The sequence below is a fragment of the Rhizobium sp. 32-5/1 genome (assembly GCF_029537235.1).
In the GTDB taxonomy this organism is placed as follows: domain Bacteria; phylum Pseudomonadota; class Alphaproteobacteria; order Rhizobiales; family Rhizobiaceae; genus Pararhizobium.
Genome location: NZ_CP120638.1, coordinates 3,419,991 through 3,477,661 on the forward strand (window position 1 = coordinate 3,419,991; position 57,671 = coordinate 3,477,661).

Annotated in this window: 40 protein-coding genes and 11 pseudogenes (2 of these 51 cut by a window edge); 41 read left to right on the plus strand and 10 right to left on the minus strand. The window is 60.4% G+C overall.

All coding sequences use genetic code 11. The features are described from left to right. From P6U16_RS17200 to P6U16_RS17210, 3 genes and pseudogenes are all read left to right on the plus strand, one after another. Nucleotides 1-1,333, plus strand: the 3' portion of a protein-coding gene (locus tag P6U16_RS17200) for an acyl CoA:acetate/3-ketoacid CoA transferase (protein ID WP_277701537.1). It extends 281 nt beyond the left edge of the window; 1,333 of the gene's 1,614 nt are visible here — the last part of the coding sequence; the start codon falls outside the window, past its left edge; it ends in the stop codon at nt 1,331-1,333. Further along, nucleotides 1,326-2,104, plus strand: a pseudogene (locus P6U16_RS17205) (enoyl-CoA hydratase/isomerase family protein). The gene P6U16_RS17200 and the pseudogene P6U16_RS17205 overlap by 8 nt, the downstream one beginning before the upstream one ends. Then, nucleotides 2,104-3,614, plus strand: a pseudogene (locus P6U16_RS17210) (aldehyde dehydrogenase family protein). Before P6U16_RS17205 ends, P6U16_RS17210 begins: the two co-directional pseudogenes overlap by 1 nt. Nucleotides 3,615-3,888: 274 nt before the next feature. Here the strand turns inward: P6U16_RS17210 and P6U16_RS17215 are convergent. Beyond that, nucleotides 3,889-4,884, minus strand: a pseudogene (locus P6U16_RS17215) (LacI family transcriptional regulator); the annotation flags it as partial. A 406-nt stretch (nt 4,885-5,290) separates the two neighbouring features. Here P6U16_RS17215 and P6U16_RS17220 point away from each other — a divergent pair. The 9 genes and pseudogenes from P6U16_RS17220 to P6U16_RS17260 all read left to right on the plus strand — a co-directional run bounded on the left by P6U16_RS17220 (nt 5,291) and on the right by P6U16_RS17260 (nt 14,552). Continuing rightward, entirely contained in the window at nt 5,291-6,508 is a 1,218-nt protein-coding gene (locus P6U16_RS17220) for an ABC transporter substrate-binding protein (RefSeq protein ID WP_277703885.1), read from the plus strand. A 78-nt stretch (nt 6,509-6,586) separates the two neighbouring features. Further along, a pseudogene (locus tag P6U16_RS17225) lies at nt 6,587-7,453 on the plus strand (sugar ABC transporter permease); the annotation flags it as partial. A gap of 10 nt (nt 7,454-7,463) precedes the next feature. Next, a complete protein-coding gene (locus P6U16_RS17230) occupies nt 7,464-8,345 on the plus strand; it encodes a carbohydrate ABC transporter permease (RefSeq protein WP_277701538.1) in 882 nt (293 codons plus the stop codon). A 4-nt stretch (nt 8,346-8,349) separates the two neighbouring features. Continuing rightward, a complete protein-coding gene (locus P6U16_RS17235; protein ID WP_277701539.1) occupies nt 8,350-9,462 on the plus strand; it encodes an ABC transporter ATP-binding protein in 1,113 nt (370 codons plus the stop codon). Nucleotides 9,463-9,470: 8 nt separating this feature from the next. Then, complete coding sequence (locus P6U16_RS17240) at nt 9,471-10,970, plus strand: GMC family oxidoreductase (RefSeq protein ID WP_277701540.1); 1,500 nt, start codon at nt 9,471-9,473, stop codon at nt 10,968-10,970. Continuing rightward, nucleotides 10,967-11,740 (plus strand): 3-ketoacyl-ACP reductase, encoded by a 774-nt coding sequence (locus tag P6U16_RS17245; protein ID WP_277701541.1) that lies wholly within the window; start codon nt 10,967-10,969, stop codon nt 11,738-11,740. Before P6U16_RS17240 ends, P6U16_RS17245 begins: the two co-directional genes overlap by 4 nt. A 136-nt stretch (nt 11,741-11,876) precedes the next feature. After that, nucleotides 11,877-13,532: a GMC family oxidoreductase N-terminal domain-containing protein gene (locus P6U16_RS17250; RefSeq protein WP_277701542.1), complete on the plus strand. Its 1,656-nt coding sequence runs from the start codon at nt 11,877-11,879 to the stop codon at nt 13,530-13,532. Nucleotides 13,533-13,541: 9 nt separating this feature from the next. Next, nucleotides 13,542-13,856: a Dabb family protein gene (locus P6U16_RS17255; RefSeq protein WP_277701543.1), complete on the plus strand. Its 315-nt coding sequence runs from the start codon at nt 13,542-13,544 to the stop codon at nt 13,854-13,856. Nucleotides 13,857-14,153: 297 nt separating this feature from the next. After that, the gene (locus P6U16_RS17260; RefSeq protein ID WP_277701544.1) at nt 14,154-14,552 is read left to right on the plus strand and encodes a response regulator; all 399 of its coding nucleotides are present in this window, start codon (nt 14,154-14,156) and stop codon (nt 14,550-14,552) included. A 69-nt stretch (nt 14,553-14,621) separates the two neighbouring features. Here P6U16_RS17260 and P6U16_RS17265 read toward each other — a convergent pair whose 3' ends face one another. Further along, complete coding sequence (locus P6U16_RS17265) at nt 14,622-16,538, minus strand: PAS domain-containing protein (RefSeq protein ID WP_277701545.1); 1,917 nt, start codon at nt 16,536-16,538, stop codon at nt 14,622-14,624. A 529-nt stretch (nt 16,539-17,067) separates the two neighbouring features. Here P6U16_RS17265 and P6U16_RS17270 point away from each other — a divergent pair. Together P6U16_RS17270 and P6U16_RS17275 are read left to right on the plus strand one after the other, a co-directional pair. After that, on the plus strand, nt 17,068-18,000 hold the full coding sequence (locus tag P6U16_RS17270) for a transglutaminase family protein (RefSeq protein WP_277701546.1): 933 nt from the start codon (nt 17,068-17,070) through the stop codon (nt 17,998-18,000). Between the two features lie 171 nt (nt 18,001-18,171). Further along, a complete protein-coding gene (locus P6U16_RS17275; protein ID WP_277701547.1) occupies nt 18,172-18,312 on the plus strand; it encodes a hypothetical protein in 141 nt (46 codons plus the stop codon). Between the two features lie 7 nt (nt 18,313-18,319). Here the strand turns inward: P6U16_RS17275 and P6U16_RS17280 are convergent, their stop codons facing one another. Further along, on the minus strand, nt 18,320-18,712 hold the full coding sequence (locus P6U16_RS17280) for a nuclear transport factor 2 family protein (protein ID WP_277701548.1): 393 nt from the start codon (nt 18,710-18,712) through the stop codon (nt 18,320-18,322). Nucleotides 18,713-18,729: 17 nt separating this feature from the next. Further along, entirely contained in the window at nt 18,730-19,356 is a 627-nt protein-coding gene (locus P6U16_RS17285; protein WP_277701549.1) for a TetR/AcrR family transcriptional regulator, read from the minus strand. Between the two features lie 203 nt (nt 19,357-19,559). Here P6U16_RS17285 and P6U16_RS17290 point away from each other — a divergent pair, with 203 nt between their 5' ends. The 7 genes and pseudogenes from P6U16_RS17290 to P6U16_RS17325 all read left to right on the plus strand — a co-directional run bounded on the left by P6U16_RS17290 (nt 19,560) and on the right by P6U16_RS17325 (nt 26,097). Next, nucleotides 19,560-20,576 carry a spermidine/putrescine ABC transporter substrate-binding protein gene (locus P6U16_RS17290; RefSeq protein WP_277703886.1) on the plus strand — a complete coding sequence of 339 codons (1,017 nt, stop codon included), beginning with the start codon at nt 19,560-19,562 and terminating at the stop codon, nt 20,574-20,576. A gap of 157 nt (nt 20,577-20,733) precedes the next feature. Next, the gene (locus P6U16_RS17295) at nt 20,734-21,597 is read left to right on the plus strand and encodes an ABC transporter permease (protein WP_277701550.1); all 864 of its coding nucleotides are present in this window, start codon (nt 20,734-20,736) and stop codon (nt 21,595-21,597) included. Beyond that, the gene (locus P6U16_RS17300) at nt 21,594-22,388 is read left to right on the plus strand and encodes an ABC transporter permease (protein WP_277701551.1); all 795 of its coding nucleotides are present in this window, start codon (nt 21,594-21,596) and stop codon (nt 22,386-22,388) included. The genes P6U16_RS17295 and P6U16_RS17300 overlap by 4 nt, the downstream gene beginning before the upstream one ends. Further along, nucleotides 22,385-23,485 (plus strand): ABC transporter ATP-binding protein, encoded by a 1,101-nt coding sequence (locus P6U16_RS28400; RefSeq protein ID WP_349017656.1) that lies wholly within the window; start codon nt 22,385-22,387, stop codon nt 23,483-23,485. The genes P6U16_RS17300 and P6U16_RS28400 overlap by 4 nt, the downstream gene beginning before the upstream one ends. Before the next feature lie 4 nt (nt 23,486-23,489). Further along, nucleotides 23,490-24,223: pseudogene (locus tag P6U16_RS17315) on the plus strand (MBL fold metallo-hydrolase). Nucleotides 24,224-24,373: 150 nt separating this feature from the next. Next, nucleotides 24,374-24,892: pseudogene (locus P6U16_RS17320) on the plus strand (aldehyde dehydrogenase family protein); the annotation flags it as partial. Nucleotides 24,893-25,194: 302 nt separating this feature from the next. After that, nucleotides 25,195-26,097 carry a DMT family transporter gene (locus tag P6U16_RS17325; RefSeq protein WP_277701552.1) on the plus strand — a complete coding sequence of 301 codons (903 nt, stop codon included), beginning with the start codon at nt 25,195-25,197 and terminating at the stop codon, nt 26,095-26,097. Between the two features lie 14 nt (nt 26,098-26,111). On the opposite strand, the gene P6U16_RS17330 is transcribed toward P6U16_RS17325, so the two are convergent. Both P6U16_RS17330 and P6U16_RS17335 read right to left on the minus strand, forming a co-directional pair. Next, a complete protein-coding gene (locus P6U16_RS17330; RefSeq protein WP_277701553.1) occupies nt 26,112-27,290 on the minus strand; it encodes an aminotransferase in 1,179 nt (392 codons plus the stop codon). A gap of 286 nt (nt 27,291-27,576) precedes the next feature. Continuing rightward, on the minus strand, nt 27,577-28,638 hold the full coding sequence (locus tag P6U16_RS17335) for a LysR substrate-binding domain-containing protein (RefSeq protein ID WP_277701554.1): 1,062 nt from the start codon (nt 28,636-28,638) through the stop codon (nt 27,577-27,579). A gap of 247 nt (nt 28,639-28,885) precedes the next feature. Here P6U16_RS17335 and speB point away from each other — a divergent pair, with 247 nt between their 5' ends. The 9 genes and pseudogenes from speB to P6U16_RS17380 all read left to right on the plus strand — a co-directional run bounded on the left by speB (nt 28,886) and on the right by P6U16_RS17380 (nt 37,151). After that, nucleotides 28,886-29,947 carry an agmatinase gene (gene speB / locus P6U16_RS17340; RefSeq protein ID WP_277701555.1) on the plus strand — a complete coding sequence of 354 codons (1,062 nt, stop codon included), beginning with the start codon at nt 28,886-28,888 and terminating at the stop codon, nt 29,945-29,947. Nucleotides 29,948-30,140: 193 nt separating this feature from the next. Next, a complete protein-coding gene (locus P6U16_RS17345) occupies nt 30,141-31,160 on the plus strand; it encodes an ABC transporter substrate-binding protein (RefSeq protein ID WP_277703888.1) in 1,020 nt (339 codons plus the stop codon). Nucleotides 31,161-31,361: 201 nt separating this feature from the next. Then, nucleotides 31,362-32,399 (plus strand): ABC transporter ATP-binding protein, encoded by a 1,038-nt coding sequence (locus tag P6U16_RS17350; RefSeq protein WP_277703889.1) that lies wholly within the window; start codon nt 31,362-31,364, stop codon nt 32,397-32,399. Then, nucleotides 32,396-33,250, plus strand: coding sequence for an ABC transporter permease (locus P6U16_RS17355; protein ID WP_277701556.1), 855 nt, complete (start codon nt 32,396-32,398; stop codon nt 33,248-33,250). Before P6U16_RS17350 ends, P6U16_RS17355 begins: the two co-directional genes overlap by 4 nt. After that, nucleotides 33,247-34,047 carry an ABC transporter permease gene (locus P6U16_RS17360; protein WP_277701557.1) on the plus strand — a complete coding sequence of 267 codons (801 nt, stop codon included), beginning with the start codon at nt 33,247-33,249 and terminating at the stop codon, nt 34,045-34,047. Before P6U16_RS17355 ends, P6U16_RS17360 begins: the two co-directional genes overlap by 4 nt. Then, nucleotides 34,044-34,823: a carbon-nitrogen hydrolase family protein gene (locus P6U16_RS17365; RefSeq protein ID WP_277701558.1), complete on the plus strand. Its 780-nt coding sequence runs from the start codon at nt 34,044-34,046 to the stop codon at nt 34,821-34,823. The genes P6U16_RS17360 and P6U16_RS17365 overlap by 4 nt, the downstream gene beginning before the upstream one ends. Nucleotides 34,824-34,915: 92 nt before the next feature. Continuing rightward, a complete protein-coding gene (locus P6U16_RS17370) occupies nt 34,916-35,419 on the plus strand; it encodes a DUF3833 family protein (RefSeq protein ID WP_277701559.1) in 504 nt (167 codons plus the stop codon). A gap of 115 nt (nt 35,420-35,534) precedes the next feature. Beyond that, complete coding sequence (locus P6U16_RS17375) at nt 35,535-36,488, plus strand: ring-cleaving dioxygenase (RefSeq protein WP_277701560.1); 954 nt, start codon at nt 35,535-35,537, stop codon at nt 36,486-36,488. A 106-nt stretch (nt 36,489-36,594) separates the two neighbouring features. Continuing rightward, nucleotides 36,595-37,151: pseudogene (locus P6U16_RS17380) on the plus strand (NADPH-dependent FMN reductase). 72 nt (nt 37,152-37,223) lie between these two features. Here P6U16_RS17380 and P6U16_RS17385 read toward each other — a convergent pair. Both P6U16_RS17385 and P6U16_RS17390 read right to left on the minus strand, forming a co-directional pair. After that, a pseudogene (locus P6U16_RS17385) lies at nt 37,224-38,779 on the minus strand (VOC family protein). 136 nt (nt 38,780-38,915) lie between these two features. Next, on the minus strand, nt 38,916-39,785 hold the full coding sequence (locus tag P6U16_RS17390; protein WP_277701561.1) for an SDR family NAD(P)-dependent oxidoreductase: 870 nt from the start codon (nt 39,783-39,785) through the stop codon (nt 38,916-38,918). Between the two features lie 214 nt (nt 39,786-39,999). Between P6U16_RS17390 and P6U16_RS17395 the strand changes: the two genes are divergently transcribed. From P6U16_RS17395 to P6U16_RS17415, 5 genes and pseudogenes are all read left to right on the plus strand, one after another. Next, a complete protein-coding gene (locus P6U16_RS17395) occupies nt 40,000-40,755 on the plus strand; it encodes a Crp/Fnr family transcriptional regulator (protein WP_277701562.1) in 756 nt (251 codons plus the stop codon). Between the two features lie 221 nt (nt 40,756-40,976). Continuing rightward, nucleotides 40,977-41,333, plus strand: coding sequence for a response regulator (locus tag P6U16_RS17400; protein WP_277703890.1), 357 nt, complete (start codon nt 40,977-40,979; stop codon nt 41,331-41,333). 220 nt (nt 41,334-41,553) lie between these two features. After that, entirely contained in the window at nt 41,554-42,651 is a 1,098-nt protein-coding gene (locus P6U16_RS17405) for an efflux RND transporter periplasmic adaptor subunit (RefSeq protein ID WP_277701563.1), read from the plus strand. Beyond that, a pseudogene (locus P6U16_RS17410) lies at nt 42,648-43,726 on the plus strand (efflux RND transporter periplasmic adaptor subunit). The gene P6U16_RS17405 and the pseudogene P6U16_RS17410 overlap by 4 nt, the downstream one beginning before the upstream one ends. Continuing rightward, nucleotides 43,723-46,827: an efflux RND transporter permease subunit gene (locus tag P6U16_RS17415; RefSeq protein WP_277701564.1), complete on the plus strand. Its 3,105-nt coding sequence runs from the start codon at nt 43,723-43,725 to the stop codon at nt 46,825-46,827. Before P6U16_RS17410 ends, P6U16_RS17415 begins: the two are co-directional and overlap by 4 nt. A 56-nt stretch (nt 46,828-46,883) precedes the next feature. Here the strand turns inward: P6U16_RS17415 and P6U16_RS17420 are convergent, their stop codons facing one another. After that, nucleotides 46,884-47,915, minus strand: coding sequence for a DUF2793 domain-containing protein (locus P6U16_RS17420; RefSeq protein ID WP_277701565.1), 1,032 nt, complete (start codon nt 47,913-47,915; stop codon nt 46,884-46,886). A gap of 111 nt (nt 47,916-48,026) precedes the next feature. Next, nucleotides 48,027-48,802, minus strand: a pseudogene (locus tag P6U16_RS17425) (inositol monophosphatase family protein). Between the two features lie 292 nt (nt 48,803-49,094). On the opposite strand from P6U16_RS17425, the pseudogene P6U16_RS17430 reads away from it, so the two are divergent. The 6 genes and pseudogenes from P6U16_RS17430 to P6U16_RS17455 form a co-directional block, all read left to right on the plus strand. Further along, a pseudogene (locus P6U16_RS17430) lies at nt 49,095-50,344 on the plus strand (sarcosine oxidase subunit beta family protein). Between the two features lie 12 nt (nt 50,345-50,356). After that, complete coding sequence (locus P6U16_RS17435; RefSeq protein WP_277701566.1) at nt 50,357-50,635, plus strand: sarcosine oxidase subunit delta; 279 nt, start codon at nt 50,357-50,359, stop codon at nt 50,633-50,635. Further along, a complete protein-coding gene (locus P6U16_RS17440; protein WP_277701567.1) occupies nt 50,632-53,589 on the plus strand; it encodes a sarcosine oxidase subunit alpha family protein in 2,958 nt (985 codons plus the stop codon). The genes P6U16_RS17435 and P6U16_RS17440 overlap by 4 nt, the downstream gene beginning before the upstream one ends. 9 nt (nt 53,590-53,598) lie before the next feature. After that, nucleotides 53,599-54,150 carry a sarcosine oxidase subunit gamma family protein gene (locus tag P6U16_RS17445; RefSeq protein ID WP_277701568.1) on the plus strand — a complete coding sequence of 184 codons (552 nt, stop codon included), beginning with the start codon at nt 53,599-53,601 and terminating at the stop codon, nt 54,148-54,150. Nucleotides 54,151-54,338: 188 nt separating this feature from the next. Then, a complete protein-coding gene (locus P6U16_RS17450; protein WP_277701569.1) occupies nt 54,339-56,765 on the plus strand; it encodes an FAD-dependent oxidoreductase in 2,427 nt (808 codons plus the stop codon). A 296-nt stretch (nt 56,766-57,061) separates the two neighbouring features. Then, nucleotides 57,062-57,671, plus strand: the 5' portion of a protein-coding gene (locus P6U16_RS17455) for a branched-chain amino acid ABC transporter permease (protein ID WP_277701570.1). 293 nt of this gene lie beyond the right edge of the window; 610 of the gene's 903 nt are visible here — the first part of the coding sequence; it begins with the start codon at nt 57,062-57,064; the stop codon falls past the right edge of the window.

Sequence of the window (57,671 nt, forward strand, 5' to 3'; positions counted from 1 at the left end):
GCCGCTGATCTGGCAGATGATCGGCAGCGACGAGGTTGCCGCCTACAATATTCCCTCCGGCGTGCTGTTCGACATGCACCGCGAGGCAGCCGCCAAGCGGCCGGGCGTGCTGACCAAGATCGGCCTTGACACCTTCGTCGACCCATCGCGCCAGGGCTGCGCGATGAACGCATCCGCCGCGGCCAATCCCGTGGTAAAAAAGATCGAATTCGAGGGCGAGGACTGGCTGTATTTCAAAGCGATCGTGCCGCAGGTGGCGATCATTCGCGCAACCACGGCCGACGAGCGCGGCAACCTGACCTATGAGCACGAGGGTGCCTATCTCGGCGGTCTCGACCAGGCGCTGGCGGCCCGCAACAATGGCGGAATCGTCATTGCGCAGGTCAAGCGCATAACCAAGTCAGGCTCGATGAAGCCACATGACGTGCGTGTTCCCGGCATGCTGGTGGACTATGTCGTGGTCGATCCCGACCAGAAACAGACGACGCTGACGGATTACGATCCCGCGATCTCGGGCGAAATCTTCCGTCCGCTCGACAGTTTCCGGGTGCCGGAATTCAACATCCAGAAAGTCATTGCGCGGCGCGTCGCGCAGGAGCTTGAAGGCGGGTCCTGCGTCAATCTCGGCTTTGGTATTTCGGCAAACGTGCCGCGGATTCTGCTGGAAGAAGGGCTGCACGGTTCTGTCACCTGGGTGATCGAGCAGGGTGCTGTCGGTGGCATACCGCTGCTCGATTTCGCCTTCGGCTGCGCCTCCAATGCCGATGCCTTCATGCCCTCGCCCTATCAGTTCACCTATTTTCAAGGTGGCGGATTCGACGCCTCGCTTCTGTCCTTCCTTGAAATCGACAGGTCCGGCTCGGTCAATGTCTCGAAGCTCTCCTTCCGGCCGCATGTGACGGCGGGCGCGGGTGGTTTCGTCGATATTACCGCGCGGGCCAGGAAGATCGTATTTTCCGGCATGTTCAATGCCGGGGCCAAGCTCTCGATGGCCGACGGCAAGCTGGTGATCGAGAAGGAAGGCAAGCTGAAGAAGCTGGTCAACGAGGTCGAACACGTCACCTTCTCCGGCCGCCGCGCGGTCGAACAGGGACAGGAAATCACCTATGTTACCGAGCGTTGCGTGATGAAGCTGACGCATGAAGGCATTATGCTCACGGAAATCGCACCGGGCGTTGATCTGCAGACCCATATTCTCGACCAATCGGAATTTCCGCTCATCGTTGCCGACAATCTCAAGGTCATGGATGCCGCGCTTTTCCACGAAACGCCGATAGGGCTGACGCTGCCGCAGAAGCCGGCGCGCAGTCTTGCAGGAGGCGCTCATGTCTGATGATCGCATCCGGATCGAGATCGAAAATGCGATTGCAACGCTGACGATTGCGCGGCCGGAAAAGCTGAACGCTTTCGACATCGACATGCTGAAGGCGCTTGGCTCAGCCTGCGATACGATCGAGGCAGATGCCGGAGTGCGGGTTGCGATCCTGACCGGCGCTGGCAAGGCCTTTTGCGCGGGCGGCGACATCAAGGCTTGGGGTGCCATGAGCGCACAGGATTTCGGCCATCAATGGGTACGCTTCGGCCACCGCGTCTTCGAGCGGCTGGCAACGCTGCGCATGCCGCTGATTGCCGCTATCAATGGGCACACGCTGGGTGGCGGGCTGGAACTGGCAGCGGCAGCGGATATCCGCATAGCCGAAGTCCAGGCGAAGATCGGCCTGCCGGAAACCAGCCTCGGCATGGTGCCGGGCTGGTCGGGCACGCAGCGCCTCGTCAAGCGTTTTGGCGCGCAAGTGGTTCGCCGGATGGTGCTGGGGGCGAGATGTTTACGGCCGAGGAGGCGAGGGCGTTGGGATTGGTCGATGCGGTGGCGGAGACGGGAACTGTCCTGTCCGCTGCAAAGGCCTATGCGGGGCGGATTGCCCAGCGCGGTCCGGCGTCGCTGGAAATCTGCAAGCTGATGATCGCCTCGGCCAATGGCGAGGACAATGGCACGGCCGTCGAGGCGCTGGGCTCGATCCTGGCCGCGAAGACCGGTGACATGAAAGAGGGCGTTGCGGCTTTTGCCGGAAAACGTCCCGCGGAATTCAAGGGAGAATGGTAATGACGGTTCTGGTGAAGCCCAAGGCGCTCGGCGATATCGCGGTTCGCGATTTCAAGATGCTGATCGATGGCAAATGGGTGGATGCTGCCGAGGGCCAGACGCTGGAGCGCGTGGCGCCCGGCCATGGTGTCACCGTCAGCCGCTACCCGGCGGCGAAACAGGTCGATGCCGAACGCGCCATTGCCGCTGCCCGCAAAGCCTTTGACGACGGCCCATGGCCGCGCATGACGGCGTCGGAGCGCTCGCTGGTTCTGCTCAAGGCGGCCGACGTGATTGCGGCGCGTGCCGATGAACTGGCTTATCTCGACTGCATCGAGAGCGGTAAGCCGATCAGCCAGGCCAAGGCGGAACTCGGCGGTGCAGCCGATATCTGGCGCTATGCCGCGGCTCTTGCCCGCGACCTGCACGGCGAAAGCTACAATGCGCTGGGCGAAGGCACGCTGGGTGTGGTCCTGCGCGAGGCAATCGGCGTCGTTTCTATCATCACGCCGTGGAACTTCCCTTCCTGATCGTCAGCCAGAAGCTGCCGTTTGCGCTGGCCGCCGGTTGCACGACGGTGGTGAAGCCGTCCGAACTGACCTCCGGCTCGACGCTGGTGCTGGGTGAAATCCTCGAGGCTGCGGGTGTTCCCTCGGGCGTCGTCAACATCATCACCGGCACCGGCCCGGATGTCGGGGCGGTCATGACCACCCACCCTCATGTCGATATGGTCTCCTTCACTGGCTCCACCGGTGTCGGCAAGCTGACGATGAGCAATGCGGCGCAGACGCTGAAGAAGGTGTCGCTGGAACTCGGCGGCAAGAATCCGCAGATCGTCTTTCCCGATGCCAATCTCGACGATTTCATCGATGCAGCCGTGTTCGGCGCCTATTTCAATGCCGGCGAATGCTGCAATGCCGGTTCGCGGCTGATCGTCCACAAGGATATCGCCCAGGATGTTATCGCGAAGATTGCGGCGATGTCGGCCAAGGTCAAGGTCGGCGATCCGCTCGATCCGGAAACCCAGGTCGGCGCGATCATCACGCCGCAGCATCTGGAAAAGATCGTCGGTTATGTCTCTGCCGCGTCCAGCAATGGCGCGACGATATCGCATGGCGGATCGGCGCTTGATCTCGGATCCGGCCAGTTCATGTCGCCGACCATCCTATCCGCAGTGACGCCTGATATGGCCGTGGCGCGCGAGGAGGTCTTTGGTCCGGTTTTATCGGTTCTCACGTTCGAGACGATGGACGAGGCGATCCGCATTGCCAATTCCATCGACTACGGGCTTTCGGCCGGCGTCTGGAGCCGCGATTTCGATACGTGCCTGACCATCGGCCGCAAGGTCAGGGCCGGCACGATCTGGATGAACACCTTCATGGATGGCGCCTCCGAACTGCCTTTCGGCGGCTATCGGCAGTCCGGCCTTGGCCGCGAACTCGGCCGCCATGCGGTGGAGGACTACACCGAGACCAAGACACTCAACATGCACATCGGCGGCCGCACAGGCTGGTGGATGCCGCGCGGGTAAGACGGTTTAAACTGAGGCGATAAGGGAAAGGAGGGCGTGATGCAGGAATTGAATGATAGAGAGCGGAGCGCTGCGTCTTGCTCTTCTACTAACTTGACTGAGATCGGGGGCGCTTACCCCCTCTGTCACTGCGTGACATCTCCCCCACAAGGGGGAGATCATTCTTTTTCCTTGTACCGACAGAGTAAGCGGCCAATCTCCCCCTTGTGGGGGAGATGTCGGCGTCGCCGACAGAGGGGGCGAGCCGCACGGCGATAAGCGCCTCAAACCACCAAAAATCCACCTGCGGTTTCAGCAAAACCTGCAGTCCGGACATGTCCTCTCCGGCAATGCGGGCGAGCAGAACCCGGCCCATCTGCGCGCCGGTGTCGGTCAGGTCCTCGTAGATCGTCTCGACCTTGGGCTGGATCTGGCTGAGCAGCTTGGACGTCCGCTTGGCGACGATGTCGTATTCGAGGCCGAGCGTCAGGCCGTTGTCGCTCATGCCGGTGATGGTGGCGAGCGCGGAGACTTCGCCGCCGCAGGCAAACCCATCTGGCGCATCAGGCTCGCCCGCGCGCCTGCTCATATAGGCGCGGATCTGCTCGACCGGACAGTCGAGATCGATTTCGTCGGGGATTTCATAGGCGACGCCGGCCTCGCGAACGGCGGTCATGAAGCCGTGCAGCAGGTGCTGCGAGAAGGTCATGCGTTTGGGCGGCAGGATGATCATCGGCTTTCGCCGACCGCGCGCAATCAGGCGCCGCGTTGCCTCGTAGGCGAAGGAGAAATTGTCGTAATCGACGTAAGGATGCGGCGTGGAGAATTCGGTCCGGCCGTGGGTGACGAAGGGAAAGCCGTTTTCAAGCAGCAGGCGGACGCGCGGATCGAAGGGCTCGGTGCGGGAAAAGATCACCCCGTCCGCCATGCCGTTGCGCACGATGTAGCGGATAGCCTCGATATTGCCGTCGTCGATGAAGTTCGGCGTGACGATCAGGTGATAGGGCGTGTCCTTCAGCGCACGCGCCAGCCCGTGCATCAGCGAGATGCCGTAGCCGAGAATTTCCTCGTGCGGGTCGAGAATGACGCTGATGACATTGGTCCGACCGGTTTTCAGGCGCTGCGCGGCCCGGTCGGGCAGGTAGCCGATCTCGGCCGCGACCTCGTGCACACGCCGTCGGGTATCGACAGAAATCTGCGGCGCATTGCTCAGCGCGCGCGAAACCGTCGTCACCGCAAATCCGGTGATGTCGGCGATGGTTCGCAGGGTCGGTTTGCCGGTCTTGAGCATGGTTTCGGACACTGTCGATTTCGAGGGTGCTGTCAATGAAATTCGCTTTGCCTGTGAGGGCTACCGGCTTTTGTAATGCTGCGCGAACGGATGCGCAATGCGTTTGTGCAAACGATATAAATTGGCAAAAGGCGCGAATTTTGCTGCAATGCAGAATCTTAGTTCGGATCTAAAGCGTTGTTTGTCAGCCTGTTTAGGCAATAGAGCAAGAGTGTGTTGCAGTGCTTGACTTGATGGAATTTATAACGTTTTAAATGTCACCGGCGGCGGGAGCCGCAGACCAATTGCTACCCCGTAGGAGACGGGACGGCATTCACGGCGGGGATCAGTTTCCCGCATTTTTCGACTTGCAAACGGGAGGAATACGATGCGCAAGTTTTTGACGACGACAGCAGTGGCGGCAATCATGATGGGCGGCATGGCAGGCGCTTCGGCGGTGCATGCGGCCGAGAGTGTCGAGGTTCTGCACTGGTGGACGTCCGGCGGCGAAGCGGCCGCTCTTGACGTCCTGAAGAAGGATCTGGAGAGCAAGAGCATTTCCTGGACCGACATGCCGGTTGCCGGCGGCGGCGGCACGGAAGCCATGACGGTTCTGCGTGCCCGCGTTACCTCGGGCAATGCCCCGACGGCCGTGCAGATGCTCGGCTTCGACATTCTCGATTGGGCGAAGGAAGGCGCGCTCGGCAATCTCGACGAGATCGCTGCCAAGGAAGGCTGGGACAAGGTCATTCCGACAGCCCTTCAGCAGTTCTCCAAATATGACGGCCACTGGATCGCAGCGCCGGTCAACGTTCACTCCACCAACTGGATGTGGATCAACAAGGCCGCGCTCGACAAGGCCGGCGGCAAGGAGCCGGCAAACTGGGACGAACTGGTCGCCCTGCTCGATAACTTCAAGGCGCAGGGCATCACGCCCGTCGCCCATGGTGGCCAGCCTTGGCAGGATGCGACGATCTTCGACGCGGTCGTGCTTTCGCTCGGCACCGATTTCTACAAGAAGGCCTTCATCGATCTCGACCCGGCAACGCTTGGTGGTGCAGAAATGAAGACCGCCTTTGACCGCATGACCAAGCTGCGCTCCTATGTGGACGACAACTTCTCCGGCCGTGACTGGAACCTCGCTTCCGCCATGGTCATCGAAGGCAAGGCCGGCGTGCAGTTCATGGGCGACTGGGCAAAGGGCGAGTTCGTCAAGGCGAACAAGGTGCCCGGCACCGACTTCATCTGCATGCGCTTCCCCGGCACGCAAGGGTCCGTAACCTTCAACTCCGACCAGTTCGCGATGTTCAAGGTTGCCGACGACAAGGTTCCGGCCCAGCTCCAGATGGCCGCTGCCATTGAGAACCCGGCCTTCCAGTCGGCCTTCAACGTCGTCAAGGGTTCGGCTCCGGCTCGCACCGACGTGTCCGACGAAGCCTTCGATGCCTGCGGCAAGAAGGCGATCAAGGATCTGGCGGACGCGAACACTGCCGGCACGCTTTACGGCTCGATGGCCCATGGCCATGCCAACCCGGCATCCGTCAAGAACGCCATCTATGACGTGGTCACCCGCCAGTTCAACGGCGAACTGACCTCGGAAGAGGCCGTAACCGAACTGGCCGCCGCAGTCGAAGCGGCAAAGTAAGCCGGTTTCGATCCGTCCGGGATGCATTGGGCATCCCGGACCTTTCACAAAGACAGATTTTTTCACGGTGGTGTGAACATGGATACCCGCAGCCGGATGCAGGACCTTGTGCCCAAGCTGGTGCTTGGCCCGAGCTTCCTGATCGTCCTGATCTTCGTCTATGGCTTCATCGCCTATACCGGCCTTCTGTCGGTGACGGACAGCAAGATGCTGCCGTCCTACAATTTCGTTGGTCTTTCCAATTATTCCAAGCTCTGGGCCCTGCCGCACTGGTGGCGCGCGATCTCCAATCTGGCGATCTTCGCGACGCTCTACATCGTCATCTGCTCGGTGCTGGGTCTTGGCCTTGCCATCCTGCTCGACCAGAAAATCCGCGCCGAGGGTATCCTTCGGCCGATCTATCTCTATCCGATGGCGCTGTCCTTCATCGTTACCGGGACGGCCTGGAAGTGGTTTCTCGATCCCGGCATCGGCCTTGAAAACACCATGCACCTCTGGGGCTGGGAGAGCTTTACCTTCAACTGGATCAAGGACCGCAACTACGCCATCTATTGCGTCGTGATCGCCGCCGTCTGGCAATCCACCGGCTTCATCATGGCGATGTTTCTGGCAGGCCTGCGCGGCGTCGATAACGAGATCATCAAGGCAGCACAGATCGATGGTGCAACGGCGCCGATGATCTACCGCCGGATCATCATCCCGCTGATGCGCCCGGTCTTTCTTTCGGCCTTCGTCGTTCTCGCCCATCTCGCCATCAAGGCCTACGATCTCGTCGTGGCGCTTACCGGCGGCGGGCCGGGGCAGGCGACCGAACTTCCGGCGACCTTCATGTATTCCTACACCTTCACCCGCAACCAGATGGGCATCGGCGCCTCATCGGCGATCATCATGCTTGTGATGATCTTCTCGATCATCGTTCCCTACCTCTATTCCGAACTCAAGGGGAGAAGCGGTCATGAGCGTTCAAAGCCCAGACAACGCCATTTCCAGCGGCCGGCTGATGCGCGCCCTGATCTACACGGCCCTGATCCTGTTTGCCCTCTATTCGCTGCTGCCGCTCTACGTCATGGTGGTCAACTCGTTCAAACCACTTGAGGAAATCCGCCAGGGCGGCATGCTCAACCTGCCGGGTGTGTGGACGATCGAGCCATGGCTCTCGGCCTGGTCGACGGCACAGATCGGCGTGCAGCCCACGGGTCTCAAGCCCTTCTTCATCAATTCGATCCTGATGGTGGTGCCGGCCGTGGCGATCTCGACCATCATCGGCGCGCTGAATGGCTATGTGCTGACGAAGTGGCGTTTTCGCGGGTCGAACATCGTCTTCGGCATGCTGCTTCTGTCCTGCTTCATTCCGTTCCAGATCGTTCTGATCCCGATGGCGCGGATGCTCGGCATATTCGGCCTCGCCGGTTCGACGACAGGTCTTGTATTCGTCCATGTGGTCTACGGTATCGGCTTTACCACGCTCTATTTCCGCAACTATTACGAGGCCTTTCCGACCGAGTTGGTGCGGGCCGCGCAGATCGACGGGGCGAGTTTCTTTCAGATCTTCCGGCGTATCCTTCTGCCGTCGTCCGGCCCGATCATCGTCGTTTCGGTCATCTGGCAGTTCACCAATATCTGGAACGACTTCCTCTTCGGAGCCTCGTTCTCCGGCGCCTCGTCGACACCGATGACGGTGGCGCTCAACAACCTCGTGTCCTCCTCGACGGGGGTCAAGGAATACAATGTCCATTTCGCGGGCGCGATCCTCGCTGCTCTGCCAACGCTCATCGTCTACATCGTCTCCGGTCGCTACTTCGTCCGCGGTCTGATGGCCGGCGCCGTAAAGGGTTGAAGCCATGTCGTTTATGAAAATCACCAATCTGCGCAAGTCTTACGGCGCGCTGGAAATCCTCAAAGATATCAATCTTGAGATCGACGAAGGCGGCTTTCTGGTGCTTGTCGGCCCGTCGGGCTGCGGGAAGTCGACGCTGCTCAACACGATCGCTGGCCTCGAGCCGATCACCTCCGGCGACATCGCGATCAACGGCAAGTCGGTCGCCGGCCTGCATCCGTCGAAACGCGATATCGCCATGGTGTTCCAGTCCTACGCGCTCTACCCCAACATGACGGTGGCCGGAAACATCGCCTTTGGCATGGAAATTCGCGGGGTGCCGAAGGAGGAACGCGAAAAGGCGATCAAGCAGGTCTCGGAAATGCTGCAGATCAATCACCTGCTTCACCGCAAGCCGAGCCAGCTTTCCGGCGGCCAGCGCCAGCGCGTCGCCATGGGCCGGGCGCTGGTGCGCAATCCGCAGGTCTTCCTGTTCGACGAACCGCTTTCCAACCTCGACGCCAAGCTGCGTGTCGACATGCGCACCGAGATCAAGCGGTTGCACCAGCGCATGAAGACGACGATCGTGTATGTGACCCACGACCAGATCGAGGCAATGACGCTTGCCACCAAGATCGCGGTGCTCAAAGATGGCGTGCTGCAACAGTTCGGGACGCCGGCCGAGATCTACAACAACCCGACCAATCTCTTCGTGGCTGACTTCATGGGCTCGCCGGCAATGAACCTTCTGAACGCAACCGTCGAAGGTGGTGGCAATGATCTGAGTGTCGTGCTGGCACGTCCCGATGCCGAGCCGCTGAAGCTGCCGGTTTCGCAGGTAGAAGGGCTCTCCGCCTATGTCGGCAAACCGATCATCTTCGGGATCCGGCCGGAAGCGCTGACAGACCATGACGGGGCAGACAGAAACGCCCGCGCGCTCGTCGAGGGTGATTGCCTGATCGACGTGGTTGAGCCGGCGGGGTCCGATACTTTTGCCGTGACCAAGCTGGGCGGCAAGGAAGTCGTTGCACGCCTTCGCGCCGATGCGCCGATCGCGCCTGGACAGACGGCACGGCTTGCCTTCAATCTCGACAAGGCCGTCTACTTCGATCCGCAAAGCCAGAGCCGCATCCGCTGAGAACCCTCATGTCCACAACGCCTGACATCGTCATCATCGGTTCCGGCATCGGCGGCGCGACGATCGCGTCCGCCCTTGCCGGCTCGGGGGCACGGATCACGATCCTCGAACGCGGCGAGCGTCTTGCCGATACGCCCGAAACGCGCAGCTATCGTTCGATCTTCGTCGATGGCTACTTCCGTCCAAAGGAGATATGGCGCGAACCGGACGGAACCGCGTTCAATCCGGGGAACTTCTATTTCGTCGGCGGTAATTCCAAGCTCTTTGGTGCGGTCTTGCTGCGCTATCGTGCCGAGGACTTCACCGAGATGCAGCATCTTGGTGGCGTCTCGCCGGCCTGGCCGTTTTCCTACGAGGAGTTGGAGCCATGGTACGGCAAGGCGGAGCGGCTGTTCGAGGTGCGTGGCGAGCTTGGACAGGATCCGACCGAGCCTGTCCATTCGACGCCCTATGCCTATGGTCCGGTGCCGGACGAGCCGCCTATCGCCCGCGCCCGCGCCGAATTGACGGCCCAGGGACTGCATCCGGCGACCTTGCCGCTCGGCGTTGATATCGACGCCTGGTTGGCTGGCGGACGCACGCCGTGGGATGGTTTTCCGAACACTGGCAAGGGCAAGAAGGACGCCGAGAGCGCGCCGCTCGCTCTTGCGCTGAAGGACCCGAATATCGAGCTTGTCACCTCTGCTCACGTCGAGACGCTGGAGGTCGGGCCGGGCGGGCGGATCGAGGCCGTTAACTACACCCACAAGGGCGAGAGGAAACGGCTGTCCCCGAAGCTGGTGATCCTGTCGGCGGGCGCGATCAACTCCGCCGCGATCCTGCTGCGCTCCGGCGACGGCAAGGGGATCGCCAACCGGTCCGATCAGGTCGGTCGCAACTTCATGAACCACAATTGCAGCGCCATGCTGGCGATCAACCCGTTCCGGCGCAATGACAGCGTTTACCAGAAGACGCTGATGCTGAATGACTATTATCTGACCGGCGGTCGCGACGGCTTGCCGCTCGGCAATGTCCAGCTGCTGGGCAAGATCAACGGCGACATCCTCAAGGCCAATGCGCCGTGGTATGCGCCGCGCTTCGCGCTCGATTTCATGGCCGGGCACGCCATCGACTGGTACATGATGACGGAGGACTTGCCGAATCCGGACAGCCGCATCATGGTCGACGGCAAAGGCATCATCATGCAGTGGCGGCGCTCGAACATGGAGGCGCTGTCCGGTCTTGAGGCAAAGATGCGCGCGCATTTCAAGGCCGCAGGCTATCCAATCGTGTTGTCCCAACCTTTTGACAAACGCACGCCATCGCATCAGTGCGGAACGGTCAAAATGGGCAACGATCCGGCTTGCGCGCCGCTGGACCCGTTCTGCCGGGCGTTCGATCACCAGAACCTGTTCGTTGTCGATGGCGGCTGCCTGCCGACATCGGCTGCTGTCAATCCTGCCCTGACGATCGCGGCCCAGGCGCTGCGTGTTGCCGACCATATTCTTTCGAAGGATCTCGTGACATGACGGATCTTAGGCCTCCTGTTGCCATCGTCACCGGCGGTCGCCGCGGCATCGGTCTTGGCATCGCCAAGGCGCTGGCGAGGGATGGTTTCGATATTGCGATCACCGGCATCGGCGAGGCCGATCAAGTGAGCGCGGTGCTCGACGATCTGGCGGCGCTTGGGGCAAAGGCGATCTTTCTGAAGGCGGATCTTTCCGACCTTTCCGGTCACCAGGCGACCGTCGATGCGGTGCTTGCCGCTTACGGTTCTATCGATTGCCTGGTCAACAATGCCGGCATGGCTTCGGTTATCCGAGGCGATTTCCTCGAGATGTCTCCGGAGAATTTTGACACGATCCTTGCCACCAATCTGCGCGGTACGGTGTTTTTCACGCAGGCCGTCGTCAAGGCCATGCTGGCGTCGCCGTCAGGCGTGGCGCGCTCGGTGGTCAACATCACCTCCGTCTCGGCGACGATGAGTTCGCCCGAGCGACTGGATTACTGCATCAGCAAGGCGGGGCTTGCCTCGTTTTCGCAAGGGCTGGCCCTCAGGCTGGCAGAGACTGATATCGCCGTCTTCGAGGTGCGGCCCGGCATCGTCCGGTCGGACATGACGGCCAATGTATCCGGCAAATATGACGCACTGATCGACGGCGGTCTGGTGCCGATGAAGCGCTGGGGCGAGGCGGATGATATCGGCGGCATGGTTGCCGCCCTTGCCTCCGGTCGTTTCGGCTTTGCCACCGGGACGGTGATCCATGCGGATGGCGCGCTGTCGATCGGGCGGTTGTGAACTTTACCTCCCTTGAGGGTGAGGTCGCGCGAACGTGCGGGTGGGGTGATCCGTGGAGTGACGCGAAAAGTCACCCCACCCCGGAGTTTTGCTCCGCCCCCTCAAGGGGAGGGTGGAAACAATTTGAGGACGTGACATGACCTACGATTATATCATCACCGGCGCAGGACCCGCCGGTTGCGTGCTAGCCAACCGGCTGACCGAGGACCCCTATGTCAATGTCCTGCTGCTCGAAGCGGGCGGCAGCGACTGGAACCCGCTGTTTCACATGCCGGCCGGTTTTGCCAAGATGACCAAGGGCGTCGCCAGCTGGGGCTGGGAGACCGTGCCGCAAAAGCACATGAAAAACCGGGTGCTGCGCTATACGCAGGCCAAGGTCATCGGCGGCGGTTCGTCGATCAATGCGCAGCTCTACACCCGTGGCAATGCCGCCGATTATGATCTCTGGGCGAGCGAGGACGGCTGCACCGGCTGGGACTATCGCAGCGTTCTGCCCTATTTCAAGCGCTCCGAAGACAACCAGCGTTTCGCCGACGACTATCATTCCTATGGCGGGCCTCTGGGGGTCTCCATGCCAGTCTCGGGCTTGCCGATCTGTGACGCCTATATCCGCGCCGGACAGGAACTCGGCATTCCCTACAACCATGATTTCAATGGCAAGCAGCAGGCCGGCGTCGGATTTTACCAGTTGACCCAGCGTAATCGCCGGCGGTCGTCCGCTTCGCTTGCCTATCTCAACCCGATCCGCGACCGCAAGAACCTCACAGTGCGGCTGGGTAGCCGCGTGACACGGATCGTGCTGGAAGGGACGCGCGCCGTCGGCGTCGAGGTGGCGACATCCAAGGGCCTGGAAGTGATCCGGGCCGAACGCGAGGTGCTGGTGTCATCAGGCGCCATCGGCTCGCCAAAACTTTTGCAGCAGTCGGGTATCGGTCCGGCCGATCACCTGCGTTCCGTTGGTGTTGCGGTGAAGCATGATCTGCCGGGTGTCGGCTCCAACATGCAGGATCATCTCGATCTCTTCGTCATTTCCGAATGTACCGGCGACCACACCTATGACGGCGTCGCCAAGCTGCACCGGACGCTCTGGGCCGGGCTGCAGTATGTGCTGTTCCGCTCTGGCCCGGTCGCCTCCTCGCTCTTCGAGACCGGCGGCTTCTGGTATGCCGATCCGCAGGCTCGTTCACCGGACATTCAGTTCCATCTGGGCTTGGGTTCCGGTATCGAGGCGGGCGTCGCGAAGCTGAAGAATGCCGGCGTGACGCTAAATTCTGCCTATCTACACCCCCGTTCGCGCGGCACTGTGCGGCTGTCATCGTCCGATCCGGCGGCGGCGCCGCTGATCGATCCGAACTACTGGAGTGATCCGCATGATCGCAAGATGTCGATCGAAGGGTTGAAGATCGCCCGCGAAATCTTTCAACAGGCTGCGCTCAAGCCTTTCATAATGGCCGAGCGCCTGCCGGGACCGAAGGTGATGACTGACGCGGACCTGTTTGATTACGGCTGCGCCAATGCCAAGACGGACCACCACCCGGTCGGCACCTGCAAGATGGGCACCGGTCCGGATGCCGTGGTCGGACTGGACCTGAAGGTGCAGGGACTGGAGGGGCTGCGCGTCTGCGACAGCTCTGTCATGCCGCGCGTTCCCTCTTGCAACACCAACGGACCGACGATCATGATGGGCGAAAAGGGCTCGGACATCATCCGCAACCTGCAGCCTTTGCCGCCGGTCATTTTCGACCATGAACGCAACGACCAGCGGCCGCGTGCCCGCATACATATCAGCTAGGAATCCGCTATGATCCGCCACTGTGTTTTCATCCGCTTCAAGGACACTGTTTCAGCAGAGGAGCGCACCTCGATCCTTGCGGATATCGCTGCGCTGCAGCCGCTCATTTCCGGATATCTTGCCATCGATATCGGGCCCAATGTCAGCCCCGAAGGATTGGACAAGGGTTACACGAACGGCTTCATCATTGATTTTGCCGATACAGGTGCGCGCGATGACTATCTGGTGCATCCGGCGCATGAAAAGGCCGGCGGACGAATCGTTGCCGCGACAGAGGGCGGCATAGACGGTGTTTTCGTCTACGATTTCGATGTTGCCGGTTGAAATTTCTCGGCGGCAGGCAATATGAGGCAGTGTTCCAGAATGGACAAAAACTGCATGGTTCGCGCGTTTTTTCATCTTGGCGTGGAACAACAGGCTTGTTGGCTCGTTGTCGCGGATGGCGGCGCGATCATCTTCCGACAAAGCGAATTTCGGCAAGGGGATTCATTGGCAGGATCCACGCCAGGCATGGGAGCAAGGATCCAGGTCGCAAAGATTAGAAGCAATAGTTTCCGACGTCTTCAAGGGAATAACGAGGAGATTTCCCGACGCTGATGAGACGAGTTTGAGAGTTTTGAAATGACATGCAAAATTCTGGTAGTCGAAGATGAAATCTTCGTCGCAACAGAAATCGAATATGTGGTGTCCGAACTCGGACACAAGCCTATCGGCATCGCCGCAGACAAGGCTAAGGCCTTCGACCTTGCGCCGCTGGCCGACATAGCCCTCGTCGACCTCAATCTTCGCGACGGGCCAACGGGTATTGAGATCGGTCGCCTTCTTGCCGAACAGTATGGCGTAACCGTACTCTTCATGACGGCCAACCCTTCACAGCTGGGAGATGGTATTCCCGGAACGATCGGCGTTCTTCCAAAACCCGTGGGAGAAGAAGAGTTGATCAAGGCAGTCAACTATGCGGTTGCCAAGCGGTTCTCTCAGGAAGCCGAAGTGCCCACCCGGATGATGGTATTTTCATAACGCCGTCCTCGGCCACGGCCGGCAATCGCTGCCGCCAAGTCCCTGATCAAAGCCGTGATAGGCTATCCCTTACAGGAGGCGAGGCTGTGACAGCTTGCTGCTGCGGGAGATGGACGCGATCGGCATGGTCACGCTGACCTCGATACCATGCTCGGTCCATGCGCGGCCCAATGTGCCTCCCAGTTGTCCTTCGACACTGATCTTCATCAGGCGTGAACCGAAACCATCGACCTCCGGTGGACGCAGCGGATACAGGCTGCCACTTTCTTTCCATTCCAAGCCGTAGCTGTCGCCTGCCTTTTTCCCGATGATATCAAGCCGACCGGCGGCATGCGAAAGCGCGCCATATTTGGCGGAATTAGTCGCCAGTTCGTGCAACAACAGGGCCAGTGGTGTGGCTGCGCTATCCCCGATCGGCACGTCGTCACCGCGGAAGTTTATCCGCGTTTCATTGTTTTCCGCGGCATAGGGCTCAAGCAGTCGCTGCAACAGGCCAAAGATGGTCGTCTCGACGTCAATCGGTCGCGAGGATTTGCTGTGCGGTCGCACGAAATCATGGGCACGGCCCATCGCCTCGATGCGTTTGCGCAATTGCTCGGCAAAACCCCGAGATTCCGGCGCGGAACGGGCGGACAAGCCGATGATGCCGCTGAGCACCGAAAAGATATTCTTGATCCGGTGGCTCAGTTCGTGGGCGACAATCTCGCGTTCGGCCATGGCCATCTTGGCGTCGTGAATATCGGTGCAGGTACCATACCAGCGGCTGATCGCGCCTTTTTCGTCGCGCACCGGCAGGGCTCGTCCGAGCACCCAGCGATAGACGCCACTGTGATGCCGCAGGCGATACTCGATCTGATAGGGATCGCCAGTGTTAAGCGAATGGCCCCACGCTTCCCAGGCGCGCTCCTGGTCTTCCGGATGGAACATGCCGTTCCAGCCCTCACCGTCGGTTGAGCCATCGGGCATTCCGGTGAATTCATACCAGCGCGCATTGTAATAATCGTGGAAACCGTCCGGCTGCGTCGACCAGACCATTTGCGGCATGGCATCGGCAAGCGTGCGGAATGCGGCTTCAGACCGTTCATGGGCCTCTGCCGCAGCCTTCTGCGCGGTAATATCGACCGCGACGCCGGGAAAGCGGGTGCATTGCCCTGCTGCATCGAGGCTGGGCTGACCTTCTGCCAGCACCCAGCGGACCTCGCCATTTTTCTGGAGCAGCCGGTATTCGGCAGAAAAGCGCTCACCCGAGGCCATTGCCGCCTGCATCGACCGGGAAACAACCTCGACATCCTCGGGATGAATGCCGGAGAGATAGGCGGTGATTGGCGCCCCTTCCTCCGGGTTTTCGATATCGACGCCGTAGAGCGAGGAAAAGCGACGGTCGGAATAGACCTTGTCTTCACTCACACGCCAATCCCATGTTCCGACAATGCCGGACGCCCCGAGCGCCAACGACAATTGTTCGCGGCTACGCACCAGCGCCCGCTCTGCCAGAACGCGCTTGGTCGTTTCGGAGAGAATTGCCAGCGCCGCAATGACCACGCTGTCTTCGTCGATCACAGGACTGTAGTTAAGATTGAGCCAAACTTCTTCGGCCATGCCGTTGCGGTAAAGCGTGAACTGCTGGTCCTCATAGGATAGCGTTCCGCCATCAAAGACCGTGTCGATAACCATCTTGTTGAAATCGGCAACCTCCGGCCAGGAACTAAAAGCCGATGCGCCGAAGCATTGCGGATGGCGCTTGCCGGCGATGGTCTTGTAGCCTTCGTTGTAGATAAGGATGCCTTCCCGCCCGACAAGCAGCACCATTGGCACTGGAGAGGCGAGCATGATACGTACAGTGGAGATCAGTGATGCAGGCCAGCCCTCGATCGGGCCGAGTGAGGTTGACTGCCAGTTCATCGTGTCGAAACGGTGCAGCATCTCGCTGCCTGCCATCTTTGCTGCGATATCAACGCCGCGCGAGGCGAACAAAGGTTTCGACATAGTTTTTATCTCAAATTAATGCAGGAATACAAATACCTGATTTTGGCTTTGGAACAGACATATAGTCCGGCTCAACGGGAAGTCATCTGTACTTGTGCAAAATCCATAGCGGAATTTTTCAGCTTAATCGCGCTTTGACCGACACGGAGTTCGGAAACAGTTGCCCTTAGCCGCGATTCATCTTAGAATCACCTAATGAGCCGCTTGCAACTTTGTTTGCGCCGCGTCCGGCTTTTGTCCGAATGATTGCCAGTGAACGGGTTTTCCAAGACATGGTTTCAGAAACCGTGCAGAGCCCTGACCTTCAGGGCGGCAGGGTGCAATCGACGCGTTCCTGAATGGCCTTCAGCCATGCGTTGTTTCCAGATCCAGGCCGTGGGCTGAAAGGCTAAGACGATCGTGTGCGTCCTTGGGTGGCGGAGCATGGGAACTCTGTTTTCCGATCGCCTCAGCCCTGATCATATCTTTGCTTGTGCCGGAACAAAACCCTGCTGGAAATTGTTCTCCGCTTCATCTGTGGAGGTTCTGCATGTTCATACGTTTCGGATACGAGATCGGCATCCATTGCGAGCAGCCGACCCCGATGATGACTTATCTTTCGATCGATCGGGACCGTCGTCACGCGGTTGTCAGCGAGCGCGGGCCCATCGCCAGTCCGGCCATAAGCATGAGTGAAATTTCCGATCCCTTCGGCAATACTTGCATGCGCATGGTCGTGCCGGAGGGTGGTGTTCATCTGAGTTATGATGCGGTGATCCGCGACAGTGGCGCTCCCGATCCAGTTAATCTCGCCGTCCAGGCTGTTCCGGTTGAAAAACTGCCTGCAGCGTGCCTACCGTATCTTTCGGCCAGTCGTTACTGCGAAACCGATCGCTTTGGTTCTTTGGCATGGCGCTTGTTCGGCGAGGTCGAGCCCGGTTGGGCGCGGGTGCAGGCGATTTGCGACTATGTGCACGAGCGGCTCTTGTTCAGCTATGGTTATGCGGCGACCTTGCGTACCGCCATGGAGGCCCATGATGAGCGCGTCGGCGTCAGCCGGGATTATGCCCATCTGGCGGTGACGCTGTGCCGGGCCATGAACATGCCGGCCCGCTACGTGAACGGCTATATGGGCGATATCGGCGTGCCCGAAAACCCGGCGCCGATGGATTTCAATGCCTGGTTCGAAGTCTATCTCGGCGATCGCTGGTACACGTTCGATGCGCGCAACAATGAGCCGAGGATCGGTCGCATAGCGGTTGCACGGGGCAGGGATGCCGCGGACATTCCCCTGATCCAGACCTTCGGCAAACATGAATTGACCACTTTCACTGTCTGGACCTGCAAGGAGACGGATGCAGCCCTGACACACTCGCACAAAAAGGCGGACGTTTCTCTTGTGACGCCGTGGTTCAGCGAGCGCTGGACCCGCCATGTTCAGGAGAGGGAACATCAGCACGAACAGGATCACTCCCATCTCTGAAAAATTGGGGGTGCTGCTGAAACAAAAGGAACTGATTTTTCACTTTTAAGTCGGAATCCGCAAAAAGATATCTATAAAATCTGTGGAATATATCGGACAACGTGACTGTCAGTTGCTTTTGGCGGGATTGGGGCTGTTTTCCCGTCTGGCCCAACGCGCAAGGAGGACGACATGCAAAGTTTTAGGCCGATCCGCAATTCATCCTATGTCCCCGGCCCTGAGCCGCGGATAAACTGGAGTTTTGCCGCCCAGGGCGCTGCCTTCGCTGCTGCGTTCCTATTCGTAACCGCTTTCGTCTGCGGCATTCTCTGACATCAGATCAACTGGCGCGCGACAGATGTTCATGGATAGCGAGCCATTGACCATCGGCCGATCTGGTAAAGACAATCGTTTCCCGTTCCCGGCTGATCACCGGCTCGCCGCCAAACTCCGCCTCGGTTTCCACGCTGTGTGTGAAGACCGCAACGTCGCCGGCTATCTGCAGGTTCCGCTCGCTGGAGTGGCAAGACCGCACGCGAAACCCGTCACGGCTTTCCCACAATGCCCATTCGGCCTCATATTCGGCCCGGCTTTTCAAAGTCCGATCAAGGTTGTGAAAAATGAAGGTCGCGTCCGGTGAAAAGGCCGCGAAATAGGCGTCGCGCTCATGGCGTGAAAACGCCGCGACAAGCTGTTCGGCGGCGGCAAGAACCGCCTGCTTGGTGTTTTCCATCCCTGTATTTCCTGTTTTTATGAAAGTTTTGGCGGGCCCATCAGCGTGGCAATCGGCCGGTTCTGTCGCGCGACCTCTTCCTTCAGTGTCTCCAGCGGCATGGTCTCGTCGCGAACGAACTCCGTGAACATGGTGTTGAGATTGTTGAAGATCATCTGGCCGACGGCCACCGTGTCGATGCCCGGCATGATCGCGCCGCGCAGTTGCAGCTTGCCGATCAGCATCGAGACCTGATCGCAGAGGCGACCGTCAAGCTCGGTGTAACGCTTGCTGAACGGGCTTTCCGGCTGCTGGATCGACATCGCCATGGCGGTGCGCCACATTTCCTTGGAGAGGTAGAACAGCGAGTGATCGTAATACTGATTGATCAATGCCTTCAGGGCCTCGATCACGGTCGAAGGCGGATTTTCGACGATCGCCTTGCCGGCCTCGAGAACCTCCTCGACTTCCATCGAGACGGCGGCGACCAGAATGTCGCCCTTGTTTTCATAGTAGTTGTAGAAGGTGCCGACCGAAATCTCGGCGATCTGTGCGATGTCCTCGATCCGAGCGGCGTCATAGCCGACATCGCGAAACAGGCGCGTCGCCGCTTCCAGGATGCGGCGGTTCCGATCCGCCTTCTGTTTAGCGCGAAGCCCCGCCATTGCTTGATCCTCTTCTGCCCGTCACTTTTCTGAATGCCCTCAAAATTAATATTGACTTAAAAAATGAACTCATTCAATCTTTTTCTCGAAGGCGCCGGAATGAGCGTCAAACCAGAGGGCAACATGATGACATCTTCCATGAAGGGCGCTTTTGCGCGCCGGTTTTTGCGTCTGCCGCCGCCACTGCCGTTGCGGCCGTTTCGATTGTTCCGACAGCTACCCCTGCCTTCGCGCAGGACGAGCTCAATGCCCTGGTCTGGTGCGACCACACCGACCCGGCGCTGATCGAGCCGTTCGAAAAGGCCAACAACGTCAAGGTCAATCTGAAAGACTACGAGGGAACGGGTGCGGCGCTTTCGATCCTCGAACAATCGCAGCCGGGTGACTGGGATGTGCTTGTCATTGACGGCGTCGATGTCCAGCGCGCCGTCGGCATGGACCTGCTCGCCGAAATACCGGCCGATGCGTTGCCGACAGCCGATCTCTTCCCGGAAGTGCGCATGGAAGCCAACAACACCAAGGACGGCAAGACCTACGCCGTCACCGAGAAGTTCGGCTACAACACGATTTCCTACGACAAGACCAAGGTCGATCCGAAGGACATGCAGGACCTTTCGATCATCTGGTCCGACAAATACAAGGGCCGCATCGCGCTCTATGACTATTACCTGCCGATGATCGGTCTGGTCGGCCTCGGGCTCGGCAAGAAGACCGCCGAACTCTCGGACGCCGACATGCCGGCGATCGCCGAAAAGCTCTCCGAGATGAAGAAGGTCTCCAAGCAGGTGAGCGACGTCGTCTCCTCTCAGACGGCGCTTGCGACCGGCGAGGTCGATATTCTGGTCGGCGGCGGCGAATGGATCACGGCAGCACTATCAGGCGAAAAGCCAAACCTCGACTGGACCGTGCCGGATCAGGGTGCCGTTCGCTGGGCCCAGTCGATCGGCGTGATGAAGACGTCGAAGAAGCAGGAACTGGCGCTGAAATTCGTCCAGTATATCGTCAGCCCGGAAGGGCAGGCGCGGCTTGCGACATCCTCCTGCTATTGGGCCATGCCAGCCAACGCCAAGGCCGGCGAACACCTGAGCGATGCCCAGAAGGCGGCGCTGCGCTGGAACGACCAGGCAGCCTACCTGAAGAAGACGCAGCTCTATCCGATCCCCAGCGCCGAACTCGACCAGAAGATGCAGGACGCCTGGACGGACATGATGCAGCAGTAGGAAGCTGCGTGACGATTGCCCCTCACCCTAACCCTCTCGCCGCCAGCAGGCAGAGGGGACGACGGAGTTTGCCGCTTGGTCCTTCTCCCCGTTAAAACGGGGAGAAGGTGCCCGATAGGGCGGATGAGGGGCTATTCCAGAACCGGAGCTTTGCAGCATGTTCGCCCAAACCCTCGAACAGACCGAACGTCGCAAGGCCTGGGGCTTCGTCGCGCCGGCGCTTGTCTGGACGCTCGCATTCTTCGTGGTGCCGTTCCTGTTCATGGTGGCGATGAGCCTGTGGTCGCGGCAGAGCGGCCAGATCGTCAGGGCCTGGAATCTCGACAACTATTTCGCCTTCTTCGAAAAGGCTGCACTGTTCAAGGGGCTGATCAATTCGCTCGAGATAACGCTGATCGTTACCGTTCTCTCGGTGCTGCTTGCCTATCCGCTCGCCTGGATCATCGCCGAGCGGGTGCCGAAACGCTTCCAGCGCCTGGCGCTGATCCTGGCGATCCTGCCGTTCTGGACCTCCTATGTGGTCCGTTCCTATTCCTGGCTTCTGGTTCTTTCGAAAAACGGCGTCGTCAACCAGACGCTGATGACCATCGGCCTTGTCAGCGAACCGCTGGAGCTTGCCAGCAACCGCACTGCGACGGTGATCGGCTTTGTGCATTTCTTCGTCATGCTGCTGACGCTGACGATCTATGCCAATCTCGTGCAGCTCTCGCCCAACTATCGCCGCGCCGCCGCCGATCTCGGGGCGAATGCCTTCCAGACCTTCCGACATGTCATCCTGCCGCTGACGCTGCCGGGCATCATGACCGGTGCCTTCCTCACCTTCGTGCTGTGCATCGGCGACTACGTCACGCCACAGATCCTCGGCGGCAACAACGAGCTCGTGCTGCCTCAGATCATCATGCTGCAGCTCGGTCGCCGCGCCGATTTTCCGATGGCGGCGGCATTGTCCATCATTCTGATGCTGGCGGTCACGCTTGCCTATGTGCTCTGCGCGCGCTGGCTGAAGATCGAGAGGGCATGACGATGCGCAATGTTCTGATTTCCACGGTATCCTGGGTCTATGCGACGCTGATCTTTGGTTTCATCTTCCTGCCGGTCGCGGTCCTCGTGCTGTTCTCGTTCCAGGACGGCCGCCTGCCGGTGCCGCCGTTCAACGGCTTTTCGACGCAGTGGTACGCGGCGGTGTTTGCCGATCGAAAACTGATGGCGGCGCTCGCCAATTCGTTTGTCGTCGCGCTGGTTTCCTCGCTGATTGCCTGCCTTCTCGGCTTCCTCGCAGCCTATGCGCTTGCCCGCCACAAGCTGCCGGGCTCGGCGCTCCAGCGCGGCCTTCTGATCGCGCCGATGACGGTGAGCTACCTGATCATCGCGCTTGGCCTGCTCACCGTGCTCAACACGTTCGGCATTCCGCTGTCGCTCTGGACGGTCGGCGTGGGCCATGTGGTCATCAACCTGCCGCTCTGCTTTGCCATCATCTATTCCTCGATGGGCGATCATCACATCAATATCGAGCGGGCGGCGCGAGATCTCGGCGCCAGCGATTTTAAGGTCATGGTGCTGGTCACCGCGCCGATGCTGATGCCCTCCATCCTGGCGGCCTTCTTTCTCTCCGTCACGTTCAGCTGGGACGAGTTCATCATCGCCTTTCTCCTGTCGCGCTTCGACGTGACGCTGCCGGTGGAGATCTGGAGCCTGTTGCGCTCCGGGCTCAATCCGAAGACCAATGCCATCGGCTCGCTGGTCTTCCTGGTCTCCGTCGCTGCCCTGCTGCTGCTTGAATTCACGCTTTTCAGAAAGTCCGGAAAATCATGACCGCTGCGGTTTCCGTCGAGAACGCCACCAAGACCTTCGGCCCGTTCACGGCGCTGAACGATGTTTCGCTCGAAATCGCCGCCGGCGAGTTCATCGTGCTGCTTGGGCCGTCCGGCTGCGGCAAGACCACGCTGCTTTCGATTCTCGGCGGCTTTCTGTCGCCCAGCCGCGGGCGTGTCCTGATCGGTGGCCGCGAGATGACCAATGTCACCCCGGCCAAACGACCGACCACGACGATGTTTCAGGATTATGCGCTGTTTCCGCACATGAAGCTCAAGGACAATGTCGGCTTCGGCCTGCGGATGCGCGGCATGGCAAAGACCGAGCGCGATGAAAAGGCGCTTGGTTTCCTCGATCTCGTGGGCTTGAGGACTGCGGCCGACAAGAAGCCGCATGAGCTGTCCGGTGGGCAGCGCCAGCGGGTCGCGCTCGCCCGCGCGCTCGCCGTCGATCCGGAGGTGCTGTTGCTCGACGAGCCGCTGGGCGCGCTCGACCTGAAGCTGCGTCGCCAGATGCAGGATGAGTTGAAGGCAATCCAGAAGCGCGTCGGTACCACCTTCGTGCATGTCACCCACGACCAGGAAGAGGCGATGGCGATCGCCGACCGCATCGTCGTCATGAATCAGGGGCGCATCGAGGATATCGGTGCGCCGGCCGATATCTACATGCGGCCACGTTCGCTGTTTTCGGCCGGCTTCATGGGCGAGGTCAATTTCATCCCGGGCCGCGTTACCGCTCTCGATCCGACTTCGGCTACAGTCGAAACCGCGCTCGGTACCGTGACGTTGTCTCTAACCGCCTTTACCGCCGGCGCTCCCATTGCCGGGCAAGCGGTTACGTTCTGCATCCGGCCGGAGCATTTCCGTCGGGCGGAAGGTGAGCAAGCGAATCTCGTTTCGCTGGGGCAGGCGCGCATCACCGGCCAGGCCTTTTTCGGCACGCACTACCGCTGCCACCTGGCGCCCGATGCCGCACCTGACCTGTCGCTGGTTGTGCACATGCGGCAATCGACCCATGTATCTGATGGTGATGCTGTTCCACTTGCCGTCCCGGCAAAGGATGTGGTTGTCTTGCCCGGCACGACGAAGGACACTTGAGACGATGCAGCGCATCCCCGCCGACAAATGGTATGCCGTGAAGCGTCTCGCCGATGACGTGACCTCTATCTGCGAGCCCTTCATCCAGGAATTCTACCGCTGCAACATCTGGCACATTCGCGGCCGCGATCGCGACATGCTGGTGGATAGCGGCATGGGCGTGGTTTCGCTGCGGGAATACGTGCCGCTGGTCACCGAGCGCGACCTGATCGCCGTCGCCAGCCACACGCATTTCGATCATATCGGCTGCCACCACGAGTTCGAATGCCGGGCGGTGCATGCGGCCGAAGCCGATCTTCTCGCCAACCCGACACGCGAAAACACCCTGGCCGACCCTTACGTCACCGACGATATCTTCGATGCGCTGCCGCCCGAACCCTATTGCTCGAAGTGTTATGCGGTGAAGAAAGCGCCGGCGACGCGGATACTTCATGATGGCGATGTGATCGACCTCGGCGATCGGCATTTCGAGGTCATCCATACGCCGGGGCATTCCCCGGGGGTATTGCGCTTTACGAAAAGGCGACCGGAACTCTGTTCTCCGGCGATATCCTCTATGACGGTCCCCTGATCGAGGATACCTATCATGCCAACGCCACTGATTATCTCGCCTCCATGGAGCGCCTGTTGAAACTGCCTGTTCGCATCGTGCATGGCGGGCATTTTCCAAGCTTTGGCGGCGAGCGCTATCGCCTGTTGATCACCGACTGGCTTAACGAAAAACACAAGACGATCTGACGGGAAGGACAGGACGAAGGCTCGATAGACGCAAGTTCTACATCACCGGCAAATGGGTTGCCCGCTCGGGGTGAACGACCTCGAAGTGCTGAACCCGGCAACGGAAAAGCCGATCGCCGTGATTTCCATGGGCACGGCAGCGGATACCGATCGCGCCGTAGCGGCAAGGAAGTAACGGTCGGCGATCCGACGCAGGAAGGCAGCCATGTCCAGTTCGGCCGCGTGCAGGCCCTGATCGAGGCCGGCGTCGCCGAGGGGCAAAGCTTCTCGTCGGTGGACCAGGCTAGCCGGAGGGCTTCGAAACCTGCAATTTTGTCAAGCCGACGATCTTTGCCGATGTCAACAACACGATGAAAATCGCCCGTGAAGAGGTCTTCGGCCCGGTTCTCGCGATCATGCCGTTCGATAGGGAAGAGGAAGCGATCACGATCGCCAACGACACCAATGACGGTCTGGCGGCCTACGTCCAGACAGGGGATCCGAAACGGGGCCGAGCGTGTCGCCTCGCGCCTGCGCGCCGGCATGGTCTACATCAATGGCGGCCCGCATCGCTAAGGCAGCCTGATCGGCGGCTACAAACAATCCGGGAACGGCCGCGAAGGCCGCATGTTCGGGCTGGAGGATTTCCTCGAGGTCAAGACGGTTCACCGGCCGGAGGCGGCGGCTTAGGAAGTTGCAGGGCAGACTCTGAAGGTTGTGGGATGCTCCCTCTTCTCCCCAGCGGGGAGAAGGTGGCCCGAAGGGTCGGATGAGGGGAGTTGCATATTCAGAGTTCGCCGAGAGACCTCCTCATCGCCTCGCTTGCGCCCGGCACTTCTCCCCGATGGGGAGAAGTGGAACCGTAGGCTCTCTTCACCAAATCTCATGATCCCATCAGGGGAAATGGCTGTTGCCATGCACCGGCTTCTGATAGCTGCCATTCTTTCCCGCGCGCCGCGATGTGTTGCGCCAGTTCGCATGGTATCGTTTTCGTGACAGACACCGCTCCTCCATCCTCGTTAAAATCCGAGACCAGCAATCGTCTGGCGCTTGCAGCGCTTCTGATCGGCGGCATTTTCATCGGCGGGTCGCCGATCTTCGTGCGGCTGTCTGAAGTCGGACCGATGTCGACGGCTTTCTGGCGAGTTGCGCTGGCTTTGCTGCCGCTTCTCATCTGGTCGCGAGCAGCGGCCGCGACTGCGACGGATTCCAAACCCGCGGGCTTTGCGGACTGCGCCCATCTCGTCTTACCCGGCGTGTTTCTGGCCGCGGACCTCGCCGCCTGGCATTTGGCCCTGCACATGACATCGGTTGCCAATGCGACGCTGCTGGCCAATCTCGCGCCCATCTTCGTGACGCTGGGTTCATGGGTTTTGTTTCGTGCCCATGTCAGCCGCCTGTTCATTGCCGGCCTTGTCACGGCGCTCCTGGGTGTCGTCGTGCTCAAGGGCGGGCCGGCGGCGATTGGAGACGGCAAGCTTGCCGGCGACGCGACGGCCGTTGTCGCCGCCGTATTCTACGCAGGCTATATCCTGTCCATCGGCCGGCTGCGTGCCCGGTTCTCGACGATCCGCATCATGATCTGGAGCACGGCCTCGGCTGCGATCTGTATGCTGCCGCTGGCGCTGATGTTCGAGGCGGATTTCATGCCGGTGGCGCTGTTCGGCTGGGCGATGCTCGCCGGTCTCGCCTTTATCAGCCACGCCTCCGGGCAGGCGCTGATCATCTATGCGCTGGCCTTCCTTCCTGCCGCTTTCTCGTCGCTGACCCTGCTGCTTCAGCCCGTGGTTGCCGCCATTCTTGCGTGGCTGCCGCTCAGCGAACCCGTCGGCCTGATGCAGGCGATCGGCGGCGCCATCGTGCTCGCCGGCATTCTGGTCGCACGTCGCGGCTGAAGATCAGATCCCATTCAGATACCCGGCAATTCGAAATTCGAAAGCCGTTCCTCTAGCAGGAGGATAGTTTCCGCATCGGCATTGGCGAAGGCAAAACGCAGGTAGCTTTCCTGTCCCTCGCCGAAATAGTCGCCTGGCAGGCAGACGATACCGGCGACCTTGGCCAGTTTTTCCGCGACGAATTCCGAGCGGATATCCGGATAGGGATGGCGGATATAGGCGAAATAGGCGCCGATTGCCTGCAACCTCCAGCCGGAAAGCCTGCTCATTACCTGTTTCAGCGCATCTGCGCGCTTTTCGATTTCGGCGCGGTTGTCGGCACGCCAACCGTCGAGAGCCGGTATGGCCCTGGCGACGGCCGCCTGTGCGGAACGGGGCGCGCAGATCTGCAGATTATCCATGATCTTGGCGATCTGCTCGATCAGCGCCGGACCTGCGGTAATCGCGCCCAGCCGGTGGCCGGGAATGCAGAAGGATTTCGAGAAACTGTAGAGACCGATGAAACTGTCCTGCCATCCCTCGACCGACAACAGATTATGCGGCGCGCCGCTGCCGGAGGGTATGAAGTCACGATAGGTTTCGTCAAGGATCAGCCATGTGCCGTTTTCGCGGCAGAGTTCATGGATGCGTGACAGGAGGTCAACGGGGTAGACGGCGCCCGTGGGATTGTTGGGCGAGACAAGGGCCAGCGCGCGGATGCCCGGTTTCAACGCAGCCCGGATGGCTTCGATGTCAGGCAGGAAGCCCTCATAGGGATCGCAGGGCACGAGTTCCATGCCGATGCCGAGCATGGCAAGGGTCGTTTCCTGGTTGAAATAGAAGGGGTTGGTCATCAGGATCGTGTCGCCGGCACCGGCCACCGCCATGGCAGCGCAGATGAAGGCCTGGTTGCAGCCGGAGGTGACCTGAATGTTTTCGGCCGAGACACTGGCGCCGTAGACGCCGGAAACATGCTCCGCATAGGCGGTCCGCAGGACCTGTTCGCCGGCGATCTCGCCATAGCTGGTATAGGCGGTGGAGGCTGCCGCTTCGCCCAGCCATGTCAGCATGTCGGGATGCGGCGGATAGCCCGGCACGGCCTGGCTCAGATCGATCAGCGGGCCGCGTGCGCCGTCATAGGCCTTTCCCCAGGCAAGGACGGAGGGCACCGGTGGCGGCGACAGTCGGGTGATGAGCGGATTGAAATGCGGCATTGCGTCTATCCTGTGGTTTTAGAGCCTCGTTCCCTTAATATGACCCATTCTGTTGGCTCAAAACAGCCGCTTCACAAGAAGGATGGCGCGGAGCGATGCCGTTCATCGGTCAAGCCATCCGCCGCAGTGGACGGCTGTTTTCAGCCAACCCGAAGGGCTGGATGAATTTTGGCCATCACCGGCGGCGGCCGTCTCGACCGCAGCTTCTGCTGCGCTCTTCGCCAACCGCCTTGGGTCTGGCCAAAATTCCTTCCAGCAGAATGGGTCGTATTAAGGGAACGAGGCTCTAAGGCTTTGCGCGGCGCTTCCGGGTGGTTTCCGGACGCTTGACGCGCGTAGGGGAGGAAACAGGCTGGAATGTGTCTTTCGGCGAAAGCCGTTCCGGTGCACTGATCTTCGGCGCACTCATCTTTGGCGTGCGGGCGCGGATGATGGTGCGGGCCGAGGTTTGCAGTTCGGGCATGGGGTCGCTTTCGAGCGCCGAAAACAGCCAGTCGATGAAGACTTTCACGATCGGGGCTGCCCGGTTCTCGTTGCGGCAGGCCACGTAGAAGGCGTCGTTGGCTGGCACCGTCAGATCGAAGGGTGCGATCAGTTCGCCCTTGGCGATCAGGCTGCCGGCGGTGATCGTGTCGCCGAGCGCCACGCCCTGATTGTGGAGTGCTGCTTCCGTCGAAAGCCGCGCGTCGCTCATGAAATGCTGGCGACCACGGGGAATATCGATGCCGTCGGCGGCAGCAAGCCAAGTGTTCCATTCGCGCCCGTCATCGCCGTGCAGGATGACGTGATCGCGCAAATCGCGCACCGAGCGCAACGGCCGCATGTTGAGCAGCGTCGGGCTTACAACCGGAAAAAGCTCCAGTCGGCTCCACAGTCGTGCCCAGCAATCCGGCCAGTTGCCGTCGCCATAGAGCATGCAGACGTCGACATCGGGTGAAAACAGCTGTCCGGCGTCGTTGGAGGCGATCAGCGTCAGCCGAACATCGGGAAATTGCTCGGTGAATTGGTGCAGGCGCGGGATCATCCAGAACGACAAAAGGGCAGGGACACAGGTGATCTTCAGTTCGCCGCTGGTCGTCGGTCGCGTCATTGCGGCCGTTGCTGCCGCTATTCCCTCGAAGGCGTGGGTCACCGCCGGAAGCAGCAGCGCGCCCTGCGAGGTCAGCTTCAGCCGTTTGCCGCTGCGCTCGAACAGATCGACGCTGAACGACTGTTCCAGCGCGCGAATCTGGTGGCTGATTGCGCCATGCGTGACGTTCAGTTCTCGCGCCGCCGCCGAAACGGACCCGCGCCGCGCCGTTGCCTCGAAAGCGCGCAGAGGGTTCAGCGGGGGCAGGCGGCTGGACAAGCAGGCACTCCGGGCCGGAAATTCACATGTGAGGTTTTCTCACATGAAACGCTATAACAATGTCAATTGATTTTCCAATCAATTTGTTTCCTAATATCGTCAACAGAGGCAGAAGCCCGGGGAACATGCAAACGGATATACGGTAAAACACCGCCACTCCGTATCTGGCGATCATTGCAGAGCTTTTAAAGGCGCTGGCGATTGCCCATTCTCATCTCCCCGGCGTAGCGACCAAGGAAAAGCGGACATGGCGTGGGACGAAGCAAAGCTTAGCGAACTCAAGACGAAGTATGGCGCAGGCTATGGCGGCGATATCTTCGATCCTGCCTTCCGCAAAGTGGCGGACAAGATTTTCTCCAAGAGCGGTACGCGACTGGCGCCTTATGCCGGTATTCCGACCTTTCTGACTGCGCCTTACATGCCGGTCGATGCGGAAAATCCGGATTTCGGCAATCTGCAAGTGGCGATCAGCGGCGTGCCGATGGATCTCGGCGTCACCAACCGCCCGGGCTCCCGCTTCGGGCCGCGGGCCATGCGCACGATCGAGCGCATCGGTCCCTACAACCATGTGCTTGATTGTGCGCCTGTCTTCGATCTCCGCGTTGCGGATATCGGCGACGTGCCGTTCCAGAGCCGCTACCGGCTGGAACTCAGCCATGACGATATCGAGAAGCGCATCAACCAGATTGTCGATGCCGGAGTGGTGCCGCTTTCGGTCGGTGGCGATCATTCGATCAGCCACCCGATCCTGAAGGCGGTCGGCAAAAAGCGCCCCGTTGGCATGATCCACATAGATGCCCATTGCGACACCAGCGGCTCCTTCGACCAGACGAAATTCCACCATGGCGGACCGTTCCGCAATGCTGTGCTCGACGGCGTGCTCGATCCGACGCGCACCGTGCAGATCGGCATTCGCGGCTCGGCGGAATATCTCTGGGAGTTTTCCTACGACAGCGGCATGACCGTGATCCATGCCGAAGACGTCACCGGCGTGGGCATGCCGGCAATCATCGAGAAGGCGCGGGCGATCGTCGGCGACGGCCCCACCTATCTTTCCTTCGACATCGACAGCGTTGATCCGAGCTTTGCGCCGGGCACAGGAACGCCTGAGGTCGGCGGCCTGACCACGCGCGAAGTGCTGGAACTCATCCGCGGGCTGAAGGGCATCAATCTCGTCGGCGGCGATGTCGTCGAGGTCGCGCCGCAGTATGATGCCACAACAAACACCGCCCATGTCGGCGCGCAGGTTCTGTTCGAGATCCTCAGCCTCATGGTGTTCAGCCCGTTCGTGCAAGGCAAGCGCGACTGAGTGCAGGATACAGCCGTGCGGACCGTAGACCTGCATACTGCACGGTATTAAAACAGGCGCATCGTTTGCATGCGCCGTCAAAACAACGGGAACCGGCCAAAGTGCCGAAAACAGGAGAAACATGATGAAGGATCTCGTCAACAGGCCGCTCGGTCGTCGCGCCGTTCTGGCCGGCGGTGCTGCTGCCGTATCGATGCTGGCCATGCCGTCCATTCTGCGGGCGCAGGACAAGTCGCTGAAGGTCGGCGTCTATGGCGGCTATTTCAAGGATTCGTTCGACAAGAACATCTTCCCGGACTTCACAAAGGCAAGCGGCATCGCGGTTGAATCGATTGCCGAGCCGACCGGCGAAGCCTGGCTGGTGCAGCTCGATCAGGCCGCCAAGGCGGGTGCTGCTCCGGCCGACGTCTCGATGATGTCGCAGGTCTCGATGCTCAAGGGCCAGTCCACCGATCTCTGGGCGCCGCTTGACGTTACCAAGATTCCGAACGCGTCGAACCTGATCGACCGTTTCGTCAACAAATATCCGGATGGTCGCATCGCCGGTATCGGCGCCGTGTCCTGGTACATCACGCTCGTCACCAACACCGATGTGTTCAAGGAAGCGCCGACCTCCTGGGAAGCGCTGTGGGATCCGGCAAATGCCGACAAGCTCGGCCTGCTCGCGCTCGTCTCCAATTCGTTCCTGCTCGAAGTGACGGCCAAGACCTATCTCGGCGGCACCAATGCGCTGGACACTGAAGAGGGCATCCAGAAGGCGTTCGATAAGCTGGCCGAAGTCAAGCCGAACGTCCGGCTGTGGTATCGGGACGAAGCGCAGTTCGAACAGTCGCTGAAGTCGGGCGAAATCCCGATGGGCCAGTATTATCACGACGTCACCGGCCTTGCCGCCGCAGATGGCAATCCGGTCCGCTCGACCTTCCCGAAAGAGGGCGGCATCCAGGATTCGGGCTGCTGGGCGCTGTCGCGCGCCTCGACCAAGGTCGAGGAAGCGCATGTCTTCATCGACTATATGAGCCAGCCCTCGATCCAGGCGACCCTGTCGCGCAAGGTCGGGACGTCGCCGACGGTCAAACGCGAACTGACGGACCTGACCGATGCGGAATTTGCTGCCGTATCGTCCGACATCGATCCGATCATTCCGCGCTACGATCTCTACCAGACCAAGTCGGACTGGCTGAACCAGAAGTGGACGGAACTGATCGTCGGTTGATTTATACCCTCCTCTCGAGGGGAGGGTCGGCACGCAGTGCCGGGGTTGGGTGACCTCTTGCGCCAAACAATCGATCACCCCCACCCGCAGCTTTGCTGCGACCTCCCCCTCAAGGGGAGGTAAAGGCCGCCGAGACCTTCTGGAGTCGTGCGTGCTCACTGAATATATGATTTCCGCATGATGCGAAAAGACAGGAACACCATGTCAGGCCTTGCCCTTACCAATGTCACCAAGGAATTCGGGAGCTTCACTGCGGTCAACAATGTCGGGCTGAATGTGCCGCATGGCACCTTCGTCTGCATGCTCGGACCATCCGGTTGCGGCAAGACAACCCTGCTGCGCATGATCGCTGGCCTCGACCTGCCGACGAGCGGTTCGATCCGGCTTGACGGCGAGGACATCACCCATGTGCCGACGCACAAGCGCAATCTCGGCATGGTGTTTCAGTCGCTCGCGCTGTTTCCGCATCTGACGGTCGGCGAGAACATCGCCTATCCGCTGCGCATCCGAAGTGCGCCGAAGGAAGAGCAGAAGAAGCGGGTCGATGAGCTGCTGTCGATGATCCATCTTTCCGGCTATGCTGACAGGCCGGTGTCCAAACTGTCTGGCGGACAGCGGCAGCGTGTCGCCATTGCCCGGGCGCTTTCAATTTCACCGAAGCTCTTCCTGCTCGACGAGCCGCTCTCGGCGCTCGACGCCAAGCTGCGTGAGGCGATGCAGGTCGAATTGCGGCAGCTGCAGCAAAAACTCGGCATCACAACCATCGTCGTCACCCATGACCAGCGCGAGGCCATGACCATGGCCGATACCGTCGTCGTCATGCAGGGTGGCGAAATCCGTCAGGCAGCGTCGCCGATGGAAATCTACCGCAAGCCGGCTGACAGTTTTGTCGCTGATTTCATCGGCCAGACCAATCTGCTTGAAGCCGAGCTTGACAGCACGGGTCGTGCGCTCGTGCTTGGACAGCCGGTCGAGGGCATCGCCTTCAAAGCGGGAATGACCAAGGCGACCCTCTCGGTTCGCCCCGAAGACGTGCACCTGACGGCGCCCGGCGCCAGGGCGCTGGCCGGGACCGTGACCTTCGTGCGCGATCTTGGCGGCACGATCGAGACCTTTGTCGATGTCGCGGGCCGCCAGATCATCGCGGTTTCGACGCCGCGGGCGCGACCGGATGTTTCCGTGGGGCAGTCTGTCGGCGTCGTGCTGTCACCGGATGTCTGCGTGGTGCTGGCCAGATGAGACGCGAAGCGCCCCAGAAGATCGGCGATTATGCGCCGCTGTTTTTCCCGGCGACGATGCTGATCGTCTTCTTCGTCGTGCCCTTTGCCACCATGATCGCCGTCTCCTTCTTCCAGCGCCAGCAGGGCGGCTTCTACGTGCCGGCCTTCGTGCTGTCGAACTACGAGCGGTTCTTGAGCCTGTTCTTCGCCAATGTGCTCGGTTTCTCGCTGATGCTGGCGGTGGTCGTCGCCATCTGCTGCGTCGTGCTGGCGCTGCCGTTCACCTATCTTTTGACCCGCATGAAGCGGAAGGTGCAGATCGTCTGGCTCGTTGCGCTCTTGTCGGTGCTGTCGCTGTCGGAAGTGATCATCGGTTTTGCGTGGTCGACGCTGTTTTCGCGCACGGCCGGCATTACCAATCTTCTGGTCATGGCCGGGATCATGAGCGAGGCCAAGGCGCTGCTTCCGAGCTTCGGCGCCGTGCTGACCGGCATGGTCTACCAAGCCTTTCCCTATACGGTGCTGGTGCTCTATCCGGCGCTGGTGCGGCTTGATCCGACTTTGACGGAGGCTGCCCGCACACTCGGTGCCTCGCCGGTCAAGGCCTTCTTCACCGTCGTCGTGCCGGCGCTGCGCAACACGATCGTCGCAACGCTGATCATGGTGTTCATCTTCGCGCTCGGCTCCTACCTGCTGCCGCAGCTTCTCGGCCGGCCGCAGCACTGGACGCTGTCGGTGCTGATCACCGATCAGGCGATCTACCAGTCCAACATGCCGTTTGCGGCCGCCATGGCGGTGTTCCTGGTGCTGGTGACGCTCGGGCTCGTGGCGCTGACCGTGATGGCCGGGCGCAAGGGAGAAGCGGCATGACAGGGATGTTCCGCAAGCTGTATTTCTTCCTGATCGGCCTGTTTCTGGCGCTGCCGATGATCGTGGTTGCCGGCGTCTCGGTGAACGAGAAGCAGACGCTCGCCTTCCCGCCGAAGGGCTTTTCGCTCTCCTGGTACGGCGAGATTTTCCTTAATCCGGAATGGCGCAACGCGTTGTTTGCCTCGGTCACGCTCGCCGTTCTCTCGGCGGCTCTGGCCGTTGCGATCGCGCTGCCGCTGTCCTGGTTCCTCTGGCGCAGGGTGGCGCCCTGGGCCAACATCTTCCAGCTGATCGGTGTTGCACCGTTCACCCTGCCGCCTGTCATCACGGCGCTTGGACTTCTGACATTCTGGGCAACGACCGGATTTTACGGCCAGCCCTGGACGGCGGTGATCAGCCACGCAATCTTCTTCGTGACGCTGCCGCTGGTGACGCTGTCGCTCGGCTTTACCGCGATCGACCGCTCGCTGGTCGAAGCGGCAGCGACGATGGGCGCGGATGACCGGACGATCTTTCGCACCGTCGTCCTGCCGCTGATCCTGCCTTATATCGTGTCGGGCTATGCCTTCGCCTTTGTCCTGTCGCTCAACGAATATATCGTCGCCTACATGACCGTCGGTTTCGTAATGGAGACGCTGCCGATCAAGATCTTCAACGCGCTGCGCTACGGCTATACGCCGACCATGGCGTCCGTCACGATCCTGTTCGTGGCGACGGCCGCCGTTATCTTTTCCCTTGTCGCGCGGTTTGGCGATCTGCCGAAGCTGCTCGGCGCCATGGCATCGGACGATAAATGATCACGCTCGCCGCCCTCCAGATGCACTCCAGCGATGCCGATGTTGCGGCGAACCTTGCGCGTGTCGAAGCGGCGGCGCGGGACGCAGTCAAGGCCGGCGCCAGCCTGCTGGTCACACCGGAACTCTGCATCACCGGCTATGGCGCCGGCGATGTCATCACCGATCTGGCGGAACCGGCGGATGGGTCGATCGTCCAGCGCCTGCAGGCAATTTCCACGGAGACTGGCGTTGCGATCATCGCCGGCTTTGCCGAACGGGACGGGGCCGTGGTCTTCAACAGCGCCGTTTACGTCGATGGCGCGACCACGCCGACCATCTATCGCAAGTCGCATCTCTATGGCGATTACGAACGCAGCCTGTTTGCGGCGGGCAAGCCGGAGGCCAGGCTGTTCTCGCATCGCGGCGTCACCTGCGGCATGCTGATCTGTTACGACGTCGAGTTTCCGGAAAATGTAAGGAGATTGGCGCAGGCCGGCGCCGAGGCCGTTCTGGTCCCGACTGCACTGCCGGCCGGCTGGTCCGGGACCTTCATCACCGATCACATGATCCAGACGCGCGCCTTCGAAAACCAGGTCTTCGTCGCCTACATCAATCATTGCGGTGCCGATGCACGGTTCACCTTCGCCGGGTCCTCACGCATTGCCGCGCCCGATGGCTCGCTGGTGGCCAGTGCCGGTTCCCATGGCGAACATCTGATGATCGCGGAGATCCGGCCGGAGCATTTTGTGATTTCGAAAGCGGAGAATACCTATCTTGCCGATGTGAACCGGGCGTAGAGCGACAAAGCGTCATCACTCTGCGGTGATGGGGGAAACCATTGCGGCCCCATCTTCGTATCTCCTGTCAAACAGACAACAGGAGAGAGACGATGAAGCGGTTCGTACTATCGATGGCGGTTCTGGCATCCATTGGATTGGCGCCCGGCGCGGCATCTGCCGCCGATACACTGATGGAGAAATTCTTCGTGGGTCGCACGACGGCGGTCGGCTCATTCTCCGCCATCAACGGCGTCAATCGGAAATTCGATGTTGTGCTGACCGGACGCCTCCGCGGCAATACGCTGACCCTGCGCGAGGATTTCGTCTACGACGATGGCGAGAAGGACCGCAAGACATGGCGTTTTGTGCGTACCGGGCCGACGACTTATAGCGGAACGCGCAAGGATGTGATCGGCACGACCACGCTGCGCGTCAGCGGCAATACCGCGCGCTTCAACTATCTTGTCGATCTCGACCCCGGCCCGAAGAAAAATGTCGTGCGTTTCTATGATCGCATGGTGCTGTCCGACGACGGCAGGACCATTGCCAATTCTGCGACGGTCTGGAAATACATCCTGCCGGTGGCGCGCGTGAAGGTCGATTTCAAACGATGATCTGCGCTTGCTGGTCGTTCGATAATCGTGAACAATCTGTGTGTCAGATAGTCCTTTGTGAAACGGCTTGCGCATCCGATATTCGCCTCAACAAGTTCACTCCAAGGAGGCGGCCATGAGCCTGCAACTGACCGGTATCCACCATCTGACGGCAATCACCGCCAATGCGCCCGAGAACCTGCGTTTCTACACGCAGGTTCTCGGCCTGCGGCTTGTCAAGAAAACCGTCAACCAGGATGATACCAGCGCCTACCACCTGTTTTACGCTGACGGGCTGGCTAGCCCTGGGACCGACCTGACATTCTTCGATTGGCCGGTGGGTCGCGAAGGGCGCGGCACGCACAGCATTTCGCGCACCGGGCTGCGTGTCGGCAGCGCTGAGACGGTCGCCTGGTGGAAGGCGCGTTTCGACGAACTCAAGGTCACATCAGGCGATGTCGCCGAAATCGATGGTCGTCTGTCGGTCGATTTCGAGGACGGCGAAAGCCAGCGTTTTCGCCTGATCGACGATGGCGGGCTTGCGCCATCGCATCCCTGGGACCGTTCGCCGGTGCCGGCCGAACACCAGATCAAGGGGCTTGGCCCGATCACGATGAGCGTTCCGGATCTGACCAACACAGAAATCGTGCTCACCCATGTCATGAACATGGTCGAAAGCCGCACCTATCCCTCGCCGGATGGTATCGGCGAGGTGCATGTGTTTTCGATGGGCGAGGGCGGTCCGGCGGCCGAACTGCATGTCGCGGTCCAGCCGGGCCTGCCGACCGCGCGGCAGGGTGCGGGTGCCGTGCATCACGTGGCATTCCGGGTGCCCGATGAGGCGGCGTTGCACGAATGGACAGAGCGGCTGCAAGGCTTCCGCCTGCCGTCGAGCGGCGAGGTTGAGCGCTATTATTTCCGCTCGCTCTATTTCCGCGAACCGAACGGCATACTGTTCGAATTTGCCACTGACGGGCCGGGCTTTGCCGTGGACGAGCCGCTGGAAACGCTTGGCGAAAGCCTGTCGCTGCCGCCCTTCCTCGAAGGCAAGCGGGCGCAGATCGAGGCACGGCTGAAGCCGCTCACTTGAAATTGCACAGGAAAATCGGCCGGGGGCGTCAAGCTCCCGGCTTTTTTGTCTGTACTTTTCGCAAATCCGCACCATTCTTCCGCGCAACACACAGAAGGATTACTCAATGACCAAACTCCTTGGTATCTCCGGCAGCCTGCGCAAGGCATCCTTCAACACGGCGCTATTGCGCGCAGCCGTGCCCTTGGCGCCGGCCGGCGTGGAATTCTCGGTCGGCACGATCGAAGGCATTCCGCTCTATAATGCCGATGTCGAGAGGAAGGCGTGCCGGAGCCGGTGAGCGTGTTGAAGGAGCAGGTGGCTGCGGCCGACGGCGTGATCCTGTTCACGCCGGAATATAACAACTCAATGCCCGGCGTTCTGAAGAATGCCATCGACTGGGTCAGTTCCTCAATGACCGGTGCGCCGAATGTCTTTGCGGGCCGCCCCTTCGCACTTGCCGGCACGTCGCCGGGCAATTTCGGCACCATTCTCAGCCAGAATGCCTGGCTGCCGGTCTTTCATACGCTGGGAGCCGATCTCTGGTCCGGCAAGCGCCTGATGCTGCCCAAGGCGAATGCGCTGTTCGACAAGGACGGTGCGCTGATCGACGAGGAAGCACGGAAGCGGCTTGCCGCCTTCGTCGAGGCCTTTGCGGACTATTGCAAATCGGCCGCGTCATGACGCACGCGCCTTGTTCGGCCGGTAGGGCCGGCCAATTTGGGACCGACCCGTGGAGTTCACGGATAGACAGCGCTAGAAGCCGATCTCGGCCAACCATGCCTTGGTCACGCTGACATCCTGCAGGCTCAGTTCGTGGCCGGTGTTGAGCAGCGTGTTTTCGACTTTCGCATTCCCGTTCAAAAGGTTCTTTTCCAAGGCCGGTGTGTAGGGAGCATAAGGGTCCTGCGCACCGGTGGTCATGAGCACCTGTGTTCCGGTGAGGTCGCCGCCGGGGATTGTTTCCAGCACATTCATCGCCCGGAACAGGGCGGCCTGACGAATGAGGCCGGGATGAAGCAGCATCACGGCGCCGAGCATGTTTGCGCCGTTGGAATAGCCGACGAACAGGGTTTTGGACAGATCGATGCCGTAGCCCTCGACAGCGCCATGGACGAAGGCGACGAAAGCCTCGGCTTCCGATACAATTTCCGGCTGGTCGAAAGTGACGTTGGTCAGGCGCCGGAAGAAGCGGGGAAGCCTTCGTCCAGGCTGCGGCCGCGCAGCGAAAGCAGCGTCGCATCAGGGGCGATCTGGGTTCCGAGTTGAAGCAGGCTCGTCTCGTTACCGCCCGTGCCGTGCAGCAGGATGAGGGTCGTACCGTCAGGATTTTCCGGCTGTTTCAGGCGGTGGGTGAAGGGCAGGTCGCGGGCCGTCATGCGTGGTTCTCCTGGCATCGCGAATTGCGGCAACGTCACCCGGACGTCCGATTTGTCGCTTTGAAAATGGGCGGGGATGAAAAGTTCGGTGCCGAGCGTGTCTTCCGGCTCGTCAACCAGCACGCCCGGAGCGTCGGTTGCAAGCTCGAACAGCGAGCCTCCGGGTTCGCGGACGTAAAGTGAGTAGAAATATTTGCGGTCGTGGGCGGCTGTGTCGCCGGCGCCCTCGTTTTCAAGGGTGTTGCGAACCGCCTTGACCGCGGCCTCGTCCGTGGCGCGAAAGGCGATGTGGTCGATCGTGCCCGTGCCCGGTGCCGAGGTCCAGAAGCCGCTGGCATCGCGAACATCGATGATGTCCTTCGATGCAGATGTCATCCGGCGGATGCTGTCTGTCGCGGCCGTCTCTTCAAAACCAAAATGCCTTTCGATGAAAGCTGCCGTTTCCTGCGGTTTCTCGGTCAGGATCGTCGCACCGCGCAGGCGGCGGATGGCGTCCTGCGCGGAAATGTCCCGGCTCGTCCACGGTGTCGAGCCTTCGATATCGTTGGTCCCGACGAGCTTGACGATCACGCCGTCGGGATCCTTGAGGCGCAGCACCGGTTCGCCGAATTCCTGGGTGGGGCCGCTCATCGGTATCTGCTGCTGCAGGGCGCGTGTCAGCCAAAAGCCGATGCTGGTGGGCTCGATGGCAAAGGCGATTTCGCTCGGCTGTCCGTGGCCGACCCGGCCCGGCGCGCCGTCCTCCCAGACAAGGAAGGAGACGAGCGAGCCGGGAGAGCCGACCGCATCGCCATAAAACAGGTGCAGTTGCGTCGCGTCCTCGTAACCACCGGTGCGCTTGACCAGCCTCAAGCCCAGGAAGCCCGCGTAAAAATCGACATTGGGCTGAACCTTGCGGGTGATCAGCGTGATGTGGTGGATGCCGCTTGTCATGATCTCAAAATCTCTCGTTGCCGAGGCATAAAGCCAGCCAGCAAGCGGAAATGCCAGTGCCGGAACGGCAGATGCACTGTCAATGAATCAGATGACAATCGAATATCGGTGTTCGATGAAACGCGCCGTATTCGTTTCACGACTGCGGCTTTGCCGGCGGTCGAGCCAGATGTGCCTTGAACGCATCGCCGAAATCCGGGTGCCAGCGTGACAAAGGCGGGCGATTTTCCACTATATCGCCAGCCGCCCAGAGGATGCGCTTTTCGTCTGTGGTACGGCTGACATCGTTGTCCGGGCAGAGAATGTAGAAATCGTTCTTCTCAAGGCTCTCCATCATGAAGTCCACGGTCTGCGCCGCGGTCCAGGCAGCTTCCGGCTTTTCGGTCCGGCCATTGGCCGTGAGCCCCGTATAGACGAAGCCGGGGATCAGCAGATGTGCGGTGATGTTGCAATCGGGCGTATTGCGCAATTCGTGTTGCAGGGCCTCGGTGAAGACCTTCACGCCGGCCTTGGCGACGTTGTAAGCGGGGTCGCCGGGCGGCGTTGTTATGCCCTGCTTGGAGCCGGTGTTGATGATGATGCCATTGGCGCCATGGGCAATCATTCCGGGCGTGAACACCCGCGATCCGCTGATGACGCCCCAAAGGTTGACGGAAAGAACATCTTCCCAGTTTTTCAGCGGTCCGAACATACTGCTGCCCGGCTGAATGCCGGCATTGTTCATCAGCACGTGCACGCGCCCGAACACGGAAACGACCTCGCGTTCCAGCGCTTCGACGGCATCAATGCGCGAAACATCCGTCGGGATGGCGATGACACTGTCTGCACCATGCGGTGCCAGTGCAGCCGTTTCGCGTTTTGCCTGATCCAGACGCTCGCCCGGCAGATCGACCAGAACGACCTTCATGCCGAGGCCGGCAAAACGGCGGGCGGCGGCAAGCCCGATACCGGAGGCCGCACCGGTGACGACTGCGACATGGTGACTGGCGAAAGCGGGATGGTTCATGGGCGTTTCCGTCATTTTGTTGTTGGTGCCTGAAGGGAAGCTAGGGCGATGGCGCAATGAAGTCCATCATCTGCAGGCAACAGCGTGAACAGCGCCACAGAAAAAATCGGGAGATGTTCCATTCCAGACCTGCGCATCTTGTTGATGGTATTGATTTCCGTGTTAAATCACACGGCTGTCCCGCCTTTATCGCCCCTTCGAGACTGAGGACCCTATGGCCGCGACCAGAACACAAAACAGCCAGCGGACGCCCTGCGAGCAATGTCCCTTGCGCAAGCTAGAGCATTTCCGAAACTTTACGCAGGAGGAACTGGGTTTCGTTTCCAATTTCAAGAGGGGCGAACTGGCCGTCGATGCGGGTGCGACCATCCTCGTCGAGGGCTCGCACAGCGCCCATCTGTTCACGGTATTGGCCGGCTGGGGTTTCCGCTACAAGATGCTGGACGACGGCCGCCGGCAGATACTCAACTATATGATGCCGGGGGATCTCATCGGCCTGCAGGGCAGTTTGATGGGCGAGATGCAGCATTCGATCGAGGCACTGTCGCCGGTGACGCTGTGTGTGTTCGAGCGTGACAAGCTGGGTGGCATATTTCGAAATCATCCGGATCTCGCCTATGATCTGACCTGGATCGCCGCACGCGAAGAGCGCATTCTCGACGAGAACCTCCTGAGCATTGGCCGGCGGTCAGCTTTGGAGCGGGCAGCTTATCTGCTGGTGTTTCTCTATCAGCGTGCCAAGGCGCTGCAGCTCTTCGACGACGAGCGTGTGTCCATCCCGATCACGCAGCAGCATGTCGCCGACACTTTGGGCCTTTCGATCGTGCACACGAACAAGACCCTGAAGAAGCTGGGAGAGCGCAAGATGATCCGCTGGGCGGACAAGGGATGCGATATCCTTGACGAAGAGGGACTGTTGCGGCTCGCCGGCTGGGAAGGCTATAAAGAGCAAAAGCGCCCGTTCATTTGAGCCCCTGATCGTGCAAATGCTCACTTGCACCACAGCGCTGCCTAGGCATCGGTCCACATCATTGCAGATATGCCGTTCACCTGATCGACGCATGTCTTATTTAAATGTCCTGCTGTGGCATTCGGCGTAACGTTGCATTTTATGCCTGACATAAGGCGAAGGACGGTGCCTTGCAGCAAAGACAGGAAATTCCAGCCGTGCAGCCTTCAGACATTGCGACCATGTTCAAGCGTGTGCTGGTGCTTGAAGATAATTTCATCATTGCGATGGAAGCCGAAGATATTTTGAAATCTCTTGGCGTGGGCGAGGTCGAGATCGCGACGAATATCGATCAAGCCGAGGCTTTACTTTCGCAAGAAGTATTTGATTTCGTCTTGCTCGACATCAATCTCGGATCGCAGACAAGCTTTCATCTTGCGGAAAAGCTTTTGGGCAACGGCGTGCCGTTCGGGTTTGTCAGCGGCTACGGCGAGAATTCGATATTCCCGCCAACGTTGCGCAGCCTGCCGCGAATCACGAAGCCCTTCAATGAGGAGTCGGTGGGCAGCCTGCTCGCCGCGATGTTCCAGATCCCTTGAACTTGAGCGGCCGCAGCTACCCTTTTGGTAGCTCGCGCATTTGATACATCTTGGATTTAAGAGCTTCCGCCGACCCTCATGATCGGCGGTTTTTTGTGTCCTATCCGCATGCCCGCTTATTTTCGTAAGCCTTCATGATATCTTGCCAGTCGCAAAGTTCCATTATAATGAGGGTCCACATTAAATGGTTATGTATGGTTTCTCCAATGAATGGCTGCCTATGACTTCCCATAGAAAATTTCCGGCCCGCACCCTAGCCGCGGTGCTGGCCTCGACGCTTGTGCTGGCCTCATGCCAGAAGCAATCGGAACTGCCGCCTAAGCCTGAAGTACAGGTTCGTGCCATTGATGCGGCTTTCGTCGATTACGGGCAGGGCGTTACGCTGACGGGCGAGATCGTTGCCCATGTGCAAACCAACCTGTCCTTCCGCGTCAGCGGCCAGATCACCGAGTGGCTCGTAGATGTCGGTGCGCATGTGACGCAGGGTGAGGTGCTAGCAAGGATCGATCCACAGCAGCAGAAAGCCGATGTCGAGGCGTCCGAGGCTGCAGTTCGTGCCGCGGAGGCGCAGGTCCGTCAGGCCTCGGCTGCTTTTGAGCGGCAGAAGCTTCTGATGACCAAGGGTTCGACCACGCAGGAACTGTTCGACCAGGCCCAGACGGCGTCCCGCACGGCCAATGGCGCGCTTGAGACTACGAGGGCCAATCTCGGTACGTCTCGCGATGCTTTGTCCTATACCGAGTTGCGGGCCGACGCTCCCGGTATCGTCACGGTTCGCAATGCCGAGGCAGGGCAGGTGGTCCAGGCGGCGCAGACCATGTTTACGGTGGCGCAGGACGGGCCGCGCGACGCGATCTTCGAGGTCTATGAATCGTTGCTGTTCGAACGGCCGGCCGAGCCGACAATCAAGCTCGCGCTGGTCAGCGATCCTGCCGTGAATACGGAAGGAACGATCAGCGAGGTTTCTCCGACGATCGACACGGCAACGGGAACGGTGCGCGTCAAGATCGCGATGAAAAACACCCCCGACCGCATGACGCTTGGAGCGCCGGTCACCGGCTTTGCGACATCGCCTCCGGTCAAGGTTCTGATCCTGCCGTGGACGGCGCTTTCGACGCTCAACGGCAAGCCGGCTGTCTGGGTCGTCAAGCCGGACGACAAGAAGGTCAGCCTTCGCCCCGTGACTGTCAGCGCCTACGAGACCGGCCGTGTTCTCGTCTCTAAGGGTGTCGAGCCGGGCGAGCAGGTGGTCGTGGACGGATTGAAAATGCTGCGACCCGATCAGGTTGTCGATGTCGTCAAGGAGCAGGCACAATGAACCGCAGGATATCATGGCTCGCCTGCCTTCCCTTGGGCCTTATTGTCCTGACTGCATGCCAGGAAAAGGAAGAAAAGACTGCTGAAGTCATTCGCCCCGTCCTGTCGCAGGTGGTCATGCCGCAGCGCGTCAGCGGCGTAACCTTTGCCGGCACCGTCCAGCCAAAGGTGCAGACGGCGCTCGGCTTCCGGGTGATCGGCCTGCTGGTCGCCCGCAACGTCGATACCGGTGACACGGTCACACGCGGGCAGACGCTTGCGGCGATCGATCCGACCACGCTTGAGCTTGCCGTCGGATCGGCGCGCGCCGATCTTGCCAGTGCCGAGGCGACGCTTGCCAATGCAGTTTCGGTCGAGGAACGTACACGGGCCTTGTTCAAGACCGGAACGCAGACCCAGGCTGCCGTCGAAAGCGCCGAACAATCCACGGCTGCTGCGCAATCCGCGCTGATTCAGGCCAGAACGACCCTTTCGAAGGCGGAAGAACAGCTCTCCTATGCGCAGGTGACCGCTGAATTCGATGGCGTGGTCACGGCCACGGGCGCCGAAGTCGGGCAAGTGGTTTCCGCCGGTGAAACCGTCGTCACGGTTGCGCGACCGGACGAGCGCGACGCCGTCGTCGATGTGCCTGACAGCAGCGCCTTGCTGCCGGTCGGTACATCCTTCAGCGTTTCGCTGCAGATCAATCCTGCCATCACCGTCACCGGCAAGGTGCGGAAATTGCACCGGCGGCGGATGCCGCGACGCGCACCCGCCGCGTCAAGATCGTGCTGGACAATCCACCCGCCGCCTTCCGGCTGGGCACGACGATAACCGCGACACTGGATACAACTGTGGCGGAAGAAATCCGCCTGCCGGAAAGTGCGGTCCTGCTGCGCGACGGCAAACCGTTCGTCTGGGTCGTGGATGAAGCGAAAGCCACGGTGAGCACGCGGGAAATCTCGACCGGCGCACCGGCCGGAACGTCCGTCATCGTGACGTCGGGCCTCGAGCCGGGCATGCGCGTGGTGACTGCGGGCGTGCATAGCCTCAGGGAAGGCCAGACAGTGATATTTGCAGACGGGGACCGCTCATGAAGAAGTTCAACCTTTCGGACTGGGCGCTCGATCACGCGTCGATGGTCTGGTATTTCATGATCGTCTTCGGTCTGCTCGGCTTCTTCTCCTATCTCAGCCTCGGCCGGGAAGAGGATCCGTCCTTTACGATCAAGACCATGACGATTTCTGCCCAGTGGCCGGGCGCCTCCGTCGAGGAAACAACGCGGCAGGTGACGGAACGGATCGAGCGCAAGCTCGAGGAACTGGAATCGCTGGATTATACGCGCAGCATCACGACGCCTGGCCAGACAATCGTTTTCGTCAATCTGAAGGATACGACGAAAGCCCGCGACGTTGCCGGCATCTGGGTCAATGTCCGCAACATGATCGGCGATATCCGCGGGCAATTTCCCTCGGGCGTGCTCGATCCGAGCTTCAACGACCGTTTCGGCGATGTTTTCGGCAATATTTATGCCTTCACGTCCGACGGTCTGACGCAGCGGCAATTGCGCGACTATGTCGAGACCGCTCGCCGGGATATCCTCACCGTGCCGAACGTCGGCAAGGTCGATATCGTCGGCGCGCAGGACGAGGTGATCTATCTCGAATTCTCTCCCCGGCAGCTTGCGGCCTTCGGGGTCAACCAGAACGAGGTCATCGCTACCCTGCAGGCGCAGAACGCCATCGCGCCGTCGGGCGTGCTGCAGGCAGAGGGTGAGCGCGTCAGCATCCGCGTCAACGGCCAGTTCCAGTCGGAGGAAAGCCTTAAGGCCGTCAACCTTCAGGTCAACAACCGCTTCTTCCGCCTCAGCGACATTGCAACGATCACGCGGGGATACACCGACCCGCCCTCGGCGCTGTTCCGGTTCAACGGCGAGAATGCCATCGGTCTTGCCATCGGCATGAAGCAGGGCGCCAATCTGCTGGAATTCGGTGATGCCGTCGAGGCGCAGATCGAGAAGGTTCAGGCCGAGCTTCCGGTCGGCGTCGATATCCATCTGGTGTCCGATCAGCCGTTGATCGTCGAGGAGGCGGTTTCCGGATTCACGCAGGCGCTGTTCGAGGCTGTGGTCATTGTTCTGGTGGTTAGCTTCATCAGTCTTGGCGTGCGCGCCGGTCTGGTCGTTGCGCTATCCATTCCGCTGACGCTGGCGATCACCTTCGTCTTCATGTCCTATTACGGCATCTCGCTGCAGCGCATCTCGCTCGGCGCCCTGATCATCGCGCTCGGGCTTCTCGTGGACGATGCGATGATCGCCGTCGAGATGATGGTGGCGCGACTGGAAATGGGTGATTCGCTGCGCAAGGCAGCAACCTATGTCTACACCCATACCGCCTTTCCGATGCTGACCGGAACGCTGGTCACCGTCGCCAGCTTTATTCCCGTCGGTCTCAACAACAGCGCCGCCGGCGAGTTCACCTTTACCCTGTTCGTGGTCATCGCCGTCTCGCTGCTGGTCTCCTGGGTCGTCGCTGTGGTCTTTGCACCGCTGCTCGGCGTCACCATCCTGCCGAAGACGATGAAACAGCATCATGGTGAAAAGGGGCGTGTGGGCCGAGCCTTCGCCGGCCTGCTCGGCCTCTGCATGCGCTGGAAATGGGTGACGATCTTTGTCACCGTGCTGGTATTTTCCTCATCGATCTACGGCATGGGCTTTGTACAGCAGCAGTTTTTCCCGTCGTCCGACCGTCTTGAGCTGATCGTCGACTGGTCGCTGCCCCAGAATGCCTCGATCACTGAAACCAATCTCCAGATGGCAAAGTTCGAACAGGACAAGCTCGTCGGCAATCCCGATGTCGAGCGCTGGTCGACCTATGTCGGTCAGGGTGCCTTGCGTTTCGTCCTGTCCTTCGACGTGCAGCCGCCGAACACGGCTTTCGGCCAGACAATCATCGTCACCAAGAGCCTTGAGGTTCGCGACAAGCTGCGGGCCGATCTCCAGGACTATCTGAAGAAAACCTTCGTCGGCACAGATGCCTATGTGAAGCTGCTCGATATCGGCCCGCCGGTCGGGCGTCCCGTCCAGTACCGCGTCAGCGGTCCTGACATCGGCAAGGTGCGCGAGCTTGCGCTGGGGCTCGGCAATGTTGTCGGCCGCAACCCGCTGCTCGGCGATGTCGTCTACGACTGGAACGAGCCGGCTCGTGTGGTGAAGGTCGATGTCCTGCAGGACAAGGCCCGCCAGCTCGGCGTCACCTCGCAGGATATCGCTTCGGCGCTGAACGGCATCGTTGGCGGCACGACGGTCACGCAGGTGCGCGATGATATCTATCTCATCGACGTCGTTGCCCGGGCAAACGCCTCCGAACGCCAGTCGATCGAGACGCTTCGCGACCTGCAGCTTCCTGGCACGAACGGTAATTCCGTGCCACTCGCGGCCGTCGCCAACTTCCGCTACGAGATGGAGCAGCCCGTCGTCTGGCGCCGTTCGCGCATGCCGACGCTGATCGTCAAGGCGGGCATCCGCGATGCGACACAGCCGGCGACGATTGTTACGCAGCTCGAAAAGGATGTCGCAGCCTATTCGGCAGAGCTTCCTGTTGGCTACAAGGTCGTTGTCGGCGGCTCCGTCGAGGAAAGCTCGAAGAGCCAGGCACCGATTGCAGCGGTCGTGCCCTTGATGCTGTTTGTCATGGCGACCATCCTGATGATCCAGCTCCAGAGCTTCTCGCGGCTGTTCCTCGTCTTTGCCGTAGCGCCGCTCGCTTTGATCGGCGTCGTCGCTGCGCTATTGTTCAGCAATGCGCCGATGGGTTTCGTCGCCATTCTCGGCATCCTCGCGCTGATCGGGATTCTCATCCGAAACTCGGTCATTCTGGTGGTCCAGATCGAGGATCTGCGCAAGGAGGGCATTCATCCCTGGGATGCCGTGCGCGAGGCGACCGAACACCGGATGCGGCCGATCATGCTCACGGCCGCCGCCGCCAGCCTGGCGCTGATCCCGATTGCCCGAGAAATCTTCTGGGGGCCGATGGCCTATGCCATGATGGGCGGCATCATCGTCGGTACGGTTCTGACGCTGCTCTTCCTTCCGGCGCTCTATCTTGCCTGGTTCCGCATCAAGCCGCCGACGGTTGAGGGCGACGACGCGGGTGAGGTGGCCGGCGACGGCAAGGACACGGCAGCTGTGCCGGTCTAACTAGTCTTTCCGCCATCGTTTTGTGCGTAAACGAGACGATGGCGGATGCCCGCCGCCTAGAGCATCACCATCGTTAACTCCGTCTTGTCGTAGCCGAAGTCGAGCGGTGTCGTGCCTGTGTGTTCGAGCGTCAGCCAGTCGCCGGCATCGAGCAGGGCAAGGCCGATCGCTGAATTGCTGTAGCTGGCGGTCGCAGCATCGTTGTCGTTGGTGCTTGCAATCGTCGTCGTGTCGTTGACATTGACCGAAACCGTGAAGGCGCCGGACGGATTGGCCTCGACACCGAGGCAGACGAGATAGGCAGCCGTGACCGACACGATCAGCCGGTTGCCGCCGCCGGCGACAGATGCGCCGAGGCTGAAGCCGCCTTGGTTGACGCTGAGCGTCGCAAAGCCGGTCTGTGAACCGGAGGAGGGCGTGACGACACCCCCGCCGCGGGTGGCGCGCACCAAAGGCCTTTGCGGCATCTGCACCTGACCCTGACCGGTGACGCTGAGCGCGGTCGCCCAGCTTGATCCATCCGGGCTGACCTTGACGGAAAACGCGTCATTTCCGGCAAGTCCCATTTCGGCGCGCCCGGAAAAGCCCGACTGGAAGAGCAGGCTGGCCGTGTCGCCGCTCGCAGCCTTGTTGATCTTGAGCTGGTGGCCGTTGCCGTCATGGTTGAAGAGGCTTGCGGTCGAAGACAGGCTCAGCCGGTTGCTGAGGTCGGCCGCCGTGTTGATACCGATCTTCGCCGGCGTGCCGATAGCGTCGAAGGGCTGCCAGTCGTCGCCGTCGTGAATACGCAGTCGGTCTTCGGCGAGAAACCAGGCGCGCCAGCCTTCGCGCGGTGTGATGTAGATCCAGCCGCCATCCTGCCGGAGTGCCAGCTTGCCGTCACGGCCGAGCCAGATGCCTGTGGCGGAAGCGGCGATGGCAAAGCAAGCGCCCTCCTGCGGATCGGACGGCGGTGCGGTCAATGTTGCGGTGACAGTCAGTTGCGTGACCGCATCGAGGATTTGCAGGGCTTCATTGTGGGTGACGTGTTTCTGCGCCTGCGAAGGCAGGATGTAGGGCATTGCCAGATTGGCTGTCGTATCGCTCATCGATCGGTTTCTCCATTGTGGGGAGAAGCCTAAGCCGGGATGGGACGGCGGGAATGCCAGGGTGTCGCGAGTGTTGAAAATGAACGGGAAAATCGAAGGATGCTGCCCGGTTCAGACTTTTCCGCGCGAGACGAAATAGGGATTGGCGAAATCAACATCACGGGACTGGTTGCGCTTGCCATAGAGGAGCGGATTGCCATCCATGGTCAGCGTCTCGCCACCGGCGGCGCGCAAAACGGCGTCGCCCGCTGCCGTATCCCATTCCATCGTCCGGCTGAAACGCGGATAGATATCGGCCACACCCTCGGCCAAAAGGCAGAATTTGAGCGAGGAGCCGATCGCCTCATAATTTTCGATGCCGGCGCCGATGAGGTAGTCGAGCGTTTCGCGGCTGTTGTGCGATCGGCTGGCAAGCGCCGTCAGCTTGTCGCCACGGCTGCGACAGCCGATGACGATCCGTTCACTGATGGTGAATGCGTCCGTCACGGCAAGCTTCTCCGCCGTTCCGCGCGCTGCGGCATAGAGAACGCCGAGCGCCGGCGCATAGACGACGCCCGCGATCGGACAGCCCTTGTCGATCAGGGCAATGTTGACGGTGAAATCATGGTGGCGGCCGATAAATTCCTTGGTGCCGTCGAGCGGATCGACCAGGAAAAAGGCCTGTTTTCGATGTCTGGTATATGTCCGGCCGCCACCTGCTCTTCGGCAACCACCGGAATATCTGGAAAGGCCATGGCAAGATCCCGCAGGATGATGTCTTCGGCTCTGTTGTCGGCGTCGGTGACGGGGGAACAGTCGGCCTTGTAGGTCACGTCCGGGCCGGCATGATAGATATCGAGAATGGCCTTGCCGGCTTCAAGCGCCGCCTTTTCCAGGATATCCAGCATGTTCCGTTTCCCCACCCTCCCGGCCAATGGGCCGGACACCCTAGTTCACTCTGTGTCGATCTCTTCGTCCAGCGAAAGATGATAATTGGCAAACTTTACCCAGAGCTTTCGCATGACAGTCTGAAACACGCATTTGCTGGCGCATCCGGAAAGGCAAAACGGGCGATCTTCAGCTAGAAGCATCGTCAGACTGCGGTGGCGCATTTATGTCGCCGATCAGCCGTCGCGGTCTTTGCTCGGAACGCCGCCTGTGCGAATGTGGCGCTGCAACAAACATGGATTCCTGCCTGGCATGCGCTATTCAGCCTTCTCGATCATCAGAAACGCCCTTTCCGGCAACAGGAACTGGAAGCCCGCCTGGCGCCAGCCGGATCCGAAACCGCATTACGACGTGATTATCGTCGGTGGCGGTGGCCACGGGCTGGCGACGGCCTATTATCTTGCCAAGGAATTCGGCGTTCGTAACATCGCCGTGCTGGAAAAAGGCTATCTCGGCTCCGGTAATGTCGGCCGCAACACCACGATCGTGCGGTCGAACTACATGCTGCCCGGCAACGAGCCGTTCTACGAGTTTTCCATGAAGCTCTGGGAAGGTCTGGAGCAGGACCTGAACTACAACGCCATGCTGTCGCAACGCGGCATCATCAATCTCTTCCACAATGACGGCCAGCGCGACGCCTATATCCGGCGCGGCAATGCCATGTGGATGGAGGGCGTTCCGGCGGAGCTGCTGGACCGCGCGGCGCTGAAGAAGATGCTGCCCTACCTGAATTTCGATCATGCCCGCTTCCCGATCATCGGCGGACTGTTGCAGAAGCGCGGCGGCACCGCCCGGCACGATGCCGTCGCCTGGGGTTTTGGCCGCGCCGCCGACAAACACGGCGTCGATCTCATCCAGAATTGCGAAGTCACCGGCATTCGCCGCGAAAACGGCGTGGTCACCGGTGTCGAGACGACGCGCGGTTTCATCGGCTGCGCCAAGCTTGGCCTTGCCGCCGCCGGCAACACGTCTCGCGTCGGCCAGATGGCGGGCCTGAAATTGCCGATCGAAAGCCATGTGCTGCAGGCCTTCGTCACCGAGGGGCTGAAGCCGGCGATCGATCATGTCATCACCTATGGTGCCGGCCATTTCTACATCTCGCAGTCGGACAAGGGCGGGCTCGTCTTCGGTGCCGAGATCGATGGCTACAATTCCTATGCCCAGCGCGGCAATCTGGCGACGGTCGAGCATGTCATGGGGGAGGGGTGACGATGATCCCCGGCCTGTCGCGTGTTCGGGTCCTGCGCTCCTGGGGTGGGGTCATGGATATGAGTATGGATGGTTCGCCGATCATCAGCCGCACGCCGATCGACAATCTCTATTTGAATGCCGGCTGGTGTTATGGTGGGTTCAAGGCGACGCCGGCCTCCGGCTGGTGTTTTGCCCATCTGATCGCCAAGAATGAAACCCATCCTGTCGCCCGCTTCCTGCGGCTGGATCGGTTTGAGCGTGGTTATCCCATCGACGAACAAGGGGCTGGTCCCCAGCCCAATCTGCATTGAAATGGTGACCAGATGGCAAGCCTGATCCACTGCCCGCATTGCGGCGTTCGCCCCAAGGAAGAGTTTTCCATCCGCGGCGATGCCTCGCTCGTGCGGCCCGATCCGGACTCTTCCGACGAGACCTGGAACGACTATGTGCATATCCGCGCCAATCCGCGCGGGCGCTACCGCGAACACTGGCAGCATGTCGCCGGTTGCCGCCGGTGGTTGGTGGTCGAGCGCGATACGTTGACCCATGAGGTTTTCTTGGTGACGGACGGTTCCGTCCGGGCGTGGGAGCTTGGACGATGACGGCGTATCGCTTGCCCGCCGGCGGTCTGGTCGACCGCGCCGCTGCGCTGAATTTCACCTTCGACGGCCAGGTGATGCAGGGCTTTGCCGGCGATACGCTGGCGTCTGCTCTTTTGGCCAACGATCAGGTGCTGGTTGGGCGCAGCTTCAAGTATCACCGCCCGCGCGGCATCGTCACGGCAGGCCCGTCGGAACCCAATGCCCTCGTCACAATCGGTTCTGACGCCCGGACCGATCCAAATACCAAGGCAACTGTTGCCGAGCTTTATGCAGGCCTGGAGGCAAAGAGCCAGAACCGCTGGCCTTCCCTGAAGCACGACATCGGCGCGCTGAACGGTATTCTCTCACCGTTTCTCTCAGCCGGCTTCTACTACAAGACCTTCATGTGGCCGGCGGCCTTCTGGGAAAAGGTTTACGAGCCGATCATCCGCAAGGCGGCCGGTCTCGGTCGTGCCGTGCTGGAGCGGGATCCGGAAACCTACGAGAAATGCTGGGCCCATTGCGACCTTTTGATCGTCGGCTCCGGCCCGACAGGGCTGATGGCGGCGCTTGTTGCCGGCCGCGCCGGCCTGCGCGTCATCCTGGCAGACGAAGGATTTCGCCACGGGGGATCGCTGTTGTCCGAGACGACCCCAATCGACGGCGCGCCGGCGACGGCTTTTGTCGAGACGGCGATCGCCGAGCTGGAAACGTTTTCCAATGTAACATTGATGGCGCGCACCACCGTGTTCGGTTGGTACGACGACAATGTCTTCGGTGCGCTGGAACGGGTGCAGAAACATGTTGCCGCACCGTCTTCCAAGCTGCCGGTTGAGCGCGTCTGGCGCATTGCCGCCAGGCGGGCGCTGATTGCGACGGGCGCTGAAGAGCGGCCGCTGGTGTTCGGCGGCAATGACAGGCCGGGCGTGATGATGGCGGGTGCCTTGTCCACCTATACCAACCGCTACGGTGTCGCCGGCGGCAAGTCGATGGCGATCTTCACCAGTGGCAGCGCCGGTTACCGTGCTGCCGCCGATCTTGCGGCGCACGGGATCGACATAACAGCTGTTATCGACAGCCGCGCGGATTCCACAGATGTGGTTGCGTCCGGGACCCGCATCATTCGCGGCGGGTCGGTCGTTGATACAAAAGGCAGATTGCGCCTGTCCGGCGTGATCGTCGAGCGCTCCGGCTTTGAGGAAAATATCGACTGCGACGTCCTCGGCATGTCCGGCGGGTTCAGCCCGATTATCCATCTGGCCTGCCAGCGCGGCGCAAAGCCGGTCTGGTCCGAGGCATTGCAGGCTTTCGTCGCGCCGGATGTTGGCGCGGGCCTGCGCCTCGCCGGCTCTGCTGCCGGGGTTTATTCGCTGCTGGCCTGTCTCAAGGATGGCGCCGAAAAATCCCAGGCGATTATCGCTGATCTCGGGCTCTCGACCACCTCCGCCGATCTTCCGGCCGTAGGCAATGAACTGAATCCGTCCTTCGTGTCGCTCTGGTATGTCGCGGGGGCAAAATCCAAGGCCTTTGTCGATTTCCAGAACGATGTCCACGTCAAGGATTTGGGGCTTGCGCTGCGCGAAGGCTTCGGCCATGTCGAACATGCCAAGCGCTACACGACCAATGGCATGGCGACCGACCAGGGCAAGCTGTCAAACATCAACGCCATCGGCATTCTCTCGGGTATGCAGGGGATCAGCCCCGCCGATGTCGGCACGACGACGTTTAGGCCGTTTTATACGCCGGTGCCCTTCGGCGCATTGGCCGGGACGTCCCGCGACGAGCATGCGGCTCCGAAACGGGTATCGCCGCTGCATGGCTGGGCGGCCAAGAACGGCGCCGTCTTCATCGATTCGGGCCTCTGGTATCGCCCGTCCTGGTTTGCGCGCGCCGGTGAAAAGACCTGGCGCGAAAGCGTCGATCGCGAAGTGCTGAATGTGCGGGCCAATGTCGGTCTCTGCGATGTCTCGACGCTCGGCAAGATCGAGGTGTTCGGGTCCGATGCGGCTGAGTTCCTCAACCGGCTCTATTGCAATCCGTTCCTGAAATTGCCGGTTGGCAAGGCGCGCTATGGCCTGATGCTGCGCGAGGACGGCATGATCTATGACGACGGAACCACCAGCCGGTTGTCGGACGCGCATTTTCTCGTGACGACCACCACGGCTCTGGCCGGCGGAGTCATGTCCCATATGGAATACTGCGCGCAGGTCCTCTGGCCGGAACTCAACGTCCGCTTCTGCTCGGTCTCCGATCAATGGGCGCAAATGGCGATTGCCGGGCCGAAAGCGAGATTGGTCGTGCAGGCGCTGGTCGAAGACGATGTCTCCAACGTGGTGTTCCCTTTCCTTGCGGCAAAGCCGGTGACGCTGAAGGGCGGGCTGAAGGCCCGGCTGTTCCGCATCTCCTTTTCGGGCGAACTGGCCTATGAACTGGCGGTACCCGCAGGTTATGGCGAGTCCGTCGCGGATGCTGTCATGGAGGCGGGCAAGGCGCATGGCATCTGTGCTTATGGCCTTGAGGCGCTCAATGTGCTGCGCATCGAAAAAGGGCATGTCACCCATGCCGAACTCGATGGCCGGGTGACGCCTGACGATGCCGGTTTCGGCCGCATGCTGTCATCGCAGAAAGCTGATTTCATCGGCAAACGGCTCTCCACACGGTTCGGCCTGACGGCGGCCGACCGCATGCAGATGGTTGGGCTTAAGCCTGTGGATAAGGACAAGGATATCCGTGCCGGCGCGCATCTGCTGCGCGAGGGGGCAAAGCCTTCGACCCTGAACGACCAGGGCTATGTCAGTTCGGCCTGTTACTCGCCGGTGCTGGGCCAGTTCATTGCGCTTGCCTTTCTGAAATCGGGCCGGGAGCGCTACGGCGAGAAGGTCGTCGTCTGGGACCGGTTGCGGGGTGAGGAAACACTGGCGGAAGTCTGCAATCCGGTCTTCGTCGATCCCGCCAATAGCAAATTGAACGCCTGAGGGACGGAAATGGTGCATCAATTCCAGGAACGTCACGCCCTTGAAGAACTGGTCCCGCTGGAGGCGGCAGCTTCTGCCGATCATCTGGCAGTGGTGGTGCGGCAGGCGATTGTGACTGTTCTTGCCGCAGACGGGCATGAGCGGGCCGTCGCGTCCGTGCTTTCCTCCGATGAAGATATTTCGGTGCGCTTTTCGGCGCCGGGCGAGTGGCTGGTGGTATCAGGCGCGCAGACGCCCGAGCTTCTGCATCAGGCCCTGTCGGCACTTCTGGGCGAGACGGCCTATTGTATCGACCAGAGCCATGGCCGCGTGTTGCTGCGTCTCTCCGGACCCAACGCCCGGGCGATCCTTGCCAAGGGTGTTGGTATCGACCTCCACCCTTCCGCGTTTCAGATCGGCCAATCGGCCAATGTCCTGTGCGCCCATATCAGCATCAATCTGGCGCTTGTCGGAGGCGACCAGTTCGAGATCATCGTGATGCGCAGTTTTGCCGAATCCCTGCTGCATGACCTGCGTCAGATGGGCCGTGCCTTTGATCTTTCGGTGTCTTTTTCGCCTTGAGAAAAGAAAGCGTCATGATCTGACGCATTTGCGGCGTTGACGGGGCAGGAAATGGCGGAAATGGGCAAGACCTCTTCGCACAGCTGTCTTTATCCGGTCCGACTTTCCCAATAGGTTTTCGACAGATCGTCCTTTCAGCATCTGAAGGGTGTGCACCGAGATGCGCGCCTGAGAACCGGAGAGTTTCCATGAAGAGCCATACACGTGTCGTCGTCATCGGCGGGGGCGTCGTCGGGTGTTCGATCCTCTATCACCTGACGAAATTCGGCTGGACCGATGTCGTTCTTCTGGAGCGTTCGGAACTCACCTCCGGCTCGACATGGCATGCGGCCGGCGGCATGCACACGATCAATGGCGACCCGAACGTCGCCAAGCTGCAGAAATACACGGTCGAACTCTACAAGGAAATCCAGGAATACTCCGGCCAGGACATCGGCCTGCACATGACCTCCGGCATGATGCTGGCTGCCACGAACGAGCGTTTCGACTGGATGAAGTCGATCCTCGCCAAGGGCCGCTACATGGGTCTCGATGCGCATCTGCTCAGCCCCAAGGAAGCGCATGAGCTGATGCCGCTGCTCGATCCGACACAGTTTGTCGGCGCGGTGTTCGATCCCGTGGAAGGCCATCTCGACCCCTATGGCACGACGCATGCATATGCCAAGTCCGCCAAGAAAAATGGCGCTGACATCTACCTGCACACCAAGGTCGAAGATCTGGTCCAGCTGGAAAACGGCTCGTGGCGGGTCATCACCAACAAGGGCGAGATCATTGCCGAGCATGTCGTCAATGCCGCCGGCCTCTGGGCCCGCGAAGTCGGACGCATGACCGGGCTTGAGCTGCCGGTCCTGGCGATGGAGCATATGTACCTGATCACCGAGGACATGCCCGAGGTTATCGAGTTCAACAAGACGACCGGCAAGGAATTGATGCACTGCGTCGATTTCGACGGGGAAATCTACCTGCGCCAGGAACGCAACGGCATGCTGATGGGCACGTACGAAAAGGCTTGCCGGCCGTGGTCGCCGCTGACGACGCCGTGGGATTTCGGCCATGAGCTTCTCGCCGAAGATATCGAGCGCATCACGCCCGAGCTGGAGGTCGGGTTCCGTCATTTCCCGGCCTTCAACAATGCCGGCATCAAGAAGATCATCAACGGCCCCTTCACCTTCTCGCCTGATGGCAACCCGTTGGTCGGACCGGTGCGCGGGCTCACCAATTACTGGTCGGCCTGCGCCGTCATGGCCGGCTTCAGCCAGGGCGGCGGCGTTGGTCTGGCGCTCGCCAACTGGATCATCGAGGGCGATCCGGGCTTCGACGTGTTTGCCATGGACGTGTCGCGCTACGGCGATTTCGCAACGCTCGGCTATACCAATGCCAAGGTGCGCGAAAACTATTCGCGCCGTTTCTCGATCCGTTATCCCAACGAGGAACTGCCGGGCGCGCGCCCGTTCCTGACCACGCCGATCTACGATAAGCTGAAGGAGGCCGGCGCGATCTTCGGTGCTTCCTATGGTCTGGAAGCGCCGCTCTGGTTTGCCCCCAAGGGCGAGGAAGACAAGTTTTCCTGGCGCCGTTCCAACGATTTCGACGTTGTCGGCGCCGAGGCGAAAGCCGTGCGCGACAGCGTTGGGCTGATGGAGACCTCGGGCTTTGCCAAATATGCGATCACCGGCAAGGGCGCCGAAGCCTGGCTCGACCGCATGCTGACCTGCCGCATGCCTGCAACCGGACGCATGGCTTTGGCGCCGATGCTGAAGGACGACGGCAAGCTGATCGGTGATTTCACGCTTGCGAAATTGGCCGAGGGTGATTTCCTGTTGATCGGCTCGGGCATTGCCGAGGAGTATCACATGCGCTGGTTCGAGAGCCACCTGCCTGACGATGGCTCCGTGACGATACGCGCCATCAATCTCGGCCTTGTCGGCCTTTCGATTGCAGGTCCGAACGCCCGCGCGGTCATGGCAAAACTCACCCATCTCGATATGTCGGATGCGGGTTTCCCGTTCATGGATATCCGTCGCATGGATCTGAAAATGGCGCCGGCGATCGTCGGGCGCGTCAGCTATACCGGCGATCTCGGTTATGAAATCTGGATGAAGCCGGAATATCAGCGCTACATCTACGATCTGCTGATGGAGGCGGGCGCCGAGTTCGATATCCGGCTGTTCGGGCTTCGCGCGCTCAATGCGCTGCGCGTCGAAAAATCCTTCGGCAGCTGGTCGCGCGAATTCCGGCCGCTCTACGGACCCTATGAGGCGGGGCTCGGTCGATTCGTTGCTCTGTCCAAAGACGCGGAATTTATCGGTAAGGCTGCGGCAACGAAGGAAAGCGCAGACGGCGGCATGCTCAGGCTGCGCACCTTCATCATCGAGGCCAAGGATGCAGACGTCATCGGCGACGAGCCGATTTTTCTGAATGGCGAAGTACGCGGCTGGGTCACCTCCGGCGGTTTTGCCCATGCCTCCGGGGTTTCGGTCGCCATCGGCTATGTGCCGAAGGAAATCGCCGACGAGGCCGGAGACTGGTCGATCGAACTGCTGGGCGAAATTTTGCCGGCCCGATTGCAACCGCAGGCGCTTTTCGACGCCAACGGATCGCGTATGCGATCGTAGGTCAGAGCAGGTGATTTTGCGACTTTTGCCCGAAATGACACCTATCGGTCAAATCTTCGGTGCTCCGTAGAATTCACGGTTGGGCGCTTAAAACGCGACTGCAAACTGCTTCTTTTTTGGTTTATTGGCTCTTAAAGCGTCAAATTCACTAAAGATTCAAAGATTCTCCGGAAAGCGCCATTTTACGCTTCACTTTTATTCCGAAAGCATTATGGAATCCCCCTATCGAAAGGGCTCGCAAAGAGCCTGCAAAACAAGAGGTCTGACCCCAAGGGGATCAGGCCCGGGGGATAAATATGGAGTATTTTGTCCAGCAGGTCGTCAATGGCCTGACGCTTGGCTCAATCTATGGTTTGATCGCCATTGGCTATACAATGGTTTACGGCATCATCGGCATGGTCAATTTCGCCCACGGCGATATTTTCATGCTCGGTGGCTTCGCAGCGTTGATCGTTTATCTGCTGCTCGTGTCGCTCTTTGGCGGCGTTCCGATTGCGCTGGCGCTTCTCATCATGATCCTGGTTGCGATGGTGATGACCGGTCTCTGGAACTGGGTGATCGAAAAGATGGCCTATCGGCCGTTGCGCGGTTCCTTCCGGCTTGCACCGCTGATCACTGCCATCGGCATGTCGATTGCCCTGTCCAACTTCATCCAGGTGACCCAGGGTCCGCGCAACAAACCGATCCCCTCCATGGTTTCCTCGGTTTATGAAGTCTTCGGCATCTCGATTTCGCTGAAGCAGATCATCATCGTGGTCGTGACCGCGGTTCTGCTGACGATCTTCTGGTACATCGTCAATCACACGCCGCTTGGTCGCGCCCAGCGCGCTACCGAGCAGGATCGCAAGATGGCGGCACTGCTCGGCATCGATGTCGACAAGACCATCTCGATCACCTTCGTCATGG

Bases quoted from the DNA above. Each gene is read 5' to 3' on its own strand.
- P6U16_RS17265 (WP_277701545.1), bottom strand. From the start codon at position 16,538: ATGTCGAAACCTTTGTTCGCCTCGCGCGGCGTTGATATCGCAGCAAAG.
- P6U16_RS17220 (WP_277703885.1), top strand. From the start codon at position 5,291: ATGATGGGCGGCATGGCAGGCGCTTCGGCGGTGCATGCGGCCGAGAGT.
- speB (WP_277701555.1), top strand. From the start codon at position 28,886: ATGGCGTGGGACGAAGCAAAGCTTAGCGAACTCAAGACGAAGTATGGC.
- P6U16_RS17440 (WP_277701567.1), top strand. From the start codon at position 50,632: ATGACGGCGTATCGCTTGCCCGCCGGCGGTCTGGTCGACCGCGCCGCT.
- P6U16_RS17230 (WP_277701538.1), top strand. From the start codon at position 7,464: ATGAGCGTTCAAAGCCCAGACAACGCCATTTCCAGCGGCCGGCTGATG.
- P6U16_RS17280 (WP_277701548.1), bottom strand. From the start codon at position 18,712: ATGGAAAACACCAAGCAGGCGGTTCTTGCCGCCGCCGAACAGCTTGTC.
- P6U16_RS17450 (WP_277701569.1), top strand. From the start codon at position 54,339: ATGAAGAGCCATACACGTGTCGTCGTCATCGGCGGGGGCGTCGTCGGG.
- P6U16_RS17235 (WP_277701539.1), top strand. From the start codon at position 8,350: ATGTCGTTTATGAAAATCACCAATCTGCGCAAGTCTTACGGCGCGCTG.
- P6U16_RS17255 (WP_277701543.1), top strand. From the start codon at position 13,542: ATGATCCGCCACTGTGTTTTCATCCGCTTCAAGGACACTGTTTCAGCA.
- P6U16_RS17240 (WP_277701540.1), top strand. From the start codon at position 9,471: ATGTCCACAACGCCTGACATCGTCATCATCGGTTCCGGCATCGGCGGC.
- P6U16_RS17370 (WP_277701559.1), top strand. From the start codon at position 34,916: ATGAAGCGGTTCGTACTATCGATGGCGGTTCTGGCATCCATTGGATTG.
- P6U16_RS17285 (WP_277701549.1), bottom strand. From the start codon at position 19,356: ATGGCGGGGCTTCGCGCTAAACAGAAGGCGGATCGGAACCGCCGCATC.
- P6U16_RS17275 (WP_277701547.1), top strand. From the start codon at position 18,172: ATGCAAAGTTTTAGGCCGATCCGCAATTCATCCTATGTCCCCGGCCCT.
- P6U16_RS17445 (WP_277701568.1), top strand. From the start codon at position 53,599: ATGGTGCATCAATTCCAGGAACGTCACGCCCTTGAAGAACTGGTCCCG.
- P6U16_RS17330 (WP_277701553.1), bottom strand. From the start codon at position 27,290: ATGCCGCATTTCAATCCGCTCATCACCCGACTGTCGCCGCCACCGGTG.
- P6U16_RS17355 (WP_277701556.1), top strand. From the start codon at position 32,396: ATGAGACGCGAAGCGCCCCAGAAGATCGGCGATTATGCGCCGCTGTTT.
- P6U16_RS17395 (WP_277701562.1), top strand. From the start codon at position 40,000: ATGGCCGCGACCAGAACACAAAACAGCCAGCGGACGCCCTGCGAGCAA.
- P6U16_RS17420 (WP_277701565.1), bottom strand. From the start codon at position 47,915: ATGAGCGATACGACAGCCAATCTGGCAATGCCCTACATCCTGCCTTCG.
- P6U16_RS17350 (WP_277703889.1), top strand. From the start codon at position 31,362: ATGTCAGGCCTTGCCCTTACCAATGTCACCAAGGAATTCGGGAGCTTC.
- P6U16_RS17400 (WP_277703890.1), top strand. From the start codon at position 40,977: ATGTTCAAGCGTGTGCTGGTGCTTGAAGATAATTTCATCATTGCGATG.
- P6U16_RS17375 (WP_277701560.1), top strand. From the start codon at position 35,535: ATGAGCCTGCAACTGACCGGTATCCACCATCTGACGGCAATCACCGCC.
- P6U16_RS17295 (WP_277701550.1), top strand. From the start codon at position 20,734: ATGTTCGCCCAAACCCTCGAACAGACCGAACGTCGCAAGGCCTGGGGC.
- P6U16_RS17415 (WP_277701564.1), top strand. From the start codon at position 43,723: ATGAAGAAGTTCAACCTTTCGGACTGGGCGCTCGATCACGCGTCGATG.
- P6U16_RS17405 (WP_277701563.1), top strand. From the start codon at position 41,554: ATGACTTCCCATAGAAAATTTCCGGCCCGCACCCTAGCCGCGGTGCTG.
- P6U16_RS17260 (WP_277701544.1), top strand. From the start codon at position 14,154: ATGACATGCAAAATTCTGGTAGTCGAAGATGAAATCTTCGTCGCAACA.
- P6U16_RS17435 (WP_277701566.1), top strand. From the start codon at position 50,357: ATGGCAAGCCTGATCCACTGCCCGCATTGCGGCGTTCGCCCCAAGGAA.
- P6U16_RS17390 (WP_277701561.1), bottom strand. From the start codon at position 39,785: ATGAACCATCCCGCTTTCGCCAGTCACCATGTCGCAGTCGTCACCGGT.
- P6U16_RS17270 (WP_277701546.1), top strand. From the start codon at position 17,068: ATGTTCATACGTTTCGGATACGAGATCGGCATCCATTGCGAGCAGCCG.
- P6U16_RS17360 (WP_277701557.1), top strand. From the start codon at position 33,247: ATGACAGGGATGTTCCGCAAGCTGTATTTCTTCCTGATCGGCCTGTTT.
- P6U16_RS17300 (WP_277701551.1), top strand. From the start codon at position 21,594: ATGACGATGCGCAATGTTCTGATTTCCACGGTATCCTGGGTCTATGCG.
- P6U16_RS17245 (WP_277701541.1), top strand. From the start codon at position 10,967: ATGACGGATCTTAGGCCTCCTGTTGCCATCGTCACCGGCGGTCGCCGC.
- P6U16_RS17250 (WP_277701542.1), top strand. From the start codon at position 11,877: ATGACCTACGATTATATCATCACCGGCGCAGGACCCGCCGGTTGCGTG.
- P6U16_RS17345 (WP_277703888.1), top strand. From the start codon at position 30,141: ATGCTGGCCATGCCGTCCATTCTGCGGGCGCAGGACAAGTCGCTGAAG.
- P6U16_RS28400 (WP_349017656.1), top strand. From the start codon at position 22,385: ATGACCGCTGCGGTTTCCGTCGAGAACGCCACCAAGACCTTCGGCCCG.
- P6U16_RS17365 (WP_277701558.1), top strand. From the start codon at position 34,044: ATGATCACGCTCGCCGCCCTCCAGATGCACTCCAGCGATGCCGATGTT.